The following is a 56,691-nucleotide window of genomic DNA, read 5'->3' as shown; positions in this document are numbered from 1 at the left end:
TTGATCAGCTGTTCCGATTAGGCCCCCGCTTTGCAAAGAAAGAGGGGACGGGGCAAATGGTGACGCTGGCGATGGAAGGCATCAGCCAGTTCCGCCGCTACCTGGAGCTGTTTCTGCCGAAAATGGTCAGCATGGCGATTGTGCCTGCGGCGGTTGTCATTTATGTGTTTTTTCAGGATCGGACATCAGCCATCATTTTAGTGGCGGCTATGCCGATTCTGATCATCTTTATGATTCTCCTCGGCCTTGTCGCGCAGAGAAAAGCGGATCGTCAGTGGAAATCCTATCAGAGACTTTCCAATCATTTTGTTGATTCTCTTCGCGGGCTGGAGACATTGCGTTTCCTAGGTTTGAGCAAGTCACACAGCAAAAATATTTTCTATGTGAGTGAGCGGTATCGCAAGGCAACGATGAGCACACTCCGGGTGGCGTTTTTGTCATCATTCGCCCTCGATTTTTTCACGATGCTGTCGGTGGCGACAGTCGCAGTATTTCTGGGCCTGCGCCTTATTGACGGCGATATTTTGCTTGGCCCCGCTTTAACGGCGCTTATTCTGGCGCCTGAGTATTTTTTGCCGGTGCGGGAAGTGGGGAATGATTATCATGCAACACTGAACGGCCAGGAAGCAGGAAAAACCATTCAAGAGATTTTGTCGCAGCCAGGTTTTAAAGAAGAGACGCCGCTTCAGCTCGAGGATTGGTCCGATCAGGATGAGCTGAAGCTGTCAGGCGTGTCAGTCGGCCGTTCGGTGTCTGATATTCATCTCTCATTTAAGGGCAAGAAAAAAATCGGCATTATCGGTGCAAGCGGCGCCGGAAAATCAACATTAATTGATATTCTCGGCGGATTTTTGGAGCCGGATGGCGGGATGATTGAGGTTAATGGTACAAGCCGGTCCCATTTGCAGGACGGCAGCTGGCAGAAGAACCTTCTGTACATCCCCCAGCATCCGTACATTTTTGATGATACGCTTGGCAACAACATTCGCTTCTACCACCCAAGCGCTTCGGCAGAGGATACAGCCCGTGCTGCTGCGGCGGCGGGACTGGCGGAGCTGGTGAATAGCCTTCCTGAAGGATTAGAGGGGCGGATCGGGGAAGGCGGCCGGGCGCTCAGCGGCGGCCAGGCACAGCGTGTCGCGCTGGCCCGCGCCTTTTTGGGAAACCGTCCGATCCTGCTGCTGGATGAGCCGACCGCCCATCTTGATATCGAAACAGAATATGAAATAAAAGAAACGATGCTGGATTTATTTGAGGATAAGCTTGTCTTTCTCGCGACTCACCGCCTTCACTGGATGCTCGATATGGACGAAATTATCGTGCTGGACGGGGGCAGGGTTGCGGAAATCGGGACTCACAATGAACTGCTGGAGAAAAACGGTGTGTATACCAAACTCGTGAAGGCACAACTGGGGGAAAGAGCATGAAGAAAGAAGAATGGATTTTGCCGTATATCAAGCAAAATGCCCGCCTGTTTGTTCTGGTTATCTTTTTGGGCGCGGTGACGATTTTTTCTGCTGCTTTTCTCATGTTCACCTCAGGGTTTTTGATTTCTAAAGCGGCGACAAGGCCGGAAAACATTCTGCTCATTTATGTGCCGATTGTCGCAGTGCGCACCTTTGGGATTGCGCGCTCTGTGTCGCGATATGTGGAACGGCTCGTCGGGCATCACATCATTTTGAAAATCGTATCCGACATGCGCGTCCGCCTTTACAATATGCTTGAGCCGGGTGCTTTGATGCTGCGTTCCCGTTTTCGCACGGGGGATATGCTCGGCATTTTGTCTGAGGATATTGAGCATTTGCAGGATGCTTTCTTAAAAACGATTTTTCCTGCGATCTCAGCCTTGTTCCTGTATGCTGTGTCAGTGATAGCGCTCGGCTTCTTCTCTTGGCCGTTTGCCATATTGCTTGCGCTGTATTTGTTTGTTCTTGTTGTATTGTTTCCGGTTGTGTCTTTGCTCGTGACGAGAGCGAAGAATGCGAAGCTGAAAAGCGGGCGGAATGTGCTGTACAGCCGTCTGACAGATGCTGTGATGGGTGTCAGCGACTGGATGTTCAGCGGACGCCGGCATGCTTTTATTGATGCTTATGAAAAAGAGGAACATGATTGGTTTGAGCTTGAACGGAAAAAACAACGCTTTACAAGATGGCGGGATTTTGCTGCGCAATGCCTTGTCGCCGGCCTTATTTTGCTGATGCTGTTTTGGACGGCGGGACAGCAAGCAGACGGCGAGCTTGCTAAAACAATGATTGCCGCTTTTGTGCTAGTGGTGTTTCCGTTGACGGAAGCCTTTTTGCCGCTTTCGGATGCCTTAGGCGAAGTGCCGGGCTATCAGGATTCTATCAGACGCATGAACAAGGTGGCTCCTCAGCCGGAGTCGCCACAAACAGAATCAGGGGCTCAAATGCTCGATCTTCAAGATGTCACCTTGGCCTTTCGTGATGTGACGTTTTCTTATGATAACAGCAGCCAAGTGCTTGACAACTTTTCCTTTACGCTGCGCCAAGGAGAAAAAATGGCGCTGCTCGGCCGAAGCGGCTCTGGGAAATCAACATCGCTTGCATTAATCGAGGGCGCCTTGAAACCGGACTCCGGTTCTGTTACGTTAAACGGAGTGGAGACAGCGCTGTTAAAGGATCAGATTGCGGATGCGGTGGCCGTGTTAAATCAAAAACCGCACCTGTTTGATACAAGTATTTTGAACAACATCAGGCTCGGAAACGGAGAAGCAAGCGACGAGGATGTGCGCCGCGCCGCAAAGCAGGTCAAGCTGCATGACTACATTGAGTCATTGCCTGACGGATATCATACCTCTGTACAGGAAACGGGCATCCGTTTTTCCGGTGGAGAGCGCCAGCGGATCGCGCTTGCGAGGATTTTACTGCAGGATACACCGATCATCATCCTCGATGAGCCAACAGTCGGCCTCGATCCTATTACCGAACGTGAATTGATGGAAACGGTGTTTGAGGTGCTGAAAGGAAAAACGATTTTATGGATTACCCACCATCTCGCGGGAGTGGAAGCGGCTGATAAAATCGTATTTCTCGAAAACGGCAAAACAGAAATGGAAGGAACCCATGAGGAGCTGCTGGCGGCAAACGAACGATATCGCCGTCTATATCACCTTGATGTTCCTGTAAAATAGAAGACAGCCCTAAAAGGCTGTCTTTTTTGTTTGAAAAAGAAAAGGGACAGGAAAAATAGGAAAAGAAAGCAGAGGAGGGATAGAGATGAATGTTCCATATTGGACGGAAGAGCATGTAAGGGCCACGCTTCCTGAAAGAGATGCGGAGAGCCATAAAGGCACGTACGGTACGGCTTTGCTGCTGGCTGGAAGTGACGACATGCCGGGGGCAGCGCTGCTTGCAGGGCTTGGGGCCATGCGGAGCGGTCTCGGCAAGCTTGTCATCGGTACATCAGAAAGCGTAATCCCGCTAATTGTTCCTGTTTTGCCCGAGGCGACCTATTGGCGTGACGGCTGGAAAAAGGCGGCGGATGCTCAGCTTGAAGAGACGTACCGAGCCATTGCCATCGGATCGGGCCTTCCGCAAACGGAAAGCGTACAGCAGGCAGTCGATCATGTGCTTACGGCTGATTGTCCTGTTATTTTGGATGCCGGAGCGCTGGCGAAGCGCACATATCCGAAACGGGAGGCCCCCGTCATCCTCACGCCGCACCCGGGCGAGTTTTCCCGAATGACAGGGATGCCCGTGAACGAATTGCAGAAAAAAAGAGCGGAATATGCAAAGGAATGGGCGGCTCAGCTGCAGACTGTCATTGTGTTAAAAGGAAACCAAACCGTCATCGCGTTTCCTGATGGAGACTGCTGGCTCAATCCAACCGGAAACGGGGCGCTCGCCAAGGGCGGAACCGGTGACACACTGACGGGCATGATATTGGGGATGCTCTGCTGCCATGAAGATCCAAAGCACGCCATATTAAACGCGGTCTATTTGCATGGTGCGTGCGCCGAGCTCTGGACGGACGAGCACTCCGCTCATACGTTGCTCGCTCATGAGCTATCTGACATCCTGCCCCTCGTGTGGAAACGATTTGAATGATAAAAAAGCTGTCTTCAGAGAGAAGACAGCTTTTCTTGATACCCCGCCCGTTTTTTCAGACGCGGTTTCATTAATGCATAGTAAAGCACAGAAGGCACGGCCAAGCCGATAATCCATGCGATGTCTCCGCCGCCAAACATTTTGGCAAGCGGTCCGATGTAAAAGCTTGTGTTGATAAACGGGATTTCCAGCAAGATAGACAGAACGAACGCAATTGTGGTGATCCAATTGACCTTTCCATAAGGCCCGTTTACGTCGAACATGGCTTTGACTTGATACTTTCCGTGGCGGACGAAGTAGTAATCGACTAAATTGATTGCCGTCCACGGAATTAAGAAATAACTGATGAAAAAGATAAAATTCAAAAACAGTTCCATAAAATTGCTCTGTCCCAGTAGGCTTAAGACTGTGCCGACAAGCGTGACACCCAGGATCATGATGATTCTGACTTTGGGCGTGACTTTTAATTTCAGAAACGGCTCCAGCGTTGTTGTCGTGGACATGAAAGCCCCATACAGGTTAAAAACATTGATTGCCATTTGCCCAAATAGCACAATGATCAGCATAATAAACGAGAAGGGACCGAACAATTGGACAATCTGGCTGCCTGAGTTTGCCGTAAAGTCAGGAAGTGAGGTTGTCAGCAATGCGCCGAGCAGCATCATCCAGATGGAGCTGACAGATGTACCTGCATAGCTGTACCAAAATGTTTTTGAAGCCGGTGTTTTAACTGGCAGATATCTTGAATAATCGGCAACATACGGCGCGTAGGCAAGCTGCCACGTCGCAACTGCGCTGACTGCCACCAAGAAAATTGGCAGATCAATCGCTCCGGGAATCCAGCTGCCTGCCGGAATCGGCAATTGAAAAATGAGAATCGTTGCAGCAAAAAATACAGCAAAAGAGGTCCAAGAAAGGATTTTTTGCATTTTGTGAATCAAATCATGGCCGAAAATGGTGAGTAAAAAACATACGGCGCTTAAGCCTATAATGCTCCATGTTCCCGGGATGGGAACAAAGCTGCTTAAGGTTCCGGCCGCCAGAATCGTGCTGCTTGCGAAGAAACCAAGGTAGATAAACATGACTAAGAAGAGGGGAAGAATCGCTCCGATTACGCCGAATTGGGCACGGCTTTGAATCATTTGCGGGATGCCTAGCTGAGGGCCTTGCGCGGAATGAGACGCCATAAATATGGCACCGATTAAGGTTCCGCAAATAATAGCGGCAACACTCCAAAACAGATTAAGTCCCATTGCAACGGGAATCGTGCCGGTCACTAACGTGGTGATATGCATATTAGCCCCGAACCATACGGGAAATAAATCTTTCGCTTTACCATGTCTCTCTTCATTCGGAATATATTCAATCGTTCGCCTTTCTACTTTCAATGCATCGTCCTCCATATTGGATGTTTTTTTGAAATCGACATAAAGTCATAGCTTAACAGACTATGAGGGGGTTTACAAATAAGGATATGCAGCCAAACGGCCGGGAAGCTTGATCTGTCAATGGCTGAAAAGAATTGTAAAAAAGATGAACGCTTTTGAATCCGGTGTCGTCTCATAAGGCAGAAAAACAAAAAAGGGGGGATCATGGTCATTGGATACACAAGAAGAACAGCGGCTGATACAGCAGGCGAAAGAGGGAAACGACGAGGCGTTTACAGCCCTTTTCCACTATCACTATTCTTTCTTATATAAATACTTGTTAAAGCTTTCCCTTCACCCCGATCTCAGCGAGGAACTTGTTCAGGAAACCTTTCTGAAAGGGTACATCCATTTAAGAAGCTTTCAGGGCCGTTCAAAATTCTCCACGTGGCTGATCTCCATTGCATCGCGGCTCTATCTCGATCACCAGAAAAAGAGAAAGAGAGAATGGAAACGGAATCAGACAGTTACGGAGGAAACAATCCGCAAGATCAAGTGGGACGTGTCGGCGAAAGGGGCAGAGTGGAGCGAAACGCTCGATCTGTTTTCAAAGCTGGACCCTAAACTGCGCACACCAGTTTTATTAAGGCATTACTACGGCTATACCTACGCCGAAATCGGGGTGATGCTTCAAATCAAAGAAGGCACTGTAAAGTCCAGAGTTCATAAAGGGCTCCAGCAAATCAGAAAGGAGTGGGACGATGAATAAAGAAAAGCTTCCTGATCATTTAAAGTCAGAATGGAAAAAAATTGATCAAACAGCCAATCCCTCTATACCGACTCAAAAAGAACTGCTTCACCAGCTGTCACAAATGAAAGCTGAATACAGAAAAAAACTTCTTCAAGAGATCATTTTATTTGTATTTTGTGCGCTGATGGTTGTGAGTGCTGCAATCTTTGCTTTCACTCAAGCTCCTGCTGTGTTTATTGTGCTTCAGGTTTGTGTGCTTGCGGTGCTGCCGATTTTGATTGCGGCTGAGAAAAAAAGGCATCTCGGCGAATGCGAGGTGAAACGCAGATGACAAAAACAGAAATTGTCATAACGGTTGCGGCTTATCTCATCGTATTGGCGCAGGGAATCTTTTTATTTATTGATGCGAAAAAACGAAATCGCATGGCATGGATTTGGGGGATTGTCGGACTGATTACAGCACCGATGCCTCTGATTTGTTATTACTTTTTTGTCATTAGGCCGGATCAGAAGAAAAGGGGGATCAAGCAATGAATATTTCTTGGGAAATGATTTTGCCGCTGGTTGTATTACAGCTGGCTTTGGCGGTGTTTGCCCTTATCAGCTGTATAAAAGAAGAGCGGACAAACGGGCCAAAGTGGATGTGGGCTGCGATCATTGTATGTATCAATATTATCGGGCCGATTTTGTTTTTTACCGTCGGCAGAAAGCAAAGGTAAGCCGATATGCTGTCTATTGAATCATTATGCAAATCGTACAGGCATCATGAAGCTGTAAAGAATGTCAGTTTTCACGTGAATGAAAATGAGTGTGTCGCACTATTAGGACCTAATGGAGCCGGTAAAACCACGACTCTGCAAATGCTTGCCGGACTGCTTTCGCCAACCTCCGGAAACATTAAGCTGTTAGGAGAAAAAAAGCTGGATCGGCGTTTGATTGGGTACCTCCCTCAGTATCCTGCTTTTTATTCGTGGATGACCGCAAATGAATTTTTGACATTTGCGGGGAGACTGTCCGGCCTTTCGAAGAGAAAATGCCAAGAGGAAATCGGTGAGATGCTGGAATTTGTCGGTTTGCACGAAGCGGCGCACAAAAGGATCGGGGGCTATTCAGGAGGCATGAAACAAAGACTCGGTCTGGCACAGGCACTGCTCCATAAACCGAAGTTTTTGATATTGGATGAACCGGTGTCTTCTCTTGATCCGACAGGGCGGTTCGAGGTGCTGGACATGATGCGGGAGCTGAAAAAGCATATGGCCGTTCTGTTTTCTACACATGTTTTGCACGATGCAGAGCAGGTGTGTGATCAAGTGGTGATTATGAAAAACGGTGAAATTTCATGGAAAGGCGAGTTACAGGAGCTGAAACAACAGCAGCAAACGAACGTTTTTACCCTTTCAGTGAAAGAGAAGCTGGAAGGCTGGCTTGAAGAGAAGCCTTACGTCTCAGCTATTGTCTATAAGAATCCGTCCCAAGCTGTTTTCGAGCTGCCTGATATACACGCTGGCCGGTCATTATTAAGTGACTGTATCCGAAAGGGATTGACCGTCACCCGATTTGAACAGAAAACGGAGTCTCTAGAAGACGTCTATCTAAAGGTGGTGCACGCATGAAGGTGATGATGGCGCTATTGCAGAAGGAGTGGCTGGAAGGATGGAAAAGCGGCAAGCTGATTTGGCTGCCGATTGCGATGATGATCGTCGGGCTGACACAGCCGCTGACCATTTATTATATGCCGGAAATCATCGCACATGGAGGGAACCTTCCTGACGGCATGAAAATTAGTTTTACGACGCCCTCCGGGTCTGAAGTGATGGTCAGCACGCTTTCTCAATTCAACACGCTTGGCATGGCTCTGGTCATCTTTAGCGTGATGGGCAGTGTAGCCAATGAAAGAAATCAAGGGGTAACAGCGCTGATTATGTCGCGGCCTGTGACGGCAGCCCATTATATCGTGAGTAAATGGCTCATCCAAAGCGTGATCGGCATTATGTCGTTTGCAGCTGGATACGGGCTTGCTTATTATTACGTTCGGCTACTGTTTGAGGACGCATCATTCAGCCGCTTTGCTGCAAGCCTTGGCCTTTACGCGCTTTGGGTGATATTTATTGTGACCGCCGGCCTTGCCGGAAGTACGATATTCCGGTCTGTCGGAGCAGCTGCGGCTTGCGGGATCGGGCTCACAGCAGCCGTTTCCTTTGCTGTTTCACTATTTCCAGATGGTGCGAAGTGGCTTCCGGCTGAGATTTGCAAGCAGGCGGAGCATATCCTTCTTCATGGAGAGCGGGCAGATTTTTTCGGATGGTCACTCACTTTCTCCATTCTGTGCATCATGCTTCTGGCCGTGTTTTCTGTGTGGCGCTTCCGGCGGTATGAAAGCTATTAATTGATCATGTTACGTTTTTGCGCGAGCATCACAAAAAAGGCGGCAAATGCCAGAGACCCGGCTCCATAAAAAACTCCCGCAAGCCCGATAAGCTGTGCGATTTTTCCGGCAAGAAGGGGCCCGAGGAAGATGCCTAGCGCATAAAATGATTGATAAAACCCCATCACTGACATTTTTAATCGGGCAGAACTGATTTCGATGACATGGCTTAGCAGCAGAGGAAAAACGAAGCCGAGCGCCAGTCCGATACAGGCGTGTGTGATGCAAACCGTGAACAATGCAGCTGAAAAAGGAACGTATAGCAGACAGACCCCGGTGACTGCGAAACTAATGAGCATCACGGAGTAAGCGATACGGCTTGTAAATCGCAGAAACACAAAGCTTAATGTGGCGGCTGCGTGTGGGAGGAAAAAGGCGCTCATCACCCAAAGCAGCTCCGCGTCGCCCATTCCGAGCTGATTCATGTAAAGCGGCGTAAAACCAAACACTGTGATAAATAATACGGCATGGGCCGTCATAGACAGGATGGTGAAAAGCTTCAGCTTTGGCAGCCGCAATGTATCTTTGATGTACTGATTGACACGAATGGTGTCACGGTTTGCGGGAGGAGCAGACGGATCCTTAATAAAGCAGCAGATCACCAGACCTGCGACCGAGGCTGCCAGCGCCATCCAAAAAGGGACCTGCCTGCCTAAATGGGCTGCCGCAAGCCCGCAGAACACAATGCTGGCAAACTGAGGCATGACGGTAAAAAACTGCATGATGCCCATTGCTTTTGATGCATTGCCATTGTTGAAATAATGTGCGTATAAAATGGTCGCCATCACCCACATAGAAGCAGTGATTCCCGCGAAAAGCCGGGCGGCCAGCACGAAGAAGAAAGAATCAAACATCAGAAAAAGCAGGCTGCTGAGGACGGAAAAGCCGAACCCGGCAATTAACAATTGCTTGCGCAAGGAAAACAGGATGTCTGACACAAGGCCGAGCGGGAATCGCAGAAGGATTTGCGTGACCCCGTAGCTGCCGAGAATGATGCCGATTGCGCCATATGAAAAGTGCAGATCCTCCAAATACAGACTGAATACAGGAACGTAAATATAGCCTGAAAACCAGAAACAAAATACCATGCATAAAAAAACGGCGTGATCTAAAGCGCCGATTGTTTTTTTCTGAGGAATCAAGTCCTGCTGTAATTCCATCGTATCTCTCCACCCCTTTCCTTCCAAGTACAACACAATTATTGAAAGCGTTTCAATAGAAAAATAAAAAAACAGGGCTTCTAAAAAAGCCCTGTTCGCTGTTGTTAATACGGATCAGACGGATGACTCTCCTGTTCAGCCTGCTTTGCAGCCTGTTCCGTTTCAGTTGTGCCGATCGGCCCGTTGCTGTTGTTTTCGGAAACCTTTTTTAGCCCTTCTGCTACGCGTTTTCCGTAGTCAGGATCAGCTTTTGTGAAATTCTCAATCATTTGATCCTGAATTTCTTTTCGGCACGTAGAAAGCGTATTCACCAAATTCGTAATCAATTCGTTCCGCTCAAATTCAGTAAATCTCCGGTACGTTTCTCCAGCCTGTCCGAAGTTGTTTGTTCTGTCAATCGCTTCACGCTTTACATCACCTTCGACATGCGGCGTATGGTCTTTTCCGTCTTGCTTCGCTTCCTTCAGCCCGCCCATAATGGATGGCTCGTAGTTGACGTGCGGGTTTTGTCCTTCTGCTCTATCGACCCGATATTGCATTTGCCCGCCTTCCTGGTTGGTGGCGACATGCTTTTTCGGCGAGTTGATCGGAAGCTGCAGGTAATTTGCGCCTACACGGTAGCGCTGCGTATCAGAGTAGGCAAACGTACGCCCCTGGAGCAATTTGTCGTCTGAAAAATCAAGCCCGTCGACAAGCACTCCCGTTCCAAATGAAGCTTGCTCCACTTCCGCATGGTAGTTTTCCGGATTTTTGTTCAGAACCAATTTACCGATCGGTTTCCATGGGAAATCGTCTTTATACCACAGTTTTGTTGGATCAAGAGGATCAAAGTCCAGTTCAGGATGCTCATCATCGCTCATGATTTGAGCATATACTTCCCACTCTGGATAATCGCCATTTTCAATCGCGTCATATAGATCCTGTGTGGCATGGTTAAAGTTTTTCCCTTGAATCTCTTCTGCTTCCTTCTGTGTCAGGTTGCGGATGCCCTGCTTCGGTTCAAAATGGTATTTCACGAGAACGGCCTTGCCCTCCTCATTCACCCATTTATAGGCATGTACGCCTGAACCCTGCATTTGCCGGTAGTTGGCCGGAATGCCCCAAGGCGAAAACAAGAAGGTGATCATGTGTGTCGCTTCTGGAGATTGAGAAATGAAATCGAAAATACGTTCACCATCCTGGATGTTGGTCACTGGATCAGGCTGAAATGCATGTACAAGATCCGGAAATTTCAGCGGGTCGCGGATAAAAAAGATTTTCAGGTTGTTCCCGACCAAATCCCAGTTTCCGTCTTCTGTATATAGCTTTACAGCAAAACCGCGCGGGTCTCTCAATGTTTCAGGCGAGTGTTTTCCATGATTCACAGTTGAAAAACGGACAAATGCCGGTGTTTTCTTGCCTTTTTCCTGAAAGAGCTTGGCCCGTGTGTATGTTGAAATCGGTTCGTCTCCGAAGCTTCCGTATGCTTCAAAATACCCGTGTGCACCTGCTCCCCTGGCATGAACAACCCGCTCTGGGATGCGTTCCCGGTCGAAGTGGCTGATCTTTTCGAGAAAATCATAGTTCTCAAGTGTTGTAGGCCCTCTATTCCCGACGGTTCTCACATTCTGGTTGTCAGTAACAGGATGCCCCTGCCTATTCGTTAAGGTATCCTCTGACTCGTTTTTCCCGGATGTCTTGTGGGAAAGCGCTTCCTCGCTCCCTTGGGCATTTGATTGGTGCTGCTTGTTTTGATGATCATCTTTCAATGGTTGGCCCTCCTTTTTTGAACGGTAACAATATTCCCTGAATGGAAAGATTTTAAAACAGCCGTTTTTTTTGATCTGCTTCGGGAATGGTACAATGTACAAAAATCGGTAAAAGGAGAGGTCGATTCGTGACGAGAGAAAAAAATCCGCTGCCCATCACGTTTTATCAAAAAACCGCTCTTGAGCTTGCCCCATCGCTTCTGGGCTGCCTTCTTGTAAAAGAAACAGACGAAGGCACAGCGTCAGGCTATATTGTGGAAACAGAGGCCTATATGGGTGCTGGAGACAGAGCGGCACACAGCTTTAACAACCGCCGGACGAAGCGGACTGAGATCATGTTTGCAGAAGCTGGGCGGGTATATACATACGTGATGCACACCCATACATTGCTGAATGTCGTTGCCGCGGAAGAGGATGTCCCGCAAGCGGTATTAATCAGAGCGATTGAGCCGCATGAAGGCCAGCTGTTAATGGAGGAGAGAAGGCCGGGCAGGAGTCCGAGGGAATGGACAAACGGACCAGGAAAGCTGACGAAAGCGCTTGGCGTCACGATGAATGACTACGGACGCTGGATCACGGAACAGCCGCTTTACATCGAAAGCGGGTACACACCGGAAGCAATTTCAACCGGCCCGCGCATCGGCATTGACAACAGCGGGGAGGCTCGCGATTATCCATGGCGTTTCTGGGTGACGGGAAACAGGTATGTGTCGCGTTAGCATGTTTAAGGAAGAGGCAATCAGGGGAATGGTTGAGAAAAAAGAAGGGAGAATCGGAGCTTTGAAAAAGATGATCAAAACCGTTATCAAATGGGCGCCGGTCATTTACCCGATTGTTCGAAAAATCATGAAGGACCGCAAGGCGTCTAAACAAAAGAATATGTCCGCATCTAGAACAGCCGGCTGACCCCGGCTGTTTTTTTATAGGTCAGTTTTCCCTCTAGTCCTCCGGATGCTCATTGACTTGCCATTCTCTCCATTATAGAATTTATATACATTTCGCATCCCTTCATCATCCTTTCTGCCTATTCACTGAATCCCTGCATCTACTAGATAGGAGGTTTTTCTCATGCTTCATGGGCGACTTCGTGATATTCTGCGCTTGCTGATGGCGGCTGAAGCCCCGGTGACAAGTTCGTTTTTTGCCGCGCAATTAAACGTAACGACGCGGACAGTCCGCAATGATATAAAGGAACTGCAAGGTGTGCTAAGCGGTCACGGTGCCTTTGTACAATCTGTAAGAGGCTCCGGCTACAAGCTCCGCATTGATGACGAGCAAGTATTCAGAACACTGCTGCAAGATGAATTTCAGCAAAAAAAGGGCCTGCCGGTATTGCCGGAGGAGAGAATGGCCTATCTTATGAAACGTCTGCTGCTGGCGGACCATTATCTCAAGCTCGATGAACTTGCTGAAGAACTATTTATCTCAAAATCTACACTCCAAACGGATTTAAAGGAAGTAAAGAAACGTCTGCTGCCTTACCGCATCGTCATGGAAACACGTCCGAATTACGGCTTCAAGCTGCGCGGGGACGAGGTGCAGATGAGGTACTGCATGGCGGAGTACATTGTCGATGAAAGAGAAACGGAGATAGATGTTTTAAATGAAAAGGCTGATATTTTGCCAAAAGAAGAAATTGAGATCATCCGTTCCGCCATCTTGAAAAAAATGAAAAACGACCGCATCCCTCTGTCCAACATGGGACTGAATAACCTCATTATCCATATCGCTATCGCCTGTAAACGGATCAGAACGGAAAACTATGTATCTCTTTTCCCGAAAGATATGGATCATATCCTGCATCAAAAGGAGTACCAGGCTGCAGAAGCCATCGTAAAAGAGCTGGAATCAGCGCTTGCCGTTACGTTTCCGAAAGACGAGACGGCCTACATCACCATGCATCTCCTTGGCACAAAACGAATGACACAATCACAATGCGGAGAGGACACATTTTCAATAGAGGAGGAAACCGATCAGCTGACACTTGCCATGATCAAAGCTGTTGATCGTGAACTGAAGCTTGGCATCCTGCATGACAAAGAGCTGAAAATCGGCTTGGCCCTGCATATGAAGCCGGCGATCAGCCGCAATCGATACGGCATGAATCTTCGAAATCCGATGCTGGCAGCGATCAAGGAACATTATCCACTCGCTTTTGAAGCCGGGATCATTGCCGGAATCGTGATAAAGGAACAAACGGGTATTGAGATTCATGAAAACGAAATTGGATATTTGGCTCTCCACTTTGGCGCCGCGATTGAACGAAAAAAAACAGAAAGCCCGCCGAAACGCTGTATCATTGTATGCGCATCGGGTGCCGGGAGTGCCCAGCTTCTGCGCGAAAAACTCCGTTCCCATTTCGGCAAGCGGCTCGATATTCTTGGAACGGCTGAGTATTATAGTCTTGATCAAATGTCCTACGAATCAATTGATTTTGTCATCAGCACCATTCCGATTAAAAAAGAGCTCCCTGTACCAGTACTGAAGGTTAACACCATCTTAGGCGGAACTGACTTTACAAAAATAGAATCTATTCTGAGTGATGAAAAGGAAAAAGCCAATCGCTACCTAAAAAAAGAACTCGTTTTTTTTCAGGAGGATCTGCGCTCAAAAGAAGAAGTGATTCAATTTTTAGGGCAGAAAGCGGTCGAATGCGGCTTTGCCGATGAAGAAATCATAGATTCCATTTTTGAAAGAGAAGACATGTCGCCAACGTGTTTTGGCAATCTTGTTGCCATCCCGCACCCGCTTGTTCCGCAGACGAAAACAACGTTTTGGGCCGTTTGTACGCTCAAAAAACCGATCGATTGGGAGAGTCAGCGAGTTCAATTTGTCTGTCTGCTTTGTGTCGAAAAGGAGAACAAAGCGGATTTGCAAAGCATGTATAAACTGCTTGGCAGCATTTTGGATGACCCGGCGGCGGTGAACCAGCTGATCAAATGTCGTTCATATCAAGAGCTTTCGGATGTGTTTGACCAAAAAATGCTGAGCTGACAGCCTGTATATACCTTTTTTCCGTTGCCTGCGGAAAAACCCTGAGTGTTTATGAAAGCGATTTCATAATATGATGATAGCAACAGCAGGACATTACAAAATTGATCAAACTCTAGGGGGTCTTTTACATGAATATATTACTCGTTTGTGCAGCAGGCATGTCTACTAGCTTACTGGTGAGCAAGATGGAAAAAAGTGCGCAGGAACAGGGAAAAGACTATACCATTTGGGCAGTTTCAGGCGATTCTGTACAAAATCATATCGATAAAGCGGATGTATTGCTTCTCGGTCCGCAAGTCCGTTACATGCTTCCGCAGCTCAAAAAATTAGGAGAGTCAAAGGGGGTTCCTGTAGACGTCATTAATACCGTCCATTATGGCACGTGCAACGGGGCGGAAGTGCTGAAATCAGCTGAACAGCTTGGACATGTGTCATAGAGAGGGGCGGGCTATGTGAATAAAGTCAATCAGATCTTAGAAGAAAAGGTCATGCCTATAGCGGGAAGAATTGCGGGACAGCGTCATTTGCAGGCGCTGCGTGATGGTATCATCCTCACGATGCCCCTGATTATCATCGGTTCCTTTTTCCTCATCATTGGCAACCTCCCGATCCCGGGATACGCTGAGTTTATGGCAAAAACGTTTGGCAGCTCCTGGTCTGAAAAACTGGCCTACCCAGTCGACGCGACCTTTGAAATTATGGGTCTTGTCGCCGCGTTCGGCATCGCCTACCGGCTCGCCGAGAAATACGGTGTTGATGCCTTGTCGGCCGGAGCCATTTCCCTTGCGGCATTTTTATTAGCAACACCTTATCAAGTGCCGTTTATGCCGGATGGCGCGACGAAAGAAATCATGGTTGGCGGCGGGATTCCGCTTTCGCTCATGGGAAGCAAAGGCTTATTTGTCGCCATGATTATCGCAATGGTGTCCACAGAGATTTACCGCCTTATTATCCAGCGCAATTTAGTCTTCAAAATGCCGGACGGTGTCCCGCCGGCGGTAAGCAAGTCATTTGTCGCGTTAATCCCCGGCTTTGCCGTCATCTTCCTAATTTGGGCAGCCCGGCTGATTGTTGAAGCGACACCGTTTGAAAGCCTTCATAATATTGTAAGCGTTTTATTAGGGACTCCGCTTTCCATTCTGGGAGGAAGCCTTGGAGGAAGCCTTGTCGCCGAAGCCGTCAAAATGCTTTTATGGGCCTGCGGCCTTCACGGTGCAAACATTGTCGGAGGCGTCATGGCACCAATTTGGTACGGCGCAATGGATGCCAACCGGATCGCATTCCAAGCCGGTGAGGAGCTTCCTAAGATTTTCACCCAGCAATTTTTCGATATCTGGGTCAATATCGGCGGAAGCGGCGCCACATTGGCACTGGTTGTCACGATGTTTCTGCGCGCCCGAAGCAAACAAATGAAGCAGCTCGGGAAGCTTGCGGTCGGCCCGGCCATCTTCAATATTAACGAACCGATTATATTCGGAATGCCGATCGTCATGAACCCAATGCTCTTACTTCCGTTTATCATCACACCGCTTGTCACAGTGACACTTACGTACATCGGAATGAGCACCGGCCTTGTCGCAAAACCGGCGGGTATCGCAGTGCCGTGGACCATGCCGCCGATCTTTTCAGGCTACTTGGCGACAGGAGGAAAAGTCTCAGGCGCGGTCATGCAAGCCATTAATATTGTCGTATCCTTTGTTGTCTACTACCCGTTCTTCAGAATGTGGGATAAGCAGAAGCTGAAAGAAGAAAACGATCTGGAGCTGGTTCAAACGCCTGCAGCATCAGATGACAAAGAAGCGGCTCTGTAGAGAAAGGAAGTGAATCGCGTGAATGAGGAAATGGAACAAATCATTTTTCAAATCATCCTTCACGGAGGAAACGGTAGGAGCTCCGCAATGGAGGCCATTGCCGCTGCGAAAAGCGGTGACGCAGAAGAAGCGCGGAAAAAGCTTCAAGACGCTGCTGAAGAATTGTCAAAAGCCCATCATTATCAGACAGAGCTGATCCAAAATGAAGCGGGCGGAGAAAAGACGGAAATGACGCTTCTGATGGTTCATGCACAGGATCATTTAATGAATGCAATGACAGTGAAGGATATGGCTGCAGAGATCATTGAGTTATATGAAAAAATCACCGAGCAAAGGGGAGCAAGCATATGACAAAAGGATTGAAGATTGTAACGATTGGCGGAGGTTCAAGCTATACGCCCGAGCTAGTGGAGGGGTTCATTAAACGGTATGATGAGCTGCCTGTCCGTGAATTATGGCTTGTCGATATCCCCGAGGGTGAAGAAAAGCTGAATATTGTCGGCACACTCGCCAAACGGATGGTTGAAAAAGCTGGCGTCCCGATTGACATTCATCTTACGCTCGACCGGAGAAAAGCGCTGAAAGACGCAGACTTTGTTACGACCCAATTCCGTGTCGGACTTTTGCAGGCAAGAGCAAAGGATGAGCGCATTCCGCTAAAATACGGTGTAATAGGCCAGGAAACAAACGGCCCGGGAGGTCTGTTTAAAGGATTGCGCACAATTCCGGTCATCCTTGAGATCGCAAAGGACATAGAAGAGCTTTGCCCGAACGCTTGGCTTGTTAACTTCACAAACCCTGCCGGCATGGTAACAGAAGCCTTGCTTCGCTACTCCAACCTGAAGAAAGTCGTCGGTCTCTGTAATGTTCCAATCGGCATTAAAATGGGCGTAGCCAAAGCGCTTGATGTAGATGTGGACCGCGTAGAAGTCCAATTCGCCGGACTGAACCATATGGTATTCGGGCTGGATGTTTTCTTGGACGGCGTAAGTGTGAAAGAGCAAGTCATCGAGGCGATGGGTGACCCGAAAAACGCGATGACGATGAAAAATATATCAGGCGCCGAATGGGAACCAGATTTCTTAAAAGCGCTCAATGTAATCCCTTGCGGCTATCACCGTTACTATTTCAAAACAAAAGAGATGCTGGAGCACGAACTGGAAGCATCACAAACGGAGGGCACCCGCGCTGAAGTCGTGCAGAAGGTCGAAAAAGAGCTGTTCGAACTTTATAAAGATCCAAACCTTGCGATTAAACCGCCGCAGCTGGAAAAACGGGGCGGAGCTTACTACAGTGATGCAGCATGTAACTTAATCAGCTCCATTTATAATGATAAACATGACATTCAGCCGGTGAACACAATCAATAATGGTGCAATAGCGAGCATTCCAGACGATTCCGCAGTTGAAGTGAACTGTGTGATGACGAAAACCGGCCCTAAGCCAATTGCTGTCGGCGACTTGCCGGTGTCTGTCCGCGGCCTCGTCCAGCAAATCAAATCCTTTGAACGTGTCGCGGCAGAAGCGGCAGTTACAGGTGACTACCAAACTGCACTCCTTGCCATGACGATTAACCCGCTTGTCCCGTCCGATACTGTGGCCAAACAGATTTTAGACGAAATGCTGGAGGCGCACAAAGCGTATCTGCCGCAGTTTTTCAACAAAATTGAAGCGTAAAAAAAGCCGGCCTGTACTGGGCCGGCTTTTTTCTTACTTGCTTTCAGTCAGCGCTGCGACTTCGGTCGTCCATCCGAATTCGTCTGCGACAGCGCCTTTTTGAATGCCTGTAATCGTGTCATATAGTTTTTTTGCGATTTCTCCTGTTTCACCGTTGTTGATCGAAAGTGTTTCATCCTGCCAGATCAGCTCGCCGACTGGGGAAATAACAGCTGCTGTACCAGTTCCGAAGGCTTCTTCCAGCATGCCGTCTTTATGGGCTTGGATGACCTCATCGATCGCAATTTTCCGTTCTGAAACTTGAAGGCCCCAATGCTTAAGCAAGGCGATGACTGAATTGCGCGTAATACCTTCCAGGATGCTCCCGTTCAGCATCGGCGTTACGATTTCACCGTTGATTTTGAAGAAGATGTTCATGCTTCCAACTTCTTCGATGTATTTCTTCTCAATGCCGTCCAGCCAAAGCACTTGGGAAAATCCTTTCTCTTCGGCGACCTGCTGCGCTTTTAAGCTTGAAGCATAGTTTCCTGCGGTTTTGGCATTTCCTGTTCCGCCTTTTACCGCACGGACAAATTCACTTTCAACAGCGATTTTGACCGGCTTAATGCCTTCTTTGTAATAAGAGCCGACCGGAGAAAGAATGATCAAGAGCTTATACGTATGAGATGCCGCAACACCAAGGAAAGGCTCGGTTGCGATGATGAACGGACGGATGTATAGGGACGTGCCCTCCGCATTTGGAATCCAGTCTTTATCAATTGCGACAAGCTGCTTTAAGCCTTCAAGAACCTGTTCTTCATCAATTTGCGGGATGCAGAGGCGGTCGTTTGATTGATTCAGGCGTTCCATATTTTTTTCCGGTCTGAAAAGCAGAACATGGTCATCCTCTGACACGTAAGCCTTTAACCCTTCAAACACGGTTTGGCCGTAGTGATAGACCATTGCGGCCGGATCCATTGATAAGGGCTGATAAGGAATGATTCTTGGATCGTACCAACCTTTATCTGCGGCATAGTCCATTACAAACATGTGGTCTGTAAACACTCTTCCGAACGAAAGCTGATTTGGGTCTGGTTTCGGTTTTTTTGTTGATGTCAATTCAACGCGAATTGTTTGTTTAGTCATGGTCAATCTCCCTGCTGTTAAATTGTTTATATTATCAAACTTATTTGAAAATAATTTATATTCTATTGTATACCTTCAACAAATAATCGCAATAGGTTTGCTCAAATTTGTAAGAAATTCATATGAAAAAAGCAGGAGAAATTAATTCTCCTGCGTGTTCATTTGCTCGAATAACCTGTCATAATCGGCGCGAGTGGCATCCCGAAGACCTTCAACACGTTCATTTGTAATCTCCTGTTTGCCTTCCTTCAAGCCGTCCAAGAAATATTGAACATATTCTTCAGATGAAATGCCCCGGTACGTCAGGCCTTGTTTATCGCGTGATTTTTGGTTTAAGCCCGTGTCCACCATAGGCGGTGCCATTTCAATCACTTCCACGCTCGTGTCGCGGAGCTGGTGTCTGAGCGTAAGCGAGAACGAGTGAAGTGCCGCTTTTGTTGCGCAGTACACCGGATAAACAGCTAACGGGTTAAACGCAAGCCCGGATGTGACCTGAACGATTGCCGCCTCGGGCTGCTTCATCAAATGAGGTGTGAAAAGGGCGGATAAATGGACAGGCGCTTGGAAATTAAGTTCAATTTCATCACCGTCCACAAAAAGCTCCTCTGTCCCTTTTTTCAAGTCAATTTCCTTTTGAATGCCGGCGTTGTTGACGAGAACATTCAAGTTCGGATATTCCTTTAAAGCCCATTCATACAATGCTTCCCGCTGCGAACGGTCTGCAACATCACATTGCTTTGTATGGATGTTTGGGAGCTGCTGCTTCGCTTCTGCAAGACGTGCTTCGCTGCGTCCGCAAATGATAACTTCATTGCCGAGTTCCAGCAGGCGCTTGGCCAGTTCAAGCCCGATGCCAGCAGAACCCCCTGTGATTAAAACCGTATTATTTGTCATCTTCATTGGATGTAACACCTCTTAATTAAGTTGGCTGTGATTTCTTTACTATTTCAAATCTTAGCAGGAAATATGCAGCCGCGTCCTATGAGATGCTCAGGATGAAGTGACTTTTCCGGTTTTATAAAATTCGTCAATTGCTTTATCGACATACACCCAGCCTTTCCAGCCGATGTGAATGGTGTCTTTCATGAAATACGGGTCATATTCATGCCCTGAGAAATCAGCAACCTGGAAGCCCTTCGCTCTGATTTGTTTATTTACCTTTTTGTAATAGTCAGTGCGTCCTTTTTTCGGGAAGCCCGTGTAATCGTACCATTTCCCGTTAACAGGAATGGTGACAAACATAGGCTCTGCGCCCGCATCCTTCAGGATATCGAGCATCATTTCAAAGTCGCCATATTCCGGTGACACCGCATACGATCTTCCTTTGTTTTTCCCTTTCAGCTTAGGCACTTTCGGCTTCAGCTTTTTATAGACAGGGTTGTCGATGTGAAAATCGTTAGAACCGGAGTGGCGTTTGCCTGATTGATCCGCTAGTTTATTCAATTCAGACCATGACTTATCCTTTACTGACTGCGAGATATAGCGCTTTGGCCCGGATGATTCTGTCGTTGAATAATACAGATCTTTCTTTTCCAGCATGCTGTAATACACTTTGGCCGCCGGCTTCAGCGCGTTCACTTTCCACGTCTGGCCGTTTACCATTGCTTTGTACAGCTCAGAAAGAATGGCATCGTTTTGCACAGCCTTAAAGCGCAGCATGCGTTTCATCATTTTCTTTTTAATTTCAGGATCGATCTGATCGTTAAATGCCAAATCAAGCCCTTGCAGCGCAGAATAGTTCGGCGCGAAATGCTGTTCATCAGACCCGCGCTTAATAAACCATTGCGGAGACACGATGAATACGATTTTTTTGCCCTTCAGCTGATCCATATGGGCAGCGAAGTTTAAAGAATGAATCAATGACTGGGATCCGCCTTTGCCGACAAGGTATGGCGTGAATCCCTCATTGTTTACCTGAAAATAATTAGATGGGTGGAACTCGTCCAGCCGAGAAAGCTCAGAAGACCCGTAAATCGGAAGATATGTCGGATCTTTGAGCATCTGATCTTGTAAATATAGCCCTTGAAACATACTCGGATTCAAGGCTGTTGCTGACTCTTTCACACGCTTATCGGTGATGAAGCCTGTCAGCCATGAAGATGGAATTGCGATGGCGCCTGCGAATAGAATAAACGCCAAAATAATTGGACCGAAAAAACGCTTTTTCATTATTTCAACTCAGACAGCTGATTTACAATGTTGTTAGGTGTATTCCAAACGTCCCGGTCAAATTCAGTGATCGGCACTAAAATATCAAAACGGTTTTCAATCGCAAGCAGCAATTCTACTGTTCCAAAAGAATCAAGCAAACCTTCTTCAAAAATTTCAATATCAGGATTTTCCTTTACGATGTCATCCTGGCAAACCTCTGCTAAAACGTCTAATACCTCTTGTTTAAAATCCATAGCTTTCTAATCTCCTTTAATGGTGGTGATGAAATGGTTTTCCTGAGAAAATATAAAACCCGAAGCAAACGAAATGGAATGTGATCACAATCGCGAGAATGGTTGTCCAGCGGTTGGACGGCAGCCATTTATATTTCTTATTCCACTTCTCGAAAAAGTTGTAACACGTCATCAGAACGGCGTGATAGAGGCCGTAAATGATATATTGCGGCGCGAGCCCGTGCCAAACCCCCATCAGCATAAACAGCAGGAAATATCCGATGTTTGAGACGGCCATACGGTTTTTGATCCACTTTTTCTTAGTCATCCAAAATACGAATCTCATAAACACATAATCTCTGAACCAAAATGACAGAGACATATGCCAGCGATTCCAGAAATCTTTAATATTTTTACTGATAAACGGTTTATTAAAGTTTTCTGGTGATTTAATGCCCATAATGTAGCTGACCCCGACGGCAAACATCGTGTAGCCGGCGAAATCAAAGAATAAATACATGCTGTAGCCGTACATGTACAGCAGGTTCCCAAGAATCTTATTGTGCGTGATTGCGGGAAGATTCATGATGAAGTACGTATTGATCGCGTAGCCGATAATAAATTTATACAGGAAACCGATAAAGATTTTATGGATTCCCGTATACAGCAGGTCGGCGTATTCTTCTTTCGTCCAAGCCTTCTGTTCATCCTTGACGAACCGGCGGTATCTGTCGATCGGGCCGGAGGAAATCGTCGGGAAAAACAGGATGAAATACAGCAGGCGGTGCAATGGCAGCTGTTCTTTCAGCAGTCCGTCTCTTGCTTCCATAATCAGCTGAACGCCTTTAAAGGTTAAATATGAAATCCCTAAAAAGCTGATCAGGTTATGCGGCGCATGATGCGGCTGCGGGTGCGACAGAAACGGCCATATTTTTGACAGAAATAAAGGCAGAATCGACGCGATAACAGCCCCGCAAAAGACAAAGCCGCTGTTCGCTTTCTGCCGGTATGCCAGATAGCCGCTGATCAGGAGCACCTGCCATATTGTAAACAGGCACAGCGCGATGACCCCGTGTAAGTCGTGCGAAAAAATTAAAGCCAATATAATGATAGATATGAACATGTTGTATGCTTGAAATCTTTTTCCGTTTAAGCCGAGAATGATCGTCGGCAGAAGAAGAATGCCAAGCAGTATAAAGAATAAAAACGAGCTGTAAGGCGTCATACAAGAACCTCTTCGCCAATGCGTTTTCGGTCAATTTTGCCGTTAGCCGTCATTTGAATGTGATCCTGATAGATAAATTTTCTCGGGATCATATATGCCGGAAGGGAAGCGGCAAGCTCTTTTTTAATAGCGCTTGTCAGCTGGAATTCCTTCTCGAACTCATGCTCCTCAGGCACAATAGCAGCGATCAAGTACTCAACTGTTCCGTTTGGCTGATAAGGAATCACGACAGCAGAGCGAACGTACTGTGACTGTCTGACATGGAACTCGATTTCCTCCAGCTCCATTCGATAGCCGTGAAGTTTAATCTGAAAATCCAAACGTCCTTGGCAGAAAATCTGACCGTCTTGAATAAAGCCGGCATCGCCAGTTCGGTATGCCCACTGGCCTTCATGAGAGAAAAACGCTTTTTCCGTCAGCTCTGGCTCACCAAGGTAGCCTCGGCTTACACTCGGCCCTGCAATGACGATTTCTCCTTTTTCTCCATCAGGAAGCGGTTGTCCCTCTTCATCCATAATGAAAATGTTCATATCTGGTTTGGCGAAGCCCACTGGAAGCGATTCGCTGCGGCTGATGACGTCAGCCGTAATTTCAACCGATGTGACAGCCACTGTCGCTTCAGTCGGGCCGTACGTATTAAAAATCTTTGCTTTCGGAAAACGCTCAAGCAGCGCTTTTGCCACAGAAACCGGAAGAACCTCTCCGCAAAACATAAATGTGTCCGCATGAGGCAGCAGATCCTGTGAAAAACCCGGATCCATCAGGCACATTTGCACAAAGGAAGGTGTTGATGTCCACACATTCAGTCCGGACTTCTTCAGCTCTTCAAATAAGACTTTCGGCTTGTTCACAGCATCCTTTGTCACGCAATGTAAAGTCCCGCCTGATTGAAGGCACGGATATAGGTCCATGACAGACAAATCAAATGAGAACGGCGCTTGGTTTAAAAATATTTTTCCTCCGCTGACTGGAAAGTCTGCACAAATCCAGTCTGTGAAGCTTTGAAGATTCGCAGCGGAAATCTGCACGCCTTTCGGATTTCCTGTGCTTCCGGAAGTGTAAATGATATAAAACGTTTCGTGTTCTTTGACCCATTGATCTTGGCTGACAGAGCCGCCTTCGTTTTCCAGCAGTTCTTCCGCAGAAACTGTCTGAATCTGCTGGCCGACTGCATCAATTGAGAGTCCTGCTGCATGGATCAGCAATTCTGCTCCAGAGCTTTCGATAATTTTCGCAATCCGTTCGGACGGAATAGAAAGGTCAACCGGAATATAAGGATGTCCCGCTTTGACACTTCCCAAGAAGGAAACGATCATGTGCGGCTCCATGTGGCCGTACACAAGGATAGGAGATTTCTTTTCCCCAGAAATGCGTTTTTGGATCGCGGCAGCCGCGCGGTCAGACTGCTCCCATAATTCCTGATACGTGAGCGACTGGCCTTGAGAGCGGAAGGCATCGGTTTGCGGATAAGTTTCCGCATGTGTTTGAATAGCATGTAAAAGTTTCATAGTTATTCTCTCTCCAATTAGAAATCGTTATAAATATATGAACCGGTATTCGCGGTGTGAAAACCATACATAAAAAACAAAACAAGCAGTATCATCAAATAAAAGCCTGTATGACATGTCCACTTGACAGCGGGTTTTTCATACAGCTGTTTCATTAATTGCAGCATATCAAAAATTCCCTTCCCGTTTTTTCGACAATCACATGATTATTTGACGATCAGATGCTCAAAAAGTTTCATTTTTTCCCTAATCTCCCTCAAATTAATATATCGGCGTATGTTTTTGAAAATGAATCTTTATACCTGCAAGGGCAAGAATGGAATGTTTCGAGCTGATTCATAATAAAGGAAAAGATAGCTGGAGTCAAAAGATCTTTTTAACTTTTAAAAAGTGTAATGTACTTAAAAAAATTTTTCTGTACCTGTTCGTTCAAGTGAAAGCAGAAACCTAATGAAATCAGGGCGAGAAGCGTATAATAAGAAAGAAAACGCCTTCTTGCGGTATCTTGTGAAATAAGGGAGAAGTCATTATGATAGATAAGGAAGCAAAAGGAGTTTTTTATTAAGCTGCCGGCTGAAAAAAAGTAAGCCTTTTAATAGAAAGGAAGAGGAAGATGAACCAAACAAATAAGGGTGAGGGTCAGACAGCGCCGCAAAAAGAAAGCATGGGGCAGATCCTTTGGCAGTTAACCCGTCCTCATACGTTAACCGCATCGTTTGTGCCTGTGCTGCTCGGAACCGTTTTGGCGATGTTTTATGTGAAGGTTGATCTGCTGCTGTTTTTGGCTATGCTGTTTTCTTGCCTATGGATCCAGATCGCGACGAACTTATTTAATGAATACTATGATTTTAAACGCGGATTAGATACAGCAGAATCAGTCGGAATCGGAGGGGCAATTGTACGCCACGGAATGAAGCCTAAAACGATTTTGCAATTAGCTCTGGCCTCATACGGGATTGCCATTTTGCTCGGTGTCTATATTTGTGCGAGCAGCAGCTGGTGGCTTGCGCTGATCGGCCTTGTCGGCATGGCGATCGGCTACCTGTATACAGGCGGGCCGCTCCCGATTGCGTACACGCCGTTCGGTGAATTATTCTCAGGCATTTGCATGGGTTCGGTGTTTGTGCTGATTTCGTTTTTCATTCAGACAGATAAGATCAATATGCAGAGCATTTTGATTTCCATCCCGATTGCGATTCTTGTCGGCGCGATTAACCTGTCGAACAACATTCGTGATATTGAAGAGGACAAAAAAGGCGGACGCAAAACATTGGCGATTTTGATGGGGCATAAGGGAGCTGTTACTCTGTTAGCTGCGTCGTTTGCCGTCGCTTATATCTGGGTTGTCGGCTTGGTTATTACCGGTGCCGCAAGCCCATGGCTGTTTGTCGTCTTTTTGAGCGTGCCTAAGCCGGTTCAGGCAGTGAAGGGCTTCGTCCAGAACGAAATGCCGATGAATATGATTGTCGCAATGAAATCAACAGCCCAAACAAATACATTTTTCGGATTCCTGCTCTCGATCGGATTATTGATCAGCTATTTCCGATAATAAAAAAGACCGCTCGTTTCATGCGGTCTTTTTTTGTTACAATCGACCGCATTTTGTAAAAAAATTCATAGAACCTTGCAGCAGACAGGGACGTCTAGTACATGGACAGCGGATAAAGTTCCGTTAAAGGAGATGACGAACATGGATTTATCTGTAACACATATGGACGATTTAAAAACAGTAATGGAAGATTGGAAAAATGAGTTATTAGTTTATAAATTTGCGCTAGATGCGCTCGATACAAAGTTCTCAATTATCAGCCAGGAATATAACCTCATTCACGGACACAACCCGATTGAACATACAAAATCCCGTGTAAAAAGCTTTGAAAGCATCGTGAATAAGTTAATGAGAAAGGGCTGTGAGATTACGACGAAGGAAATGAAGGAGCATATTCACGACATTGCCGGCGTGCGCATCATCTGTTCCTTTATTTCTGACATTTATAATGTCGTGAATGTGTTGAAGCAGCATGAAGATTTGAGAATCGTAAAGGTAAAAGATTATATCCAGACACCCAAACCGAATGGCTATCGAAGCCTGCATTTAATCATTGAGATGCCTGTGAATTTAACGAACCGTGTGGAATACGTCAAAGCAGAAATTCAAATCCGGACAATCGCGATGGATTTCTGGGCGAGCCTTGAACATAAAATTTACTATAAATTGAACAATGACGTTCCTAAGCAATTAACAGATGAGCTGAAGGAAGCCGCGGAGATTGCCCATTACCTAGATGAGAAAATGCTGGGGATTAAGAAAGAAGTGGATTAAAAAAGACGGCACCCAAGTGCCGTCTTTTTTTATTTGATATCTTCAAAAATGTCAGTTGCTTTGGCCTTCATTTGTTTCTTAATGGTTTTCGGTTTCTTCTCTTTTTTCACAGCCTCATAGACAGCGGCTGTCACAAGATCGCCTGCTTGCTGGAGGCGTTCTTTGCTGATATGTTCAATCGAGTCTTCAGGGGTATGATACCACGGCTCAACTTCTTCTGTTTCCGGGTCTCCCCAAATAAAGTTGGCGGAATCAATGCCGGCTTCGTGGAATGGCACATGATCAGATGATCCTCCCTGTGTCAGAGACAGGCTGTCAAACCCAATTTTTTCAGCAGCCGTATGGCTGGATTCCCAAACATAGTTAGATTGGCCGTCCAATGTGTTGACATACAACTCAGACGCTTTTTCCCAGCTTGTGCCTACCATATCTAAGTTGAAGTTCACTTCGCTTCGTTTCAGCTCTTTTTCCGATAGATGATCTACATAGTGAGAGGAGCCGAGCAGGCCGAGCTCTTCGGCGCCGAAAGCGATAAAGCGGATTTCTTTATCAGATGGAACGCTTTTTAAGACACGCGCCATCTCCAGCATAACAGAGGTTCCTGAGCCGTTGTCATTTGCTCCGGGTGAAAAAGGAACACTGTCGTAATGGGCCGTCACGTACACAATGTCTGGATGTTTGATGTTCTTTGGTTTTTTAATTCCGATGATGTTCTGAGAGGTTTGGTTTGTGAATGCTTTTAGTTTTAAGGTGGCTTCTTTTTGCTGGGTAAGTGCTTCGCCGTCTTCTTTCTTAATGCCGACGACCGGAATGCCGACTTTATTTCCCGACAGGTTTGGCGTCATAGGCACGAGGCTTTCTTTGTTGTTATAAATGATGACAGCTTTCGCTCCGGCGGCTTCGGCATTTTTGGCTTTCTCGTAATAAGTCAGGTCTCCTCTGGAAATCAAGGCGATTTTGCCCTTGGCGTCAGCGGTAAAGTCCTTTTGATAGCCCAATCCCGCATTGTAAAGCGGGGCCGTCAGCTCTTGTTCCTCAGTCGGAGCTGAGCCCGACGCCGCTTGGAGAAGAATATCGCGTCCTGCTGAAGACAGTGTACCCTCAAGCCGGTCAGGAATGTTGAATCGTTGAACCTTCACATCAAGCTTTAATTTTCTCAAGGATGAGGCGATCAATAGGGCACTCTTTTTTTCAGCTGCAGTTCCGGCTATTCTGGGGCCGATTGCTTCACTTAGCTGAGAAATGGTAGAGTACGCATGCTTTGCTTTGAATGGAAGCTCGCGCTCGCTATTTGATATTTGTAAAGCGTGCGCGGCAGGGGTGACACTCTGTGCCGGCAAGAGCAGTGTGCCGGCAGTTAAAACAGCCATCGTCATGACAGTCAAAAGCTTTTTCATCAAAAATAAACCTCCCCTAAATGTATGGTTGGAGAATATTTCGGGATGCTAAAGGAGTTTCCTGCAAGATGGAGAGCGTTTTTGAAAAGACAGTGCTTTATACCTGCAAAAAAACGCTTATGAATGAAGGGTCATAAGCGTTTCGGAATATCAGATTATTGGAGCTTTAAAAACTTGCGTTTGCCGACTTGGATGATCATATTCTCTCTTATCTCTGCTTTGGCGTGAACATCTGTTACTTTCTCTCCGTCGATGCGTACACCTCCGTTTTGAATCATGCGGCGCGCCTCGCTCTTCGAAGAGAGGAGCTTTAGCTTGACGAGCAGATCAATCATCGCTATCGTTTTTTCGCCTTTCCAGTTTACGGCCGGTATATCTTCCGGCAGGCTGTTTTCCTGAAAGACTGTTTTAAACGAGTGTTCGGCAGCTTCTGCTGCTTTCTCTCCGTGATACATTCGGACGATTGTTTTGGCTAAAAGCATTTTGGCATCACGCGGATGAACGGCGCCGGTTTCTAAGTCTTTCACGAGCTGTTTTTTCTCTTCAAGCTCTAAGTCTGTAGCCAAATGGATGTATTTTTTCATCAGGCTGTCGGGCAGTGACATCGTTTTTCCGTACATGTCGTTTGGATGTTCGTTAATGCCAATGTAGTTGTGTTTCGACTTCGACATTTTCTCGACGCCATCCAAGCCTTCCAAGAGCGGCATCAGGATGACGACTTGTTTTTCTTTGTTGTATCGTTCTTGGAAATGCCGTCCCATGAGGACATTGAAATGCTGATCCGTTCCGCCTAATTCAATATCACTTTCGAGAACGACAGAATCATATCCCTGCATCAATGGGTAAAAGAATTCATGCAGTGAGATTGGTTTTTGCATGGCGATGCGTTCTTCAAAGTCGTCGCGCTCCATCAGGCGGGCTACCGTTATTTTCCCTGCTAATTCAATGACATCTTCCAGATTCAATGTTTTCAGCCATTTTGAGTTATAGTGAAGCTCGACTTTTTCTGGATCAAGCACTTTTCCGAATTGCTCAAAGTAGGTTTTGGCATTGTGCTGAACTTCTTCATCAGTCAGTTGCTTTCTGGCTGCCGATTTTCCGGTCGGATCACCAATTTTTCCTGTGAAATCCCCAATTAACAGCTGGACAATGTGGCCGTTTTCTTGAAATTGGCGAAGCTTATTTAACACAACCGTATGGCCCAAATGTACATCCGGTGCAGACGGATCTAATCCGAGCTTAATTTTAAGCGGCGTGCCCGTGGAAATTGATTTCACGAGCTTTGCCTTTAATTCCTCCGGCGGTATGACTTCGTGGGCGCCTGTCATGTATAGCTGAAGCTGTCTTTCTACCTCTTTTTGCTGTGACGCTGTGAGCTGCTCAAATGTTCTCATCATTTTTCCTCCTTTTTTACAAACACAAAAAAGAGCCCATCCCAATAAGGGACGTGGCTCAATGCACGCGGTACCACCCTGGTTGAAGACATTGTCTTCCGCTCATTCGAATAACGGTTTCCCGTTCTTTGCTACTTTTAAGGTTCACAAAGAAAGCTCGGGGAGGTAATTCACGTTTGCTGTGTGCCGGCTCGCACCTTCCGCCGGCTCTCTGAAACAGGGAGACAAACCGCTACTGGATTCCCGTCAAAGCTTATGTTGTATGAAGATTGTCAGCTACCTTTCTAAGCAGCCCTGTCAATATTTTCTGTTCGTCCTTCGTCATTCCCGCAATGAGCTCTGTTTCCCCTTTGTGAAACTCCGGGTAGAGTTCTTCGATCGCTTGTTTGCCGGAATCGGTGATAGAGACAAACACGAGTCGCCGATCTCTTGTGTCGATGCTTTTACGGCAAAAATTCTTTTTTTCGAGCGTTTTGATCACGTTGCTTGCTGTAGCTGTAGATATCCCTGACAGCTCAGCGATTTTTCTCGTTTCGAGCGCTCCCCATACCCATAGATCATAAAGAATGGAGAAAGCGGTCCAAGAAAGGTTATAGGAAGAAAGAACCTCAGTCTCCATTTTGACACGGAGCCTTTGTGCAGACCGATACAGATTCGTAGCGATCGAAATGGCTTCTAGGTTGAGTGACTCGACGGGCATTTGTTTGAGCTTAGAAAGTGTATCGTGTTCTTCCTTCCGAAGCTGCTGATGTTGATGTGAACGTTCCATTTTTTAGGCCTGCCTTAAATTATCAGAATCATTAGCTATGAAACGAATTGTAACAGACTCTGATGTGAACTTCAAGCCCATATATCGGTGAATAAAAAAAGCCCAAACAACGCCAAAATAAACAAAAACCCGCAAACGGGGGTGCAGTTTTGCAAAAATATGTTCAATCCGTCTATAAGCATGATCCGTTTCATCTGTTTTCGACAGAGCATGTAGTGACGTTAGCGATTATCGCCCTTTTGGCCATTCTGTTGTTTTTGTTCCAAGAGGGGGTCAAGCAGCCGAGGGCCAGCCGGTTTTTACGTTCTCTGTTTGTGTTTCTTTTGCTTGGTTCGCAAATCGGCTATCAAATATGGATGGTCGCCACGGGCAGGTGGTCGGTGCGCACTTCATTGCCTCTCCAGCTTAGTGACCTGTCGGTGTATTTGTCAGCTATTATGTTAGTGACAAAAAGCAGAAAGCTGTTTGTGTTTTTGTTTTTTGTCGGCATCGGCAGTTCGATTCAGGCTCTTGCCACTCCTGACCTCGGAATGTTTTCATTTCCGCATATCCGATATATCCTCTTTTTTATTTCTCACGGGTCTGTGTTTTTATCCTGTCTGCTGATGGCTGTGATTGGCACCTACAGAATGGGCCAGCGCTCGTTATGGGTGACAGTCCTGCTTGTTAATGTGTACGGCGTCTGTATTTTTCTGATTGATCGCTGGCTTGGCGCGAATTATATGTATTTGACGAAAAAACCGGGCGGTTCCTCTCTCTTAGATGTTCTCGGGCCATGGCCGTGGTATATCGTCTCGGCTGAAGCCATCACAATCGCAAGCTTTTTCATTCTTTATTGGCTTTATCGCATCTTCAAAAAATGACACCTTTTTTGTTGTATCACACATTCTGTTTAAAAAAATGTCGGAGAACGTGTTTATTTTTTTGAAAAAGGGTATGTAACTTGTACAACAAAAAGGGAGATGAATACCATTGAGGAAAGATGAAATCATGCATATCGTATCATGCGCAGATGATAATTATGCTCGTCATTTAGGTGGGATGTTCGTTTCTTTATTGACTAACATGGATCAGGAGAGAGAGGTAAAATTATACGTCATTGATGGCGGAATTAAGCCTGATAACAAAAAAAGACTGGAAGAAACCACTTTGAAATTCGGAGTGCCTATTGAGTTTTTAGAAGTGGATACCAACATGTATGAACATGCGGTTGAGAGCAGCCATATTACAAAAGCCGCGTATTACCGCATTTCGATTCCCGACTTAATTAAGGATGAAAACATCAAACGAATGATTTACATCGATTGTGATGCGCTTGTCCTAGAGGATATTTCTAAGCTATGGGACTTAGACATTGCGCCATACACCGTAGCCGCTGTTGAGGATGCGGGGCAGCATGAACGCCTGAAAGAAATGAACGTCACTGATACAGGGAAGTATTTTAACTCAGGTATCATGATTATTGATTTTGAGTCTTGGAGAAAGCAAAACATCACAGAAAAAGTCATCAACTTTATCAATGAACACCCAGACGAAGACTTTCTTGTGCTGCATGACCAAGATGCACTGAATGCGATCTTGTATGATCAGTGGTATGAACTTCATCCGCGCTGGAACGCTCAAACCTATATCATGTTAAAGCTGAAAACCCCATCGACTCTGTTAGGGCGGAAGCAATATAATGAAACGAGAGAAAACCCGGCAATCGTGCACTTCTGCGGCGGAGAAAAGCCTTGGAACTCCAATACAAAACATCCGTATCGCGATGAGTATTTCCATTACATGTCCTATACGAAGTGGAATACGATTGGGAATCCGGCGATCAACCAATAAATTAGATAAAAAAACGCTTTTGAGATGATCAAAAGCGTTTTTTTTTGTCTCAGCGTGCGACTGACCGTTGGTAGAACCGCTGAATATGCATGGCGATGTAGCATAATTCTTTTTCAGGAAACTCAAAGCCGTACTCCTTCTTCACAAAGGTGCCGATGCTTAGGGCACACAGGAAGGCATCCTTAAACTTCTCTTTAATGATGTCGATCATTTCTGCGTCCAGCTCGTAAATGGATTCGCCTGCTTTGATATGCTGAATGGCAAAGCGGAGATGGGTCACAAGCCGTTCATAAGAGATGGTATCTTCAACGATATTAATAGACAATTGAATTTCGATAATCTCGATAATATCACGGATCATTGTTGTAATATCAAGCGTTTGTGTCATATCGCCGGCATTGTTTCTTGCTGTGTGGATATGCATGGCGATATTGCCGATTTCATCATCAGGAATGTGAATCCCCAGTTTATCTTTAATCAGTGTTCTGGCCCATAAGCCGATCTGGAACTCCTTTGGATAAAGGACTTTGATTTCATTCAGCAGCGGATTTTTGATAACCATCCCATTGCTCAGGCGTTCAATCGCAAAGGAAAGATGGTCTGAAAAAGCGACATGAATGCGCTCGTTGATTTTGATATTCAGCTCTTTTTCGGCATGAGAGATAATTTGCTCAGAAATCTGAATGTGGTCTTCAGGCAATGTTTCTAAAATCTCTTCGAACTGCTTATAGTCAGGTGTATCTTTTCTGATAAAGGTTTTTTCTATTTTTGACGGATCGACAATATCATTCTTCTTTTTGTTAAACGCAATTCCTGCACCTAAGAGAATCTTCTCTTCATTTTGATCCTTTACGACGATAGCATTATGATTTAAGATTCTTTTAATTTTCATAGCTTTTTTGTCCTTTCATCCCCCGTTTTATGAATGAAAACGAATAAATCCAGTTATTCTGTCTCTTCTTTAAACCCGAGAAACAATGTAGCTATAAAAGCAGAGACGGCTGCGATCAAGAAACCGATCATATAATGAACAAAATTAGCGGCGCCAAACGGCAGCACGATTGAAATCATCGGAATGCCTGTCAGTCCGTATGAATTTGCCACAACTTGTACCGCAACCACGTATGCTCCGCCAATAGCACCGCCGATGGCTGCTCCGATAAAGGGACGGATCAATTTGAGATTTACCCCGAATACAATCGGCTCAACAATGCCTAAAAACGCGGTCAGAGAAGCGGGGAGCGCAATTTTCTTCAGGCTTGATTGTTTCGTTTTGAGGAATACCGCAAGCCCCGCTCCGCCTTGGGCCACATTCGCCATCGACCATATCGGCACTAAAAAGTTGACACCGACATGCGGATTAGCAAGCAGCGTTGCCTCAATTGCATAAAAGCTATGATGCAATCCAGATAGGACGATGGTGGAGTAGATGCCGCCGAAAAGAGCTCCGGCGGCAATGCCGGCGTGATCATAAATATAGACGATCGATTGTGTCATGATCTGGCCGATGATGGACGCGGCGGGATTCATCACAATCAGCGCAAGGCATCCTGTCACCATGACCGTAATAAAGGGAATGATCACGACATCAAGCGACTTCGGCACAATCGATTTTAATAGCTTCTCAATTTTGCTCATGACAAAAACGGAAAGAAGAATCGGTATCATGGAACCCTGATAGCCCATCATTGGGATATGAAGCCCCCATATGTCTAAGGAAGACGGGGTTTTGCTGCCGAGCATAGACGGGTCCAGCAGATCAGGATGCGTCAAAAGCCCTGCAATCACTGCCCCTAGGTATGGGTTGCTGCCAAATTGCCGTGCAGCACTGAATCCAACTAAAATCGGCAGTAAAATAAAGGCTGTGCTGGACACGAGGTCGAGCATTTTAATCCATGGGCTGCCGGCAGCGAACCAATGAAACACCTTAATCATGCCGATCAGCCCCATGAGCAGGCCGCTTGCTGTTATTGCCGGAATAATCGGCACAAAAATATCGGACAGTGTTTTCGCAAAAGCTGCGGCAGGGTTCAGCTTCCGGCTGGCTTTTTTCTGGTGGACAGGCTCTTCAGAAGGCGCGGTCTCCCATACATGAACGACTTCTTTATATATTTTGTTGACGACGCCTGCTCCGAAGATAATCTGGAAAAGCCCATAGCGGAAAAAGGTGCCCTGCACACCTTGCAGGTTCTCAATGGCATGTATATCAATTTTCGTCTCGTCTTTTACATCAAAACGAAGACGGGTCGTACAATGGCTGATGCTGATAATATTGTTTTTTCCTCCTGCGAGCAGCAGTAATTCTTTTGCAATCTCTTTATGCAAGCAATCAAAACCTCCTTTGCTGAAGAAAAGTCGGCTTGTTCATCGTATCAAATGAAAAGTTGACAATCAAAATGAAAAAAGTGAGAAATACCGGCTGAAAATGACAAAAATGCCCGCGTCGACGACGGAGCATGAGAATAGGGGGTTGTCCAAGGCGCCGTTATGAGCCCAACACGAAAAGAAGAGTTAAAATGCCCTGCTTTTTAGGCATTAATACTCCCTTTGCATCATTGGGTCTTGCCTGCCTGCCCAGTCACAATCCCGCCATATGTGGTGATAACTGTAATAACGTTCATTTTATGCTGTTCATGGCTGTATAGCAATAGTATGAAAAGCCTGTACAATGGATGGGAAAAAGGTTGTGTGTGATGTTCTTAGAATGTAAAAAACCTTTAAGACTTGGAATGCAAGTCTTAAAGGTTTTTGGTTACTTTTTCGGTTTGACGGCGTTCATCCGTTTTTGCAGCTTTGTTTTTTCATGGGATGCTTTTAATTGATTCACTGCAGACTGAGCGGATGTCTTTGATTTCTTTGTTTTGTCTTTTTCCGCTTTCTTCACTTTTGCCTTTGCAGTTTCCACTTTTTTTGCTTCAGCCGCCGCCACCTTTTTCTTCACTTTGTCTAACCGTTTTTGCAATGCCGTTTTGTCCTTGCCTGCTTGAAGCTGATTGACGGCTGATTGTGCTTTTGCCGCATTTGCATCAGTTGATTTCTTTTCAGCCGCAGATACGGATTGCTGTGCCGTGTTCAAATTGGTGCTCTTCACTTTGTTAAGGCGTTTCTGCAGGGACGTTTTTTCTGAACTTGCAGGCAGCTTGCCAATTGCTGATTGTGCGCTGTCCACATCTGTTTTCTTTTTGCTTTTTTCCGCTTTCGCAACTTTGTCTTTCGCTTGCTTTGACGCGATGTAGCGTTTTACTTGGTCTAAGCGTTTTTGAAGGTTCTTTTTGTCTGTTCCGTTTGGCAGCTTGTTGATGGCAGTTTGTGCTGTATCAACAGTTTGCTGTGTTTTATATTTTTCTGCCTTTGCGACTTTGTCTTTCGCATCTTTTACATTTCTGTAAGACTGTACTTTATTTAGTCTTTTTTGCAGGGCAGTTTTGGCGTCGGAGCCCGGCAGCTGGCTGACGAGTTCTCGCGCTTTGTCGATATCGATTTGTGCTTTTGTTTGTTCCGCTTTTTTCACCGCTTGCTCTGCTGCCGCGTACGCTGAATCTGTTGCCTGTGCTTTATACTGGATTAAGCCGTAGCCAAATTGCTGATCGCGGCCTGCGGTACCAAGATCAACGATGTTTTTCCGCATTTCCTCGCGAAGCTGGACGTTTGTCTCGGCAGGATCACGCTGTTTTAACAAGGCAAACATGGCAGCGGCGTGCGGTGTCGCTTGGGATGTTCCGCTTCCCGTTGCATAATACTGGTTTAAGTAAGTGCTTGTGATGTTTGTCCCCGGTGCTGAAAATTCAACTTCATCTCCAGTTGTTGAAAAGGAGGCAAGCTGATTCTTTTCGTTTGTTGCTGAAACCGCAACGACACTGCTGTATGCCGCCGGATAATTCACTGGCTTGCCGTTTCCGTCGTTACCGCTTGCGGCAACAAGCAGAACGCCTTGTTCATATGCTTTGTCCACGGCGTCATGAAGGATTTTGCTGTCTGACGTCGTGCCAAGGCTCATATTGACGATGTCCATCCCGTTTGCGATCGACCAGTCAATTCCTTGGAGAAGGCTTTGAAGATCCCCCGAGCCGTTCTGATCAAGCGCTTTAACCGCGTATATTTGTGCTTCCGGTGCGATGCCGTCAATTCCGTAGCCGTTATGCTTGGCTCCGATAATCCCTGCGACATGTGTTCCGTGGCCGTTATCATCTTTGTAAGAAGAGGTATAACTGACAGCTGAATACCCGCCGGCAATCGACAGGTCATCGTGGGGGGAGATTCCGCTGTCAATGACGGCAATTTTGATATTCTTTCCTGTCAGTCCTGCCTTCCAAGCCTGTTTCACCTGAATGGGCTCAAGGTTCCATTGCTCAAAGCTGTCAGAGGTGTCAGTGCCGTCTGACAGCACTTTGAAATCCGTGCTGTCTGCTGCGGTAAATGATACGTTGTTTTCTACATACAAAATATCAGGATCCTGCTTTAATTCTTTTACTGTCTCCTGGTCTGCTGTGACCGCTACCGCGGGAAGATGCTTATACTGCTGTTCAACATCAGCATCACTATCCAGGATGGTTTCCTTTCCGGCCTTGTTTTTATAAACCACAATAACCTCTTTCTCACTGTTGTTTTGCGCATGAGCGAGAGGGCCTATGGTGAGAAAACTGAAAAACAGAGTGACTGATACAACAAGTTTGCAAGACATGTTTTTCATGATTCATCTCCTTTTTCTATGATGTTTGATATATATATCGGAGAAAAAAAGAGAGATTAATAGAAAGAAGGAAAAAAATTTTCATAGGCAAGGTTGTTTTGCAAAATACAGATTTTTTCCGCATGAAGAGGAAATTTTCCAAATGAATTTGTAAGCGTTTTCAAAATAAGATAAAGAAAACATTGCGGAGGTTGTTCACAAAGCAATGAGAAAAGGGGGCTTTTAAGATGAGCACGTTCACTCGGGTGATGGAGGAAAAAATAATGCCTGTCGCCGGGAAAATTGCCGGGCAGCGGCATCTCAGCGCTTTGCGTGACGGAATTATCCTGACCATGCCGCTGATTATTATCGGGTCTGTCTTCTTGATTTTAACTAGCCTGCCGATTCCGGGGTATGCTGATTTCATGGCGAGTGTGTTTGGGAACGAGTGGGCTGATAAGCTCGGATATCCTGTTAACGCTTCGTTTGATATTATGGCGATGATTGCCGCTTTTGGGATCGCCTATCGGTTGGCAGAAAGCTATGGTGTCGATGCCCTTTCTGCCGGAGCGATTTCAATTGCCGCATTTCTGCTGGCGACGCCGTTTGAGGTGCCGTTTACACCGGATGGCTCAACGGAACCCATCATGGTAGGGGGCGGAATTCCGATCACGCTGCTCGGCAGCAAGGGCTTATTTGTCGCCATGCTGATCGCCTTGTTTTCAACCGAAATCTATCGGTACATTATTCAAAAAAATATCGTCTTCAAAATGCCAGACGGTGTGCCGCCTGCGGTAAGCAAATCGTTTGTCGCGCTGATTCCCGGCTTTATCATTGTGTTTCTCGTGTGGCTGGCGCGCCTTTTGATTGAAATGACACCTTTTCAGAGTCTGCACAATGTCGTAGGAGACCTGCTTGGCACACCGCTTTCCATCCTTGGCGGCAGTCTCGGCGGAAGCCTGATCGCTGAATTTGTGCAGATGCTGCTTTGGTCGTGCGGGATTCACGGGGCTTCCATCATTGGCGGAATCATGGCGCCGATTTGGTACGGCGCGATGGATGCCAACCGTCTTGCCTTCCAAGCGGGCGAGGCGCTGCCGAGTATTTTTACGACTCAGTTCTTTCAAATTTGGATCAATGTCGGCGGAAGCGGGGCGACGCTGGCGCTTGTCCTGACGATGCTTGTGCGCTCCCGGAGCAAACAAATGAAGCAGCTTGGACGATTAGGAATCGGCCCTGCGTTATTTAATATCAACGAGCCGATCATTTTCGGCATGCCGATTGTCATGAATCCGCTCCTTATTGTCCCATTTATCATCGCACCGCTCCTCACGATTACCGCGACTTATATCGGCATGAGCACCGGGCTGGTGGCAAGACCGGCCGGAATCGCGGTGCCATGGACGATGCCGCCGCTCATATCAGGTTACCTGGCGACAGGCGGAAAGGTGTCGGGTGCCGTTATGCAGCTGGTGAACCTGCTGATCACCTGTGCCATCTACTATCCGTTTTTCAGAATATGGGATCATCAAAAATGGCGGGAAGAGAGTGCGGTTGAATCTGGGGATAAAAATGTGATGTGATAGATGACCAGCCTGTCATAGGGCTGATCATCTCCTTTTAAACGAAAGAGAATGTTAGAATATGTAAAGGAGGTGCGCATGCTAGATTATATATGGTTAGATGACGAATCACCAATCTTACAACAAGTACCAGTTGAATACTCATCTGCTGCACTTATCTTTTCTCCTTTTATCCAAATGCCTGAAGGATGGGGAAATGCAAAAAGAAAAAATGATTATGAACATATTTATCCAAACGATGATGAAATAAGAGGAATAGGCAAGGCTGTTTCCTGGAAGAAGGTTATGTCTTCTTGTTGCTTTCAAACACATGCTGAGCTGGCGCTAGCTTTAATGACGTCGATAGGCGCTTTAAGGGACGAGTTCGCGAGAGAGGATTTGGCTGAGGTGTTATATGAAAACATAAATGGAGACCTCTATTATCCCAGTGAGGATCATATTTCAAATTTTCATATTCCGAGTTTGGTAAAGGTATTAGGTGCGAACGGATCCAATCGGTTTTATTACGCAGAACCGATTGTGGAAAACCGCGGCGTTTTGGACATAACTGAAGCCAACTTGCGGACGGTTCTTGATGAAGCCGCAGCAGAGCTCGTTTTAACTGATGAGAAAATGGATTTTGTGTTTATGAGTGTATATGACTCATTCATTAATGTCTTTTTAGCCAAAGATAAAAACATCCATGAATTGGTTGAGCGTATGGGCTGGGAAGCTATGATTTGCGATGAGTCAACGTATATCAGTTGGTATAGATAAAAAAGAACGTACATCACAAAATGTACGTTGGATATGTTGAATTTTCCCTATTGTTTTGCTCTGTGCGAAGGTCTATAGCGGTTTCTTGAATATGAAAGTATATATAAATAGACGCCAGTTTTTTTCTGTAGATTTTCTTTCTAAGCTCTTAACTGATAAAGAAAGTACTACTCGATGATATCCTGATACAATATCTGTAAATCATCAACTCCTTGATGTATAATGTCAGCTAGTTTTTGATTTTATTTCAATTTATAAAAAGACACTCCTATAATAGAGCGAGAACAATGCATTTTAACATAAATTTCAATAAAAGCTATAAAAAATTGGTAAACGAAGTCGATATTTGTTAAGTGCACCTATTAAAAAGGAGTGTTTAATTTGAGGAAATACTTAATTATGTTACTTTTGTTGATCATTTCAGTGACTCAATCGTTCCAGACTGCGAGTGCGGCTGAAGAAATTGGATGGGAAAAAAAGGCGGATTTACCAGAGGCGAGGGTTCATGCAAGTAGCAGTGTTGTAGATGGAAGAATTTACATAATTGGTGGTGGGAGCACTGCGAACTATGCTGAAAATCAAACATTTATGTATGATCCAAAAACAAATGAATGGACGAGGAAAGCTAACATGCCTACAGCGAGAGCGGGTGCTGCTACTGTTACCGTTGATAATAAGATCTATGTAATGGGGGGCAGATCGTTAGAGGGGTATGTCAATACAGTAGAAGTGTATGATACCAAAACTGATACTTGGGAAAAAATGGATGACCTTCCGTTTGAGTTGAAAATTCCAGCGAATAGTTTATACGCAGGGGTCATCGGAAAGAAAATATATGTAGTCGGATCTGGGAATACTTTAGCTCATAAAGATTATGGGAATACTTATAGTTATGACTTGGAAAATAAAAAATGGGAAAAGAAACAAAGATTTAATTATGAGGTAACTGATGGAACCTCGGCGGTAATCAATGATAAATTATATATTTCTGGCGGCAGACAAGCATCGAATCAAAGTATGTATGAATATAATCCAGTGAGTGATAGCTGGAAAGTAAAAAAGGGAGGATTTTCAGGACATTATCTTTCGTCGGTGGTATATAATGGTAAGATGTTGGTAACAGGGAATGTCTATACAGTTAGGGTTTATGATCCTAACTCGGAAACATTTACAACTCTATCTGTTCCTAAAACAGACTATTACAAAATGGCGCATTCATCTGTAATAGTTGATGATACTCTTTACATGATAGGAGGAAGGGAGCAAAACGGCGGTTTTGCTGAAAAAGCGTTCAAATATAAATCAGTTGATGCAATTTCATTAAAAGATTTAGGTATAAAATCAGATAGTAGTACAGAAGGTGAAAAAGATAAGCCTTCTGGTGGTGATACGACAATACCAGGAGATAAAGATAATGATGATGTAACATCTGGCTCAGATGAGGGGCAAGCTCTTCTTGTAGTCACGATGACCAACGGTCTACAAAAGGAATATGAGCTTTCCATGAAGGAAGTGAATGATTTCATCAAATGGTACGGAGCACGTGATAAAGGGGAAGGACCTGGTTTTTATGTAATTGATGAGCATGACAACAACAAAGGGCCGTTTGAAAGCAAAAAAGATTATGTTGTATTTAAGAATATTTTAATGTTTGAGGTTAACAAATATAAGTAAGCCTGTCAGCCATTCAGTGAACTGAATGGCCTTTTTATTTTACACTAATTTTTTTATTCTGCTTAAAGAGATTTTTTTCTCATCCTTCCCTTCATGCATAGGATGCGCGCCTAGATACGGCTTCGCCACACCTTCAAGTAATTGCGGAATTCATACGGAAACTGATGTAGTGTTGCTGGCCTTCCGGATATGACATACTCTCTGTTAATCAGGCTCGAACGTACATCACAAAATGTACGTTCTTTATTTTTACCGCTGAAAGAACTCAATCCACTCACCATCAGGACCTTCGATATAAAAGTAACGGTACCCGTTTGGTAGAGTTGTAATCTCCTCGTCGATAAATTTCGCGTTCATTCTTTCCGCTTTTGTATATTCAGCCGCGATGTCATCCGTCAGCAGGGCAATGTGGTGCACTTTTCCTTCAGCGGGAAGCTCGCTGCTGTAGCCTTGAATCAGTTCAATTTCTGTTTCCGGGCCGTCTTCAAAGCCAAGAAAAGCAAGCTCGATTACACCATTCGTGTGAGTGATGCGATCCTTCAATTTCATGCCTAGTACCTCTTCATAAAATGTGATGGACGCGTTAATATCTCTTACCATGATGCCTGTATGGTCAATTCGTTTTGCCATGCTGCTCCTCCTCGTAACTCTTTTTGTCTATCGTAGAAAAACCTTTCCTTTCTGTCAATGCAGACATCTTGGCGTTTTGTGGTACCATAAGAGAAAGCAAACGGAAAGAGGACGACATATATGAAGCTACTCACCCTAAAAAAAGCACACGCTGCCAAAATAAAAAAAGGCTATCCCCTTATTGAAAAAGAAGCTCTCGCAGGGAGTGCGGGGCACATGAAAGAAGGAGACCTCGTTGATATCGTGTCTGAGAGCGGCGAGTTTCTCGCGCGGGGCTATTATGGCCTGCAAAACAAAGGGGTCGGCTGGACGCTTACCCGCAATAAACATGAACAGGTTGACCAGGCATTTTTTCTCACCAAATTAACAAAAGCGGCCCAAGCGCGCGCCAAACTATTTGAGGCTCAAGATACAACAGCTTTCCGCCTGTTCAACGGTGAGGGCGACGGTGTCGGCGGCGTCACCATCGACTATTATGATGGCTACCTGCTGATTCAATGGTACAGCAAGGGAATTTACACCTTTAAAGACATGCTGATTTCCGCAATGGATGAGATGGATCTTGATTATAAAGCGATTTACGAGAAGAAACGCTTCGACACAGCTGGACAATACGTTGAAGATGATGACTTCGTGAAAGGGAGAAGAGGCGAGTTCCCTATCATCATCCAGGAGAATGGCATTCAATATGCGGTGGATCTGAATGAAGGTGCCATGACGGGCATCTTTTTGGATCAGAGACATGTGCGCAAGGCGATCAGAGACCGCTATGCAAAAGGGAAAACCGTTTTAAATACATTTTCTTATACGGGTGCATTCTCCGTGGCGGCGGCGCTTGGCGGAGCGGAGAAAACAACAAGCGTCGACGTGGCAAACCGAAGTCTGGCCAAAACGATCGAGCAATTCAGCGTGAACAAGCTGGATTACGAAGTGCACGACATTAAAGTGATGGACGTTTTTAACTATTTTTCATATGCTGCAAAAAAGGATTTGCGCTTTGATCTGATTATTCTCGATCCGCCTTCCTTTGCGCGCACAAAAAAACGCACCTTCAGCGCGGCCAAGGATTATAAAAACCTGCTGAAGGAAACGATCGCCATCACTGCTGACAAGGGTGTCATTGTTGCCTCTACAAACAGCAGCGCCTTTGGCATGAAGAAATTCAAAGGCTTTATTGATGCCGCCTTTAAAGAAAAAAACGAACGCTACACCATCATTGAGGAATTTACGCTGCCGGAGGATTTCAAAACGATTTCGGCATTTCCGGAAGGCAACTACCTGAAAGTGGTCCTTCTGCAGAAAAAATAATGAAAAAGCTGCCCTGTTCAGGGGCAGCTTTTTTATGTAGAAATGATCTGCTGGACGCGGCCGATGCGGCCATCTTCAAGCCGGACTTTAATGCCATGCGGATGAAAGCTTGATTTCGTCAAAATATCCTTCACTGTCCCTCGCGTCAGCTTTCCTGTCTTTTGATCCGCTTTCAATACAATATCAACCTGCAACCCTTTCGAAATGCTGTTTCGCTCTTGCCCGTTCATAACGCACATCCTTTCTTTTGTTCATTATAGTCATTATGGTTTAAAAGTAACAGCCGGCTGATGAAGTGTATTTTTGTTTTTTTCAGCCTTCATTAAATATAATGTCAGGCCAAAGCCTGCTATGCTCAGAATGCCAAAAAGCAAGTAGACTGCGAAGATCGACACGTAGTCAAAAATGTACCCGCCTGCAAATGTGCAGAACCAGTTGCCGAACCCGTTGCCGATGGCGGCGTACATGGTCAGTGCCGTCGCTTCAACGTGTCTAGGGGTAATCTTTTTCACATATTGAAGCGCTGCCGGGATAAATAAACCGATGGCCACTCCCTGAAGAAAGACCGTCGCATAAATGATCCATAGTGAAGGCGCCGTGAAATAGAGCGCCCACCTGAATAATGAGACTCCGCCTGACAGCATAATGACGTTGAGCAGCCCCATTTTATCTATAAATGTTTGGGCGAATCTCATAAATGGAATTTCTGAAATGACACCGATGAAAAATAAAATGCCGATAGCAGAAAGTGACGCGCCGCTTTTGTCCAGAAAAAGACTGAAATACGTATTGTTCGCTAAGTTTGGAGCAAATGTCGTAAAGGTGATGATCATAAAGATGAGGAAAGTTTTGTTGCTGATAAGCTCCCGGAATCCTTTGCGGATATTGACCTTTGTTTTTGTTTTCTGCTGGCCGGGCATTTGTGAAGCCAATATGGCGGCAATGCACAGAAAGGCACAGCCAAAGATAAAGATCACGTGAATGGGGTACAGCTGGTTCGTCACCTGTCCCATGGCAAACACCGCGACACCGAAGCCGAGAGAACCAAACAGGCGGATTCCGCCGTAGTTGCCGTTTGTTTCTTGTGTGTACCTTAGTGAAATGCTGTCCGAAAGTGGAATAATCGTGCTTTGAAAGGCTGCAAAACAGGCCGCAATCAAAATAAACAGAGGGAAACTGTCAAATGCAATATAGGCTAATCCAATGATGCCTGTGATTGCTGTGCAAACCGCCAGCAGGCCTTTCGTTTTTTGCGTATAGTCGCTCAGCATACCCCAAAACGGCTGAAAGAAAATCATCACAATCGGGCCCAGTGACATGATCAAGCCGACCTGTGATCCACTTAAATGCTGTTCCTTCGTTAAATACATACTGAGTAAGGGAATTATGCTGCCCGTACCGAGAAAAGCAAACAAATAAAATCCTTTTAACGCGGCATAATGCCGCCTCACCAGCAAGTTGTGCATCAGGGTGCCTCCTTTGGTATCCACAAATACATTATATTGGAATTCGCCAGCTTTTCAATAAGGGGAAGCACATAAAAAAACTGCCCTCGAGAGGACAGTTTTTTACATAAATGAAAGTAAAAACGGCGCCGCGCAAAGCGTCATAATCGCAGCTAAGATCATCGACACACTGGAAATCGTGCCGGACACAGAGCTGAGCTCAAATGCTTTAGACGTTCCCGCTCCGTGTGCGCTTGTGCCGAGCAGCACGCCCCGCGCAATTTCGTTATCAATGCGGAAATAACGGATGACCATCGGGCCGATCACTGTGCCGAGCAAAGCGGTTAAAATCACAAACACGGCTGTGACGGCAGGCATACCGCCGATCATTTCAGATACGTTCATCGCGATCGGCGTTGTCACTGATCTTGGGACGAGGCTGTCAATTAAGCCGGTGCCGAGGTGAAGCCATTTCGCAATAAGAGCGGTAGAAATAATCGCGATGCATGAACCGACGGCCACATTCAAAATAATTTCCACTGCGTATTTCTTTAAAACAGGGAAATATTTATATAACGGGATCGCGAATGCCACGGTGGCCGGCTGTAGCATATCGGTCAGCAATCCGCCGCCGAGATTATAGGACTCGTACGGGACATTCACCAGCAGCAGCAGACCGACTAATACAGCGGGCGTCACCAATAGCGGCGACGTATAAACACGCGGAAAGCGTTGATATACCTTTTTTGCTCCTAAATACACCAAAACCGTTAAAAACAAACTTACAATTCCGATGAACACGTATGCTTTTTCTCCTTTCTCTTTGCGATGAGTTGTGTAAGCGTTCCTGTAGACACCATCACGACAAACGTGCTGATGATGACAACAAGCAGAATGCTGACACCAAATTTCGACATAATGTCTCCGTATTCAATCACTCCGACGGCAGACGGGATAAAAAATAAAAGCAGCTCCCCGAGAAGCCACGCTGCACCAAGCTCGATCCATTCAAGCTTGATAATGTTAAAGTGCAATAATGTGAAAAGAATCACAATCCCTATTATACTGCCGGGAATATTTATATGAAGAAGGGCTGTCACCCAATTAATCAGCCGAGCAAATATAAATAACAGAGCGATTTGAATAACGGTTAGCAACAGTTTTTTCATATTGATGCCTCCCTTATATACTTATTGTACATAAGGTCTCTCTATAGGTAAAATATATATTAAGAATAAGAAGTATTCCTTTTGTCTATAGAAAGGGTGAAGCGCATGGATATCCGCCATTTAACATATTTCTTGGAAGTCGCCCGTTTAAAAAGTTTTACGAAGGCTTCCCAATCCCTTTATGTTTCTCAGCCGACGATATCAAAAATGATCAAAAATTTAGAAGAAGAGCTCGGAATTGAACTGTTTTACCGAAACGGCAGGCAGGTGGAACTGACTGATGCCGGTCATAGCATGTATGTGCAGGCGCAGGAAATCATTAAATCATTTCAAAACCTGACGTCAGAATTAAATGATATTATGGAAGTCAAGAAAGGGCACGTACGGATTGGACTGCCGCCGATGATCGGATCGGGGTTTTTCCCCAGAGTGCTCGGCGATTTCCGTGAAAACTATCCGAATGTCACCTTTCAGCTAGTCGAAGACGGTTCTATAAAAGTCCAAGAAGGTGTCGGGGACGGCTCTCTTGATATCGGCGTTGTGGTCCTTCCCGCAAACGAAGATATCTTTCATTCGTTTACAATCGTAAAAGAAACCTTAATGCTTGTCGTTCACCCTTCCCACAGGCTGGCTGATGAGAAAGAATGTCAGCTGCGTGAGTTGAAGGACGAGCCTTTTATTTTCTTCAGAGAGGATTTTGTCCTGCACAACCGAATTATGACGGAATGTATCAAGGCTGGGTTCCGGCCCCATATCATTTATGAAACATCACAATGGGATTTTATTAGTGAGATGGTATCAGCCAACCTTGGGATCGGGCTTTTGCCGGAACGGATCTGCCGCGGCCTTGACCCGGAAAAAGTGAAAGTCATTCCGCTTGTCGATCCGGTCATCCCTTGGCACCTCGCCATTATTTGGAGAAAGGACAGGTACTTGTCGTTTGCCGCCAGAGCTTGGCTCGAACATACGAAATCGTATTTATGGGACCCGAAAAAAGATAGTAAAGGATGATGCAAACATGGATGCACAATCAGCAGCAAAATGTCTTACGGCTGTCCGCCGGCATAGCCCACTGGTGCATAGCATAACCAACAATGTCGTAACGAATTTCACAGCAAACGGCCTGCTCGCGCTCGGCGCATCGCCCGTTATGGCGTACGCAAAAGAAGAGGTCGCCGATATGGCGAAGATTGCGGGTGCACTCGTTTTAAATATCGGAACGCTGAGCAAGGAGTCAGTCGAAGCGATGATCATCGCGGGGAAATCAGCTAATGAACATGGCGTTCCCGTCATTCTTGATCCTGTCGGTGCCGGAGCAACACCATTCCGCACTGAATCGGCACGTGACATCATTCGTGAGGTGCGCCTTGCTGCAATCAGAGGAAATGCGGCGGAAATTGCCCATACCGTCGGCGTGACCGATTGGCTGATCAAAGGTGTTGATGCGGGTGAAGGCGGAGGCGACATCATCCGGCTGGCTCAGCAGGCGGCACAAAAGCTAAACACGGTCATTGCGATAACTGGTGAAGTTGATGTCATAGCCGACACGTCACATGTATACACCCTTCATAACGGCCACAAGCTGCTGACAAAAGTGACAGGCGCCGGTTGCCTGCTGACTTCCGTCGTCGGTGCGTTTTGCGCTGTGGAAGAAAATCCATTGTTTGCTGCTATTGCGGCCATTTCTTCGTATGGGGTCGCCGCTCAGCTTGCCGCACAGCAGACGGCTGACAAAGGCCCTGGAAGCTTTCAGATTGAATTGCTGAACAAGCTTTCAACTGTTACTGAACAAGACGTCCAAGAATGGGCGACTATAGAAAGGGTGACTGTCTCATGACTCGTATTTCTCGGGAAATGATGAAAGAGTTATTATCTGTATACTTCATTATGGGGTCAAACAATACGAAAGCCGATCCTGTTACAGTTGTACAAAAAGCGTTAAAAGGCGGTGCCACCCTGTACCAGTTCCGTGAAAAAGGCGGGGATGCGCTGACAGGAGAGGCTCGGATTAAATTTGCTGAAAAAGCGCAGGCAGCTTGCCGTGAAGCTGGTGTTCCGTTCATTGTCAATGATGATGTGGAATTGGCTCTGAATCTGAAAGCTGACGGTATCCACATCGGTCAGGAAGACGCAAATGCGAAAGAGGTAAGAGCTGCCATAGGTGATATGATTCTCGGCGTTTCTGCCCATACGATGTCTGAGGTGAAGCAAGCCGAAGAAGACGGAGCGGATTATGTCGGGCTTGGGCCGATCTATCCGACTGAAACGAAAAAAGATACGAGAGCGGTACAGGGTGTATCTCTTATCGAAGCAGTGCGCCGCCAAGGCATCAGCATTCCAATTGTCGGCATCGGCGGAATCACAATAGATAATGCCGCACCTGTTATCCAAGCGGGGGCCGATGGCGTCAGTATGATCAGCGCCATCAGTCAGGCGGAGGATCCTGAGAGTGCTGCACGCAAGTTTCGTGAGGAAATTCAAACGTATAAAACAGGAAGATAATCGTTCATTTTCCTTCAAAGGGCTGTTCTGTAAAAGGACAGCTTTTTTGCTGTCCATCAAGGTTTTCAGACCTTCAAATTTTAATTGACAAAGGACAGGAACTGGCTATGATTATGTTATACAATGATAATCATTTTCAATTATAGGAGGAACATGATGGCTCGGGGGCTGGCACTTATTCTATTCAGCTTGTTGATGGTTTTCGGTTCTGCGGCACATGCGGAAGATGATCCGATCGCCGCATTAATTCAATTAAACAAGCAAATGATCAAATCCGTAAAAGACGGGGATATGGATTCGGCACAACAAACGTTTGACACCTTCAAAGCGAAGTGGAAAAAAGAAGAACCTTCTATTAAGAAAGAAAACCTTTCTTCTCACAGTGAAATGGACGCGAATATCGCGATGATTTCTCTTTCTTTTATCAATCAAGACGCAGGCAAGCTCAAATCACAGCTTGAAGAGCTTTCATCTCATTTAGAAACCTACCAGCAGGCTGTCGTGCTGAAAAAGACATCCTCAGGTCAATCAAGGGCGTCCTTAACAGCCTATATACAAAGCTTGAAAGACACAAAACAGTTCATAGAAAAAAAACAATTGGATGAAGCGTCATCCGCAATCGACAATTTAGTTACATCCTGGCTCGCTGTTGAGGGAGATGTCGTGTCCCAATCGAAAGAAGCCTATACGACATCGGAGGAAAATCTGGCGCTGATGAAGGCGGAGATCGGCAGCCATCCTGAAAAGGTATCAAAGCAAATTGACGAAATGATTCAATTGCTCGAGCCGATCGCTTCAAGCAGCTACAGCTGGTGGGATGCGGCGCTGATCCCGGTTCGTGAAGGAATGGAGGCCCTCCTTGTCATCGGAGCGCTATTAACCATGACAAAAAAAGCGCGGGTTACGCGTTCCTCGACATGGATCTGGGGCGGGGCGTCCGCCGGCATGGCTGTTTCCTTAACAGCCGGCATCGGTGTCACGGTTCTGTTCTCCTCCAGTGTATTCGGAGAAAACAATTTCTTGCTTGGCGGCGTTACCGGCGTACTGTCCGCTGTCATGCTTTTGTATGTCGGGGTGTGGCTGCACAGAAACGCCTCAATGGATAAATGGAGAGAAAAAATCAATATCCAGAAGTCACATGCACTAAAAAAACGAAGCCTGCTTTCCTTTGCGCTCATTGCATTTCTGGCAGTTGTAAGAGAAGGTCTCGAAACGGTCATCTTTTTCATCGGGCTTGTCGGGAAGCTCCCGCTCACTGAACTGATCGGCGGAACTGCCGCAGGGCTTATCGTTCTCGTCATCGTCGGTGTTCTGATGATCAAGCTCGGAATGCGTATTCCATTGAAGCCGTTTTTTCTTCTATCAATGGCGGTTGTCCTGTATATGTGCGTGAAATTTCTCGGAACCGGCGTTCACAGCCTTCAGCTGGCGGGCATTCTTCCGTCTGATGCAGAAAGCTGGCTGCCGTCTGTATCGGTGCTAGGAATTTATCCGTCCGTGTACAGCACGATTCCGCAAATGTTGATTTTACTCTTTTTACTGATTGCGCTTGTTTCAGAAGCGGCAAAACATTTTACAAACGGAAAGGAACTGACAAAATGAATTTCACAAAAATCGCTGTATCAGCCGGATGCATCCTTGCGCTGTGCGCAGGCTGCGGAGCCAATGACACATCTTCAACCAAAGAAAAAGCTTCATCTGAAAAAAGCGGGGTCACTAAAGAAATCACCGCATCCGTAAATAAAATGGAAACCATCATTTCTAAGCTGAATGACTCAGCGGAAAAAGGAGACCAAAAAGAGATTGAAAAGAAGGGGAAAGAGTTAAACAGCTACTGGCTTTCCTTTGAAAACGATATTCGCAGCGACTATCCATTCGAATATACAGAAATCGAAAAGCATCTTCAGCCAATCTACACAGAAGCGCAAAAAGACAAACCGGATGCAGCAAAAATCAAGACAGAATCCGAGTCACTGAAAGCGTCCTTAGAAGACCTGACAGAAGCGAAGAAGAGCGGCAAAAAGGCTAGCGATCAGCTGGCAAAAGCAGCGGATGAATATAAAAGCTATGTCAAAGAGCAGAGCGATCAGCTTGTAAAAGCGACTGAATCATTTACAAGCGCTGTGAAATCCGGCGATATCGAAAAGTCCAAAACGTTATATGCGAAAGCGCGTGTTTATTACGAGCGAATCGAACCGATCGCTGAAAGCCTCGGAGATCTTGATCCGAAAATTGACGCCCGAGAAAACGATGTTGAAGAAGGAGACAAATGGACAGGCTTCCATAAGCTTGAGAAGGCCATTTGGAAGGATCAAGATATTTCCGGGGAAAAGGCAACAGCTGACCAGCTTCTCAAGGATGTAAAAGAGCTTGACGGTTCAATTCAATCACTGAAATTAACCCCTGAACAAATTGTTGCAGGCGCGATGGAGCTTCTGAACGAAGCCGGAATTTCGAAAATCACGGGAGAAGAAGAACGCTACTCACGAATTGATTTAGTTGACCTTATGGCAAATGTGGAAGGCTCCGAAGCCGTTTATCAAACAGTGAAAAGCGCGCTTGTAAAAGATCACTCCGACTTGACGGAAAAACTGGATACGGAGTTCAGCGAATTTGAAGTTTTAATGGCAAAATACAAAACAAATGATCAGTCCTATACGTCTTATGATAAATTAAGTGAAAAGCAAATCAGAGAGCTGAGCACTAAGCTGACGACTCTTTCTGAAACCATGTCGAAGATTGCGAATGTGCTATAAAAGGAGTTTTGTAACATCATGAGCGATGAACAAAAAAAGCCAGAACAAATTCACAGACGGGACATTTTAAAATGGGGAGCAATGGCGGGGGCAGCCGTTGCGATCGGTGCCAGCGGTCTCGGTGGTCTCGCTCCGCTTGTTCAGACTGCGGCTAAGCCATCGAAAAAGGATGAAAAAGAGGAGGAGCAGATTGTTCCGTTTTACGGAAAACATCAGGCCGGAATCACAACTGCCCATCAGACGTATGTCTATTTTGCTGCATTGGATGTAACAGCAAAAGAGAAAAGCGACATCATTACGTTATTTAGAAACTGGACAAGTCTCACACAGATGCTGACGTCTGGCAAGAAAATGTCAGCTGAGCAGAGAAATCAGTATCTGCCGCCGCAGGATACAGGTGAGTCTGCTGATTTATCCCCTTCTAACTTAACGGTCACATTCGGATTCGGGCCTGGCTTTTTTGAAAAAGACGGAAAGGACCGCTTCGGACTGAAAAGCAAAAAACCGAAGCACCTAGCCGCTCTTCCAGCGATGCCCAATGACAACCTGGATGAAAAGCAGGGAGGCGGGGACATCTGCATTCAAGTATGTGCAGACGATGAGCAAGTGGCGTTTCACGCGCTGCGTAACCTGCTAAATCAAGCGGTCGGCACTTGTGAGGTCCGCTTTGTTAACAAAGGCTTTTTAAGCGGAGGAAAAAATGGTGAAACACCGCGCAACCTCTTCGGGTTCAAAGATGGAACAGGCAACCAGAGCACGGAGGATGACAGCTTGATGAACTCGATCGTGTGGGTTCAGTCCGGTGAGCCTCACTGGATGACGGGCGGCACCTATATGGCTTTCCGGAAAATTAAAATGTTCCTTGAGATATGGGACCGCTCTTCCCTCAAGGACCAAGAGGATACCTTCGGCCGCAGAAAAAGCTCAGGGGCGCCTTTTGGGCAGAAAAAGGAAACAGATCCCGTGAAGCTGAATCAAATTCCGTCTAATTCACACGTCAGTCTAGCGAAATCTACGGGAAAACAAATTTTGCGAAGAGCTTTCTCTTACACAGAGGGACTTGATCCGAAAACCGGCTATATGGATGCAGGTCTCCTGTTTATCAGTTTTCAAAAAAATCCCGACAATCAGTTTATCCCGATGCTGAAGGCTCTTTCAGCAAAGGATGCGTTAAACGAATATACACAAACAATCGGTTCTGCTTTATACGCATGCCCAGGCGGCTGCAAAAAAGGAGAATATATTGCCCAGCGTTTGCTGGAATCATAAAAGAAGCCTTTACAGGCTTCTTTCAGCGTGTCGACAAACCCTCGCATTCGTTGTCAAGCCTGTGCGTTGGTGCTCACGAATTAGAGCATTCGCTCCGCTCCAATGCTCGGCTTTCCTAGACTTCAAGGGTTTTCAATCACGCTGAAAGGATGACAAAATCCTAAAACTTTTTAGGATTTTGTCATCAATCTGAAAGAAGCCTAAATCGGCTTCTTTATTTAAAAAACAGTTGTAACTTTAATTGTTACAGTTTAAAATCAATTTAGTATGAAAGGAGATTATCATGACAGTACACATTAAAGTTTATTCAGATTACGTCTGCCCATTTTGTTTTGTTGGAAAAGCCGCTTTTGAAGAAGCGATAAAAGGAAAGGATGTTGAAGTCGAGTGGATGCCGTTTGAACTGCGCCCAAGCCCATCTCCTCAGCTTGATCCGGTCAATGATCCTTCCAAACAGTACATGTGGCAGACATCAATTCAGCCAATGGCGGAGAAATTAGGAGTCGAGATCAATTTTCCAAACGTCTCGCCTCATCCGTATACAGACCTCGCGTTTGAAGGCTTCCATTTTGCGAAGGAATACAATAAAGGACATGAATACAACACCCGTGTCTTTCAGGCGTTTTTCCAGGAGGGCCAAAATATTGGCGATATTGACATCTTGACGAAGCTCGCCGAGGAAGTGGGATTAGACGGTGCATCATTCAAATCAGCACTGGAAACAAGAACATATCAGGACGTGCAGCGCCAAGCCTTGAAGCACGCTTATGAAGAGGCTGACATCACAGCCGTTCCAACCTTTATTATTGGCGACACTGTAATTCCAGGTGCTGCCGGCAAGGATGTATTTGAAAAAGCGATTTCTGACGAACAAAAGAAAAGACAAGGAAAAAGCTCTCTATAAAGAGAGCTTTTTTTACTCCTGTTCCATATGGACGCCAGTATGCGCCTTCACCTGAATTTCTGCAAACGTATCTTCATCAATTGTTTTATCAGATGACAGCACCGTTCCGAGCCACGCGCCGAGAAAGCCGAGCGGGATGGAAATAATTCCTGGATTAGACAGCGGAATGAGCGGATCACCGGTAAAAATAGCACCTCCGGCCGGGTCCCACACACTAGGGCTCATCGATACCAGCACAAGCGCGCTGATCAGGCCTGTCAGGCTGCCCCATAAAGCGCCTGAGGCATTGAATCGTTTCCAGAAGACTGTAAACACAATCAGCGGAAGGTTTGCGCTGGCGGCTACCGCAAACGCGAGTGCAACAAGGAACGCCACATTTAAGGATTGTGCAAAAATCGCAAGGAGAATCGAGAGTACTGACACGGCGACAGAAGCCCATCTGGCCGCTTTCATTTGTTCTTTTTCAGTTGCTTCTCCCTTTCTGATAATCTGGCTGTAAATATCATGGGCAAATGCTGAGGCGGCAGACAGCACCAACCCTGTCACGACAGCCAAAATGGTGGCAAAGGCGATGGCTGATACAAACGCGAACAGAAAGTCTCCTCCGAGCGCTTTTGCTAAAAGCGGAGCCGCCATATTTCCCGCTTGATCAGCCGCCGTAATCGCGTCAAAACCGACAAATGCCGCGGCACCAAAGCCTAGAAACACCGTCATAATGTAAAACACACCGATAATCCATGTCGCTGACACAACGGATGTACGGGCCGTCTTGGCATCCTTAACGGTATAAAACCGGATCAATATATGCGGAAGCCCGGCGGTTCCCAGCACGAGTGCCAAGTTTAACGACAAGGTCTCAAGCGGCACCTTGTATTTATTTCCGGGGTTCAAAAAATCAGCGCCCAGCGGAGTAGCCGTTTTCATCTGTTCAAACATGGTATTAAGGCTAAAGCCGAATTTCGAAAACACGATAATCGAAATCACGAGTGTGCCGGCCATCAGCAAAACGGCTTTAATAATTTGAACCCAGCTTGTCGCGATCATGCCGCCAAACACGACATAAATGGTCATCAGCACTCCGACGATGAGGACAGCCGCGGTATAATCCAGCCCTAGAAGCAGTTTGATCAGCGCACCCGCCCCCACGAGCTGGGCGATCATATAAAAAGTAGAGATGGCAATGGTATTGAGAGCCGCGACACCGCGGATTTTCTTTTCTTTAAAGCGAGCGGCAATCATGTCTGCCATCGTGTACTTTCCAAGATTCCGAAGCGGCTCCGCCACGATGTACAAGACAACGAGATAAGCCACCAGAAAACCGATGCTGTAAAAGAAGCCATCAAATCCATATAACGCAATCATTCCGGCAATCCCGAGAAACGAGGCGGCAGACATGTAGTCACCGGCAATTGCCAGTCCATTCTGAACGCCGGTGAGCCCGCCGCCCGCCGTATAAAACTCACTCGTCGTTTTCGTCCGCTTCGCGGCAAAATACGTGATAATAAGCGTCAGGCCAACAATCGCCAAAAATAATAAAAAAGCAGTCATATTCATGTCTGTTCACCCTTCAGATCCTCTTTTAAAGCGCTTACATACTTATCGAAATGGGCGGCTCTCCGGGAATACACAGTACTCAGTATCCAGGTCATAGCGAATTGGGCGATGGCGAACAGCCAAGCCCATGAAACAGCTCCAATGGCCGGTGCATTCAAAAAGGTGAAATAAGATGTCAAAACAGGGAGTGAAAAATAAAAAACAAAAAAGAAAATCGCAGAAGGAACAATAAAAGCGCGTTTCTGCTTTAAAAAAGCTTGAAAAGACGGCGTTGCAGCAATCTGTTTATAATCAGCTTTGTACATGGCTTTCCTCCTTTTATTCGCTAAACGTAAGCAAAAAGGTACACCAATAGGTATGTACTGAAAGTCCGATTTATGCGTTGAACAATATCTGGAGGATGAAAAAAGAAGGAAGTCGTGAAGAGGTGAACACAGTGGTCTAAAGACAGGCGAAGGTTTTCAAGCTCGGCCGTGTATAAACGAGTTTGCTTTCAAAACCTCACCGAATGCAGCTTGTTCTCAGCAAAGCTGCTGTTTACCAGAGCACGGTTATCATGTTCGCATCACCTCTTTATGACAATGCATGTGCCAAGAGGTGATCGCATCACCGGCTGTCTGTCGTAGTTAGCTGACACACCGTTTGTCCTCAAGCTCAGCGCAGCGATTTGCTTTTGAATAGAGGATATGGTGAAAACTCAGATCAGGTGATAGAAAAGCCAGAGGTAAATAGATCCGCCTGTTCGGACTAGTCTTGCCGGACGGTTTTTTTGTGGTTTTTCTTTCTCGATGCTGTCTCAGATTCTAAAAACTGCCTCACATCATGAATGCCTAATCCAATGGATCTAGCTTCTTGAATTAACATATGCCAACCTTTGTCCAAATCTTTTTTAACATGAGTTTTCATAGTAACCTCCAATTGTATAAAATGTTTTCCTGCAACATGCGGGCAATAAAAGACAAGCCAGCGCGATGATGAGGCGAGTACAACAAATTTCACACATAGTTGCTCGGTGTTCACAAACTGAAGGAAAAACCACCTACCTATTCCCTAAAAAAATGACTAATATAACCAATGGACCTTATTTATAATAATAAACAATTAAATACTGACTGGATAGTATGTAAATGAAAATAAATCATTTAGCCTATTAAAAATGACCCCTGGGAAACCGAATAGCATAACCGTTCAAAGAAATAAATACCGCTAAAGATTGATCCGGTGTAAGATAAGGGTAATCATTACCGCCAGGAGAAAAATATGAAAAAAAACAAATTTCAAATTAAAAGAGAAGCAACATTTGAAAGTTTTATAGACGCTGGCGTGAATTTGTTGATTGACCGAGCGTATGATCCGGTTTCTGTAGAAGATATCAGCAGAGCCGCCGGGTACAGCAAAGGAGCATTTTATGTTCATTTTGTCAGCAAGGACGATTTTCTGCTGTACCTTCTCGAAAAACGTCAGATGAAAAAAAAGATCATTATAGGGTATCTTGATCAAATGGAGCGGGAGTCAGTGAAATCGCTGACATTGGACGAGGCTGCAAAACACGCTGCAGAACTGCTTTATTCCTATTACATAAATAAGCCGTCGTGGGACATCACCTCGTTTGCCATGAACATGCCGACATATAAAGTCTTAAAGAAATGCAAGGCCTATGTCCGGCTGTACGAATTGTGGGTGGAAGAAAATGTGTTATATATTAAGTGGCTGAAGGAGAGAAAGCTGATTGACGCCTGTATTGATCCTGAATATACGGCTAAAATAATATGTGCAGTCCTCGACGGAATCATTAAACAATCATATGTATTGGGCCAGCCAGCCACCTTCCGCAGCTTTTTAGACGCACTCTCGGTATTTTTTACTTTAGACAGAGAGCACGAGACGCCAAGAATTTTGAAAAGTTTTTCAGAAAGCGAGGAACATCAGTGAAGTATAGAGAAATAATTATGTATATCATTATGGGGGTTTTCACAACCATTGTGAATATCGCCAGCTTTTATATATTGGTAGAGATCATGAATGTGGATTACAAAGCCGCCACTGTTGCCGCTTGGATTTTGTCCGTGCTGTTTGCTTACATAACAAATAAATTATATGTGTTTCAGCAAAAAACACATGATCTGCAGAGCCTGCTGAAAGAGCTCACTGCTTTTTTCAGCGTTCGGGTCCTGTCTCTCGGCATAGATTTAGGCATGATGATCATTCTTGTCGGCCAGTTTAATACAAATGAAACCTTGGCCAAAATACTCGACAACGCGGTCATTGTTGTCGTCAACTATGTTGCGAGCAAATGGCTCGTCTTTAAAAAAACAAAAGAAGAAGGGGTATGAGAGGACTGCAGCATATGATCTGCCGTTTTCTATGAAGAAATAAGGGGAATAAAAAATAAAAACCAGAAAGGTGATTGCACATGCGGGAAGAGCTAAAGGGGATATTTGCAAGTGTATTCGGAGAAAAAGAGGGGTTACGGTTTTTTTTGGCACCTGGAAGAGTGAATCTGATTGGAGAACAT

The 56,691-nt window shown here is 45.9% G+C and carries 59 protein-coding genes and 1 other annotated feature (2 of these 60 only partly in view); of the genes, 35 read left to right on the top strand and 24 right to left on the bottom strand.

Annotated features, from left to right (window positions below; translation table 11 throughout):
- The 3 genes from cydD to MHH82_RS35610 all read left to right on the top strand — a co-directional run.
- Nucleotides 1–1,427: the 3' portion of a thiol reductant ABC exporter subunit CydD gene (gene cydD, locus MHH82_RS35620; protein WP_072175340.1), read on the top strand. The gene continues 277 nt to the left of window position 1, outside the view; 1,427 of the gene's 1,704 nt are visible here — the last part of the coding sequence; the start codon falls outside the window, past its left edge; the stop codon is at nucleotides 1,425–1,427.
- Nucleotides 1,424–3,151, top strand: a complete 1,728-nt coding sequence (gene cydC / locus MHH82_RS35615) for a thiol reductant ABC exporter subunit CydC (RefSeq protein WP_072175341.1) — start codon at nucleotides 1,424–1,426, stop codon at nucleotides 3,149–3,151. Before cydD ends, cydC begins: the two co-directional genes overlap by 4 nt.
- 85 nt (nucleotides 3,152–3,236) lie before the next feature.
- Complete coding sequence (locus MHH82_RS35610) at nucleotides 3,237–4,067, top strand: NAD(P)H-hydrate dehydratase (protein ID WP_072175342.1); 831 nt, start codon at nucleotides 3,237–3,239, stop codon at nucleotides 4,065–4,067.
- 14 nt (nucleotides 4,068–4,081) lie between these two features.
- Here MHH82_RS35610 and MHH82_RS35605 read toward each other — a convergent pair whose 3' ends face one another.
- Entirely contained in the window at nucleotides 4,082–5,455 is a 1,374-nt protein-coding gene (locus MHH82_RS35605) for a cytosine permease (RefSeq protein WP_032725108.1), read from the bottom strand.
- A 211-nt stretch (nucleotides 5,456–5,666) separates the two neighbouring features.
- Here MHH82_RS35605 and sigY point away from each other — a divergent pair, with 211 nt between their 5' ends.
- The 6 genes from sigY to MHH82_RS35575 are packed head-to-tail and all read left to right on the top strand — an operon-like array spanning nucleotide 5,667 to nucleotide 8,571.
- Entirely contained in the window at nucleotides 5,667–6,203 is a 537-nt protein-coding gene (gene sigY, locus MHH82_RS35600; RefSeq protein WP_003243678.1) for an RNA polymerase sigma factor SigY, read from the top strand.
- Nucleotides 6,196–6,516 carry a YxlC family protein gene (locus MHH82_RS35595; protein ID WP_021480964.1) on the top strand — a complete coding sequence of 107 codons (321 nt, stop codon included), beginning with the start codon at nucleotides 6,196–6,198 and terminating at the stop codon, nucleotides 6,514–6,516. Before sigY ends, MHH82_RS35595 begins: the two co-directional genes overlap by 8 nt.
- Nucleotides 6,513–6,719, top strand: a complete 207-nt coding sequence (gene yxlD / locus MHH82_RS35590) for a sigma Y negative regulator YxlD (protein WP_072175343.1) — start codon at nucleotides 6,513–6,515, stop codon at nucleotides 6,717–6,719. Before MHH82_RS35595 ends, yxlD begins: the two co-directional genes overlap by 4 nt.
- Nucleotides 6,716–6,904 carry a sigma Y negative regulator YxlE gene (gene yxlE, locus MHH82_RS35585; RefSeq protein ID WP_014481310.1) on the top strand — a complete coding sequence of 63 codons (189 nt, stop codon included), beginning with the start codon at nucleotides 6,716–6,718 and terminating at the stop codon, nucleotides 6,902–6,904. The genes yxlD and yxlE overlap by 4 nt, the downstream gene beginning before the upstream one ends.
- Nucleotides 6,905–6,910: 6 nt before the next feature.
- The gene (locus MHH82_RS35580; RefSeq protein WP_038829104.1) at nucleotides 6,911–7,798 is read left to right on the top strand and encodes an ABC transporter ATP-binding protein; all 888 of its coding nucleotides are present in this window, start codon (nucleotides 6,911–6,913) and stop codon (nucleotides 7,796–7,798) included.
- On the top strand, nucleotides 7,795–8,571 hold the full coding sequence (locus MHH82_RS35575) for an ABC transporter permease (RefSeq protein WP_021480961.1): 777 nt from the start codon (nucleotides 7,795–7,797) through the stop codon (nucleotides 8,569–8,571). Before MHH82_RS35580 ends, MHH82_RS35575 begins: the two co-directional genes overlap by 4 nt.
- Here the strand turns inward: MHH82_RS35575 and MHH82_RS35570 are convergent.
- Both MHH82_RS35570 and katX read right to left on the bottom strand, forming a co-directional pair.
- Nucleotides 8,568–9,770: an MFS transporter gene (locus tag MHH82_RS35570; RefSeq protein ID WP_041850363.1), complete on the bottom strand. Its 1,203-nt coding sequence runs from the start codon at nucleotides 9,768–9,770 to the stop codon at nucleotides 8,568–8,570. The two genes, MHH82_RS35575 and MHH82_RS35570, sit on opposite strands and share 4 nt — an antisense overlap.
- A 104-nt stretch (nucleotides 9,771–9,874) precedes the next feature.
- Nucleotides 9,875–11,518: a catalase KatX gene (katX, locus tag MHH82_RS35565; RefSeq protein ID WP_015385023.1), complete on the bottom strand. Its 1,644-nt coding sequence runs from the start codon at nucleotides 11,516–11,518 to the stop codon at nucleotides 9,875–9,877.
- Nucleotides 11,519–11,646: 128 nt separating this feature from the next.
- Here katX and MHH82_RS35560 point away from each other — a divergent pair, with 128 nt between their 5' ends.
- From MHH82_RS35560 to licH, 7 genes are all read left to right on the top strand, one after another.
- Nucleotides 11,647–12,237 carry a DNA-3-methyladenine glycosylase gene (locus MHH82_RS35560; protein ID WP_003227303.1) on the top strand — a complete coding sequence of 197 codons (591 nt, stop codon included), beginning with the start codon at nucleotides 11,647–11,649 and terminating at the stop codon, nucleotides 12,235–12,237.
- 28 nt (nucleotides 12,238–12,265) lie between these two features.
- The gene (locus MHH82_RS35555) at nucleotides 12,266–12,424 is read left to right on the top strand and encodes a hypothetical protein (protein ID WP_009968374.1); all 159 of its coding nucleotides are present in this window, start codon (nucleotides 12,266–12,268) and stop codon (nucleotides 12,422–12,424) included.
- Nucleotides 12,425–12,586: 162 nt separating this feature from the next.
- Nucleotides 12,587–14,512, top strand: a complete 1,926-nt coding sequence (gene licR / locus MHH82_RS35550) for a transcriptional regulator LicR (RefSeq protein WP_041850364.1) — start codon at nucleotides 12,587–12,589, stop codon at nucleotides 14,510–14,512.
- Nucleotides 14,513–14,640: 128 nt separating this feature from the next.
- The gene (gene licB, locus MHH82_RS35545) at nucleotides 14,641–14,949 is read left to right on the top strand and encodes a PTS lichenan transporter subunit IIB (RefSeq protein ID WP_003218755.1); all 309 of its coding nucleotides are present in this window, start codon (nucleotides 14,641–14,643) and stop codon (nucleotides 14,947–14,949) included.
- Between the two features lie 15 nt (nucleotides 14,950–14,964).
- Nucleotides 14,965–16,323 carry a PTS lichenan transporter subunit IIC gene (gene licC / locus MHH82_RS35540; RefSeq protein WP_003227311.1) on the top strand — a complete coding sequence of 453 codons (1,359 nt, stop codon included), beginning with the start codon at nucleotides 14,965–14,967 and terminating at the stop codon, nucleotides 16,321–16,323.
- 18 nt (nucleotides 16,324–16,341) lie between these two features.
- Nucleotides 16,342–16,674, top strand: a complete 333-nt coding sequence (gene licA / locus MHH82_RS35535) for a PTS lichenan transporter subunit IIA (RefSeq protein WP_003227313.1) — start codon at nucleotides 16,342–16,344, stop codon at nucleotides 16,672–16,674.
- Nucleotides 16,671–17,999, top strand: a complete 1,329-nt coding sequence (licH, locus tag MHH82_RS35530) for a 6-phospho-beta-glucosidase LicH (RefSeq protein WP_003244285.1) — start codon at nucleotides 16,671–16,673, stop codon at nucleotides 17,997–17,999. Before licA ends, licH begins: the two co-directional genes overlap by 4 nt.
- 33 nt (nucleotides 18,000–18,032) lie before the next feature.
- On the opposite strand, the gene MHH82_RS35525 is transcribed toward licH, so the two are convergent.
- The 7 genes from MHH82_RS35525 to MHH82_RS35495 form a co-directional block, all read right to left on the bottom strand.
- Nucleotides 18,033–19,124 (bottom strand): branched-chain amino acid aminotransferase, encoded by a 1,092-nt coding sequence (locus tag MHH82_RS35525; RefSeq protein WP_072175344.1) that lies wholly within the window; start codon nucleotides 19,122–19,124, stop codon nucleotides 18,033–18,035.
- 141 nt (nucleotides 19,125–19,265) lie between these two features.
- Complete coding sequence (locus MHH82_RS35520; protein WP_049140908.1) at nucleotides 19,266–20,024, bottom strand: SDR family oxidoreductase; 759 nt, start codon at nucleotides 20,022–20,024, stop codon at nucleotides 19,266–19,268.
- A gap of 90 nt (nucleotides 20,025–20,114) precedes the next feature.
- Nucleotides 20,115–21,293, bottom strand: coding sequence for a D-alanyl-lipoteichoic acid biosynthesis protein DltD (gene dltD / locus MHH82_RS35515; RefSeq protein ID WP_003227323.1), 1,179 nt, complete (start codon nucleotides 21,291–21,293; stop codon nucleotides 20,115–20,117).
- Entirely contained in the window at nucleotides 21,293–21,529 is a 237-nt protein-coding gene (gene dltC, locus MHH82_RS35510) for a D-alanine--poly(phosphoribitol) ligase subunit DltC (RefSeq protein ID WP_003227325.1), read from the bottom strand. Before dltC ends, dltD begins: the two co-directional genes overlap by 1 nt.
- Before the next feature lie 16 nt (nucleotides 21,530–21,545).
- Entirely contained in the window at nucleotides 21,546–22,733 is a 1,188-nt protein-coding gene (gene dltB, locus MHH82_RS35505) for a D-alanyl-lipoteichoic acid biosynthesis protein DltB (RefSeq protein WP_049140909.1), read from the bottom strand.
- Nucleotides 22,730–24,241, bottom strand: a complete 1,512-nt coding sequence (dltA, locus tag MHH82_RS35500) for a D-alanine--poly(phosphoribitol) ligase subunit DltA (RefSeq protein ID WP_072175345.1) — start codon at nucleotides 24,239–24,241, stop codon at nucleotides 22,730–22,732. Before dltA ends, dltB begins: the two co-directional genes overlap by 4 nt.
- Nucleotides 24,242–24,258: 17 nt before the next feature.
- Nucleotides 24,259–24,408 (bottom strand): teichoic acid D-Ala incorporation-associated protein DltX, encoded by a 150-nt coding sequence (locus MHH82_RS35495; RefSeq protein WP_003227330.1) that lies wholly within the window; start codon nucleotides 24,406–24,408, stop codon nucleotides 24,259–24,261.
- Nucleotides 24,409–24,557: 149 nt separating this feature from the next.
- Here MHH82_RS35495 and MHH82_RS35490 point away from each other — a divergent pair, with 149 nt between their 5' ends.
- The 3 genes from MHH82_RS35490 (at nucleotide 24,558) to ywaC (ending at nucleotide 26,564) form a co-directional block, all read left to right on the top strand.
- On the top strand, nucleotides 24,558–24,692 hold the full coding sequence (locus MHH82_RS35490) for a hypothetical protein (RefSeq protein WP_021480955.1): 135 nt from the start codon (nucleotides 24,558–24,560) through the stop codon (nucleotides 24,690–24,692).
- Between the two features lie 162 nt (nucleotides 24,693–24,854).
- Nucleotides 24,855–25,790 carry a 1,4-dihydroxy-2-naphthoate polyprenyltransferase gene (locus MHH82_RS35485; protein WP_009968370.1) on the top strand — a complete coding sequence of 312 codons (936 nt, stop codon included), beginning with the start codon at nucleotides 24,855–24,857 and terminating at the stop codon, nucleotides 25,788–25,790.
- A gap of 141 nt (nucleotides 25,791–25,931) precedes the next feature.
- The gene (ywaC, locus tag MHH82_RS35480) at nucleotides 25,932–26,564 is read left to right on the top strand and encodes a GTP pyrophosphokinase YwaC (RefSeq protein WP_003244564.1); all 633 of its coding nucleotides are present in this window, start codon (nucleotides 25,932–25,934) and stop codon (nucleotides 26,562–26,564) included.
- 29 nt (nucleotides 26,565–26,593) lie between these two features.
- Here ywaC and ywaD read toward each other — a convergent pair whose 3' ends face one another.
- From ywaD to ywaE, 3 genes are all read right to left on the bottom strand, one after another.
- The gene (gene ywaD / locus MHH82_RS35475) at nucleotides 26,594–27,961 is read right to left on the bottom strand and encodes an aminopeptidase YwaD (RefSeq protein WP_072175346.1); all 1,368 of its coding nucleotides are present in this window, start codon (nucleotides 27,959–27,961) and stop codon (nucleotides 26,594–26,596) included.
- A gap of 155 nt (nucleotides 27,962–28,116) precedes the next feature.
- Nucleotides 28,117–29,358, bottom strand: a complete 1,242-nt coding sequence (tyrS, locus tag MHH82_RS35470) for a tyrosine--tRNA ligase (RefSeq protein WP_072175347.1) — start codon at nucleotides 29,356–29,358, stop codon at nucleotides 28,117–28,119.
- A 41-nt stretch (nucleotides 29,359–29,399) separates the two neighbouring features.
- Nucleotides 29,400–29,614, bottom strand: a binding site (T-box leader).
- Nucleotides 29,609–30,124 carry a tyrZ transcriptional regulator YwaE gene (gene ywaE / locus MHH82_RS35465; RefSeq protein ID WP_019712840.1) on the bottom strand — a complete coding sequence of 172 codons (516 nt, stop codon included), beginning with the start codon at nucleotides 30,122–30,124 and terminating at the stop codon, nucleotides 29,609–29,611. (Overlaps the previous feature by 6 nt.)
- Before the next feature lie 149 nt (nucleotides 30,125–30,273).
- Here ywaE and MHH82_RS35460 point away from each other — a divergent pair, with 149 nt between their 5' ends.
- Nucleotides 30,274–30,987 (top strand): YwaF family protein, encoded by a 714-nt coding sequence (locus MHH82_RS35460; protein ID WP_003227346.1) that lies wholly within the window; start codon nucleotides 30,274–30,276, stop codon nucleotides 30,985–30,987.
- Nucleotides 30,988–31,096: 109 nt separating this feature from the next.
- Nucleotides 31,097–31,957, top strand: coding sequence for a glycosyltransferase family 8 protein (locus tag MHH82_RS35455; RefSeq protein WP_072175348.1), 861 nt, complete (start codon nucleotides 31,097–31,099; stop codon nucleotides 31,955–31,957).
- A 49-nt stretch (nucleotides 31,958–32,006) separates the two neighbouring features.
- Here MHH82_RS35455 and sacY read toward each other — a convergent pair whose 3' ends face one another.
- The 3 genes from sacY to epr form a co-directional block, all read right to left on the bottom strand.
- Nucleotides 32,007–32,849 carry a transcription antiterminator SacY gene (gene sacY, locus MHH82_RS35450; protein WP_003227349.1) on the bottom strand — a complete coding sequence of 281 codons (843 nt, stop codon included), beginning with the start codon at nucleotides 32,847–32,849 and terminating at the stop codon, nucleotides 32,007–32,009.
- 53 nt (nucleotides 32,850–32,902) lie between these two features.
- Entirely contained in the window at nucleotides 32,903–34,282 is a 1,380-nt protein-coding gene (sacX, locus tag MHH82_RS35445; RefSeq protein ID WP_003243800.1) for a SacY negative regulator SacX, read from the bottom strand.
- Between the two features lie 427 nt (nucleotides 34,283–34,709).
- Nucleotides 34,710–36,647, bottom strand: a complete 1,938-nt coding sequence (epr, locus tag MHH82_RS35440) for a minor protease Epr (protein ID WP_072175349.1) — start codon at nucleotides 36,645–36,647, stop codon at nucleotides 34,710–34,712.
- Nucleotides 36,648–36,874: 227 nt separating this feature from the next.
- Between epr and celB the strand changes: the two genes are divergently transcribed.
- The 3 genes from celB to MHH82_RS35425 all read left to right on the top strand — a co-directional run bounded on the left by celB (nucleotide 36,875) and on the right by MHH82_RS35425 (nucleotide 40,639).
- On the top strand, nucleotides 36,875–38,209 hold the full coding sequence (gene celB, locus MHH82_RS35435) for a PTS cellobiose transporter subunit IIC (protein WP_072175350.1): 1,335 nt from the start codon (nucleotides 36,875–36,877) through the stop codon (nucleotides 38,207–38,209).
- A gap of 78 nt (nucleotides 38,210–38,287) precedes the next feature.
- The gene (locus MHH82_RS35430) at nucleotides 38,288–38,965 is read left to right on the top strand and encodes a DUF2711 domain-containing protein (protein ID WP_072175351.1); all 678 of its coding nucleotides are present in this window, start codon (nucleotides 38,288–38,290) and stop codon (nucleotides 38,963–38,965) included.
- 381 nt (nucleotides 38,966–39,346) lie between these two features.
- Nucleotides 39,347–40,639, top strand: a complete 1,293-nt coding sequence (locus tag MHH82_RS35425; RefSeq protein WP_072175352.1) for a Kelch repeat-containing protein — start codon at nucleotides 39,347–39,349, stop codon at nucleotides 40,637–40,639.
- Between the two features lie 249 nt (nucleotides 40,640–40,888).
- Here the strand turns inward: MHH82_RS35425 and glxA are convergent, their stop codons facing one another.
- Complete coding sequence (gene glxA / locus MHH82_RS35420) at nucleotides 40,889–41,269, bottom strand: glyoxalase GlxA (protein WP_038828138.1); 381 nt, start codon at nucleotides 41,267–41,269, stop codon at nucleotides 40,889–40,891.
- Between the two features lie 120 nt (nucleotides 41,270–41,389).
- Between glxA and MHH82_RS35415 the strand changes: the two genes are divergently transcribed.
- Complete coding sequence (locus MHH82_RS35415) at nucleotides 41,390–42,577, top strand: class I SAM-dependent rRNA methyltransferase (protein ID WP_072175353.1); 1,188 nt, start codon at nucleotides 41,390–41,392, stop codon at nucleotides 42,575–42,577.
- Nucleotides 42,578–42,609: 32 nt separating this feature from the next.
- Here the strand turns inward: MHH82_RS35415 and MHH82_RS35410 are convergent, their stop codons facing one another.
- The 4 genes from MHH82_RS35410 to MHH82_RS35395 form a co-directional block, all read right to left on the bottom strand.
- A complete protein-coding gene (locus MHH82_RS35410; RefSeq protein ID WP_015385004.1) occupies nucleotides 42,610–42,807 on the bottom strand; it encodes a YwbE family protein in 198 nt (65 codons plus the stop codon).
- A 33-nt stretch (nucleotides 42,808–42,840) separates the two neighbouring features.
- Nucleotides 42,841–44,043 (bottom strand): MFS transporter, encoded by a 1,203-nt coding sequence (locus tag MHH82_RS35405; protein WP_072175354.1) that lies wholly within the window; start codon nucleotides 44,041–44,043, stop codon nucleotides 42,841–42,843.
- 102 nt (nucleotides 44,044–44,145) lie between these two features.
- Entirely contained in the window at nucleotides 44,146–44,823 is a 678-nt protein-coding gene (locus MHH82_RS35400; RefSeq protein WP_003227371.1) for a CidB/LrgB family autolysis modulator, read from the bottom strand.
- Entirely contained in the window at nucleotides 44,805–45,191 is a 387-nt protein-coding gene (locus MHH82_RS35395) for a CidA/LrgA family holin-like protein (protein WP_003227375.1), read from the bottom strand. The genes MHH82_RS35400 and MHH82_RS35395 overlap by 19 nt, the downstream gene beginning before the upstream one ends.
- Before the next feature lie 105 nt (nucleotides 45,192–45,296).
- Here MHH82_RS35395 and cidR point away from each other — a divergent pair, with 105 nt between their 5' ends.
- From cidR to MHH82_RS35360, 7 genes are all read left to right on the top strand, one after another.
- Nucleotides 45,297–46,202: a cidABC operon transcriptional activator CidR gene (cidR, locus tag MHH82_RS35390; protein WP_003227377.1), complete on the top strand. Its 906-nt coding sequence runs from the start codon at nucleotides 45,297–45,299 to the stop codon at nucleotides 46,200–46,202.
- A gap of 7 nt (nucleotides 46,203–46,209) precedes the next feature.
- The gene (thiM, locus tag MHH82_RS35385) at nucleotides 46,210–47,028 is read left to right on the top strand and encodes a hydroxyethylthiazole kinase (RefSeq protein WP_003244274.1); all 819 of its coding nucleotides are present in this window, start codon (nucleotides 46,210–46,212) and stop codon (nucleotides 47,026–47,028) included.
- Complete coding sequence (gene thiE / locus MHH82_RS35380; RefSeq protein WP_003244128.1) at nucleotides 47,025–47,693, top strand: thiamine phosphate synthase; 669 nt, start codon at nucleotides 47,025–47,027, stop codon at nucleotides 47,691–47,693. The genes thiM and thiE overlap by 4 nt, the downstream gene beginning before the upstream one ends.
- Before the next feature lie 156 nt (nucleotides 47,694–47,849).
- Nucleotides 47,850–49,295 (top strand): ferrous ion permease EfeU, encoded by a 1,446-nt coding sequence (efeU, locus tag MHH82_RS35375; protein WP_015714921.1) that lies wholly within the window; start codon nucleotides 47,850–47,852, stop codon nucleotides 49,293–49,295.
- Nucleotides 49,292–50,449, top strand: coding sequence for an iron uptake system lipoprotein EfeM (efeM, locus tag MHH82_RS35370; RefSeq protein ID WP_015714920.1), 1,158 nt, complete (start codon nucleotides 49,292–49,294; stop codon nucleotides 50,447–50,449). The genes efeU and efeM overlap by 4 nt, the downstream gene beginning before the upstream one ends.
- Before the next feature lie 18 nt (nucleotides 50,450–50,467).
- Nucleotides 50,468–51,718: an iron uptake transporter deferrochelatase/peroxidase subunit gene (efeB, locus tag MHH82_RS35365; protein WP_041850379.1), complete on the top strand. Its 1,251-nt coding sequence runs from the start codon at nucleotides 50,468–50,470 to the stop codon at nucleotides 51,716–51,718.
- A gap of 283 nt (nucleotides 51,719–52,001) precedes the next feature.
- Nucleotides 52,002–52,622: a DsbA family oxidoreductase gene (locus MHH82_RS35360; RefSeq protein ID WP_014478353.1), complete on the top strand. Its 621-nt coding sequence runs from the start codon at nucleotides 52,002–52,004 to the stop codon at nucleotides 52,620–52,622.
- Nucleotides 52,623–52,634: 12 nt separating this feature from the next.
- Here the strand turns inward: MHH82_RS35360 and MHH82_RS35355 are convergent, their stop codons facing one another.
- The 3 genes from MHH82_RS35355 to slrA form a co-directional block, all read right to left on the bottom strand.
- Nucleotides 52,635–54,176 carry a solute symporter family protein gene (locus MHH82_RS35355; RefSeq protein ID WP_003227390.1) on the bottom strand — a complete coding sequence of 514 codons (1,542 nt, stop codon included), beginning with the start codon at nucleotides 54,174–54,176 and terminating at the stop codon, nucleotides 52,635–52,637.
- Complete coding sequence (locus tag MHH82_RS35350) at nucleotides 54,173–54,481, bottom strand: DUF485 domain-containing protein (RefSeq protein WP_003227392.1); 309 nt, start codon at nucleotides 54,479–54,481, stop codon at nucleotides 54,173–54,175. Before MHH82_RS35350 ends, MHH82_RS35355 begins: the two co-directional genes overlap by 4 nt.
- A 442-nt stretch (nucleotides 54,482–54,923) precedes the next feature.
- Nucleotides 54,924–55,082 carry a transcriptional regulator SlrA gene (gene slrA / locus MHH82_RS35345; RefSeq protein ID WP_003243648.1) on the bottom strand — a complete coding sequence of 53 codons (159 nt, stop codon included), beginning with the start codon at nucleotides 55,080–55,082 and terminating at the stop codon, nucleotides 54,924–54,926.
- 354 nt (nucleotides 55,083–55,436) lie between these two features.
- On the opposite strand from slrA, the gene slrC reads away from it, so the two are divergent.
- The 3 genes from slrC to MHH82_RS35330 form a co-directional block, all read left to right on the top strand.
- On the top strand, nucleotides 55,437–56,108 hold the full coding sequence (gene slrC, locus MHH82_RS35340; protein ID WP_014478350.1) for a transcriptional regulator SlrC: 672 nt from the start codon (nucleotides 55,437–55,439) through the stop codon (nucleotides 56,106–56,108).
- A gap of 17 nt (nucleotides 56,109–56,125) precedes the next feature.
- Entirely contained in the window at nucleotides 56,126–56,509 is a 384-nt protein-coding gene (locus MHH82_RS35335) for a GtrA family protein (protein ID WP_003227398.1), read from the top strand.
- 80 nt (nucleotides 56,510–56,589) lie between these two features.
- Nucleotides 56,590–56,691, top strand: the 5' end (the start) of a protein-coding gene (locus tag MHH82_RS35330; RefSeq protein WP_340797454.1) for a galactokinase. The gene runs 1,071 nt beyond the window's last position; only the first 102 of its 1,173 coding nucleotides appear in the window; the start codon lies at nucleotides 56,590–56,592; its stop codon lies beyond the right edge, outside the window.

It is taken from the genome of Bacillus sp. FSL K6-6540, assembly GCF_038007545.1.
Note: the sequence above shows the minus strand (reverse complement) of the source record. Positions and strands in the feature narration are given on the sequence as shown.

Excerpts from the sequence above, each read along its gene's own strand:
- cydC (WP_072175341.1), top strand. The coding sequence starts at position 1,424 with ATGAAGAAAGAAGAATGGATTTTGCCGTATATCAAGCAAAATGCCCGC.
- MHH82_RS35610 (WP_072175342.1), top strand. The coding sequence starts at position 3,237 with ATGAATGTTCCATATTGGACGGAAGAGCATGTAAGGGCCACGCTTCCT.
- MHH82_RS35595 (WP_021480964.1), top strand. The coding sequence starts at position 6,196 with ATGAATAAAGAAAAGCTTCCTGATCATTTAAAGTCAGAATGGAAAAAA.
- yxlD (WP_072175343.1), top strand. The coding sequence starts at position 6,513 with ATGACAAAAACAGAAATTGTCATAACGGTTGCGGCTTATCTCATCGTA.
- yxlE (WP_014481310.1), top strand. The coding sequence starts at position 6,716 with ATGAATATTTCTTGGGAAATGATTTTGCCGCTGGTTGTATTACAGCTG.
- MHH82_RS35580 (WP_038829104.1), top strand. The coding sequence starts at position 6,911 with ATGCTGTCTATTGAATCATTATGCAAATCGTACAGGCATCATGAAGCT.
- MHH82_RS35575 (WP_021480961.1), top strand. The coding sequence starts at position 7,795 with ATGAAGGTGATGATGGCGCTATTGCAGAAGGAGTGGCTGGAAGGATGG.
- MHH82_RS35570 (WP_041850363.1), bottom strand. The coding sequence starts at position 9,770 with ATGGAATTACAGCAGGACTTGATTCCTCAGAAAAAAACAATCGGCGCT.
- MHH82_RS35555 (WP_009968374.1), top strand. The coding sequence starts at position 12,266 with ATGGTTGAGAAAAAAGAAGGGAGAATCGGAGCTTTGAAAAAGATGATC.
- licR (WP_041850364.1), top strand. The coding sequence starts at position 12,587 with ATGCTTCATGGGCGACTTCGTGATATTCTGCGCTTGCTGATGGCGGCT.
- licB (WP_003218755.1), top strand. The coding sequence starts at position 14,641 with ATGAATATATTACTCGTTTGTGCAGCAGGCATGTCTACTAGCTTACTG.
- licH (WP_003244285.1), top strand. The coding sequence starts at position 16,671 with ATGACAAAAGGATTGAAGATTGTAACGATTGGCGGAGGTTCAAGCTAT.
- MHH82_RS35525 (WP_072175344.1), bottom strand. The coding sequence starts at position 19,124 with ATGACTAAACAAACAATTCGCGTTGAATTGACATCAACAAAAAAACCG.
- MHH82_RS35520 (WP_049140908.1), bottom strand. The coding sequence starts at position 20,024 with ATGAAGATGACAAATAATACGGTTTTAATCACAGGGGGTTCTGCTGGC.
- dltD (WP_003227323.1), bottom strand. The coding sequence starts at position 21,293 with ATGAAAAAGCGTTTTTTCGGTCCAATTATTTTGGCGTTTATTCTATTC.
- dltC (WP_003227325.1), bottom strand. The coding sequence starts at position 21,529 with ATGGATTTTAAACAAGAGGTATTAGACGTTTTAGCAGAGGTTTGCCAG.
- dltB (WP_049140909.1), bottom strand. The coding sequence starts at position 22,733 with ATGACGCCTTACAGCTCGTTTTTATTCTTTATACTGCTTGGCATTCTT.
- dltA (WP_072175345.1), bottom strand. The coding sequence starts at position 24,241 with ATGAAACTTTTACATGCTATTCAAACACATGCGGAAACTTATCCGCAA.
- MHH82_RS35495 (WP_003227330.1), bottom strand. The coding sequence starts at position 24,408 with ATGCTGCAATTAATGAAACAGCTGTATGAAAAACCCGCTGTCAAGTGG.
- MHH82_RS35490 (WP_021480955.1), top strand. The coding sequence starts at position 24,558 with ATGGAATGTTTCGAGCTGATTCATAATAAAGGAAAAGATAGCTGGAGT.
- MHH82_RS35485 (WP_009968370.1), top strand. The coding sequence starts at position 24,855 with ATGAACCAAACAAATAAGGGTGAGGGTCAGACAGCGCCGCAAAAAGAA.
- ywaC (WP_003244564.1), top strand. The coding sequence starts at position 25,932 with ATGGATTTATCTGTAACACATATGGACGATTTAAAAACAGTAATGGAA.
- ywaD (WP_072175346.1), bottom strand. The coding sequence starts at position 27,961 with ATGAAAAAGCTTTTGACTGTCATGACGATGGCTGTTTTAACTGCCGGC.
- tyrS (WP_072175347.1), bottom strand. The coding sequence starts at position 29,358 with ATGATGAGAACATTTGAGCAGCTCACAGCGTCACAGCAAAAAGAGGTA.
- ywaE (WP_019712840.1), bottom strand. The coding sequence starts at position 30,124 with ATGGAACGTTCACATCAACATCAGCAGCTTCGGAAGGAAGAACACGAT.
- sacY (WP_003227349.1), bottom strand. The coding sequence starts at position 32,849 with ATGAAAATTAAAAGAATCTTAAATCATAATGCTATCGTCGTAAAGGAT.
- epr (WP_072175349.1), bottom strand. The coding sequence starts at position 36,647 with ATGAAAAACATGTCTTGCAAACTTGTTGTATCAGTCACTCTGTTTTTC.
- celB (WP_072175350.1), top strand. The coding sequence starts at position 36,875 with ATGAGCACGTTCACTCGGGTGATGGAGGAAAAAATAATGCCTGTCGCC.
- MHH82_RS35430 (WP_072175351.1), top strand. The coding sequence starts at position 38,288 with ATGCTAGATTATATATGGTTAGATGACGAATCACCAATCTTACAACAA.
- glxA (WP_038828138.1), bottom strand. The coding sequence starts at position 41,269 with ATGGCAAAACGAATTGACCATACAGGCATCATGGTAAGAGATATTAAC.
- MHH82_RS35415 (WP_072175353.1), top strand. The coding sequence starts at position 41,390 with ATGAAGCTACTCACCCTAAAAAAAGCACACGCTGCCAAAATAAAAAAA.
- MHH82_RS35410 (WP_015385004.1), bottom strand. The coding sequence starts at position 42,807 with ATGAACGGGCAAGAGCGAAACAGCATTTCGAAAGGGTTGCAGGTTGAT.
- MHH82_RS35405 (WP_072175354.1), bottom strand. The coding sequence starts at position 44,043 with ATGCACAACTTGCTGGTGAGGCGGCATTATGCCGCGTTAAAAGGATTT.
- MHH82_RS35395 (WP_003227375.1), bottom strand. The coding sequence starts at position 45,191 with ATGAAAAAACTGTTGCTAACCGTTATTCAAATCGCTCTGTTATTTATA.
- cidR (WP_003227377.1), top strand. The coding sequence starts at position 45,297 with ATGGATATCCGCCATTTAACATATTTCTTGGAAGTCGCCCGTTTAAAA.
- thiM (WP_003244274.1), top strand. The coding sequence starts at position 46,210 with ATGGATGCACAATCAGCAGCAAAATGTCTTACGGCTGTCCGCCGGCAT.
- thiE (WP_003244128.1), top strand. The coding sequence starts at position 47,025 with ATGACTCGTATTTCTCGGGAAATGATGAAAGAGTTATTATCTGTATAC.
- efeU (WP_015714921.1), top strand. The coding sequence starts at position 47,850 with ATGGCTCGGGGGCTGGCACTTATTCTATTCAGCTTGTTGATGGTTTTC.
- efeM (WP_015714920.1), top strand. The coding sequence starts at position 49,292 with ATGAATTTCACAAAAATCGCTGTATCAGCCGGATGCATCCTTGCGCTG.
- efeB (WP_041850379.1), top strand. The coding sequence starts at position 50,468 with ATGAGCGATGAACAAAAAAAGCCAGAACAAATTCACAGACGGGACATT.
- MHH82_RS35360 (WP_014478353.1), top strand. The coding sequence starts at position 52,002 with ATGACAGTACACATTAAAGTTTATTCAGATTACGTCTGCCCATTTTGT.
- MHH82_RS35355 (WP_003227390.1), bottom strand. The coding sequence starts at position 54,176 with ATGAATATGACTGCTTTTTTATTATTTTTGGCGATTGTTGGCCTGACG.
- MHH82_RS35350 (WP_003227392.1), bottom strand. The coding sequence starts at position 54,481 with ATGTACAAAGCTGATTATAAACAGATTGCTGCAACGCCGTCTTTTCAA.
- slrA (WP_003243648.1), bottom strand. The coding sequence starts at position 55,082 with ATGAAAACTCATGTTAAAAAAGATTTGGACAAAGGTTGGCATATGTTA.
- slrC (WP_014478350.1), top strand. The coding sequence starts at position 55,437 with ATGAAAAAAAACAAATTTCAAATTAAAAGAGAAGCAACATTTGAAAGT.
- MHH82_RS35335 (WP_003227398.1), top strand. The coding sequence starts at position 56,126 with ATGTATATCATTATGGGGGTTTTCACAACCATTGTGAATATCGCCAGC.